A 40,740-nucleotide genomic window follows, 5' to 3' on the forward strand; every position below is an offset into this window, starting at 1 on the left:
GCGCATGCGCCTTCGGCCCTGCGCCATCTCATTGCGATCTACCAGCACGAGCGTGACTGGCACAAGGCGATCGAACATGCGCGCCGGCTGGAAACGATGACCGGCGAGGAAGAGGCCACCACCATCGCACAGTTCTATTGCGAGCTGGCCGAGCAATCGCGCCAGCACGGCGCTCGTGCCGAAGCGCGGGAATACCTGCAGCAGGCTTTCGCTTCCCAGGCCAATTGCGTGCGCGCCTTCATGCTGACCGGGCGCCTGCACGCGGAAGAAGGAAGGCACGCGGAGGCTGTGGATGCGTACGAACGCGCCGTCGATGCGGATATCGCCTTCGTGCCGGAAATCCTTCCACCCTTGCTCGACAGCTACGCACGCTCCGGCCAGATGGAACGGGCTGAGCGTTTTCTGCGCGACATGCTGGCACGCTATCACGGCATCTCGCCGGTGCTCGCGTTGACGCATCTGTACCAACAGCGCGACGGCGAAAAGCCCGCCATCGAATTCCTTACCTCGCAATTGCGCCAGCGCCCCTCCGTGCGCGGACTGATGGCCTTGATCGATGCCACCATGGACAAGATCGAAGGCGAGGCGCGGGAGAACTTCCTGATCCTGCGCGACCTCACGCGCAAGCTGCTCGAAGGCCAGGCGATGTATCGCTGCAGCCATTGCGGCTTCGGCACCAAGGCGCATCACTGGCAGTGCCCGAGCTGCAAAGGCTGGAGCACGATCCGGCCGATCCATGGCGTAGCCAATGAGTGATGCGGTTGTGGCAGGCCTTGCCCCGATCGTCCTCGCCGTCGTGTTCGCTTTCCTGATCGCGCTGGGCGTCGTGCGTGCGGCCATGGCCTACGCACATCGTCGCGGCATGTTGGATCAGCCGGGGCAGCGGCGTTCGCATAAAATTCCGACCCCGCGCGGGGGCGGCATCGGCATTGTCGTGGCGGTGTTGCTGACGATGCCGATATGCCTGCTGCAGCAGCACGCGCCGTGGTCGTTTTACGTCGTCGTCATGCTATTGCTCGCCACCGCGATAATTGCATGCATCGGCTGGTGGGACGATCACAGTTCCTTGCCGGTGCTTCCACGCTTGGGCGTGCAATTATTGGCCGTTACCCTGTTTTCACTGAGTGTTGTCAGTGGGCCGCTGAGCTGGCTCTGGTTGCCGTTATGGGTGCTCGGTGGTACGTGGAGCGTCAATTTGCATAACTTCATGGACGGCATCGATGGCCTGCTCGCGCAGCAGGGCATCTTCGTGGCCTGCGGACTTGCCGTGCTTGCCGGCTATTCCGGCCAGCCCATGCTGGCGGGGCTGGCTGGCTGCGTGGCCGCGGCCTGCCTGGGCTTCTGGTGCTACAACCGCGCCCCAGCCCGCATTTTCATGGGGGACGTGGGCAGTGGCGCCATCGGCCTGCTGCTGTTTGCGCTGACGGCGATGCTATGGGACCTCAGCTGGCCGCTGGTATGGCCGGCTTTGATCCTCAGTTCAGCTTTTGTGACGGATGCCAGCCTTACTCTGCTCACCCGTATGCTGGCAGGCAGGCGCTGGTATGCTGCGCACCGCGAGCATCTGTACCAATGGATCGTGCGCCGGGGGCACACGCATGCGGCAAGCGCGGGGTGGTACCTGGGCTGGAATCTGCTCATAGCAGCGCCGTTGGCTGCGTGGGCAGTGAAGAAACCAGGAACGGGATTACTGGCCTGCATTGTCACTTATGCGATGGCGGCGGCGGTTTGGATTCATGCCAAGCGCCGCTTGATCAGGCGAAATCGAGACAAGGTTCGTCATGTCCTTACGTAAATGGGTTGGCACAGTTCATCCGCGCGCGGCAGTGGTCCTGCACGACCTGCTGATCACCGCGCTTGCCTGGTGGGTGGCCAAGGAATTGCGCTACGCGCTCGATCCCAAGCTGATCATCACCTTCGAACCGTACGAATTTCCGATCGTGCTGATGGTGCAGGGGCTGGTCTATGCATGGACCGGCCTGTACAAGGGCGTGTGGCGCTTCGCCAGCCTGCCGGACCTGTGGAACATCCTGCGCGCGGCCATCGTCGGTACGGTGGCGATCGGCGTTGCGTTGTTCCTGTATGGACGCCTGGATGGCGTGCCGCGCTCGGTGCTGCTGCTGTATCCCTTCGTGCTGTCCTTGTTCCTAGGCACGCCGCGGCTGGCCTACCGCTTCTGGAAAGACAGCCGCGTCGATCTTTTCATGAGCGCGAAGACGCAGCGCGTGCTGATCGTCGGCGCGGACAGCGCAGGCGAAGCGCTGGCGCGCGATCTTCATCGCGATAGCCGTTACATGGTGGTCGGTTTCGTGGACGATCGCCGTTCGCTGCGCGGCGCGCGCATCAACGGCAAGCCGGTTCTAGGTTCGCTGGAACAATTGCCGGAAGTAGCCAAGGAATCGGCCGTGCAGATGTTGCTGATCGCCTTGCCGGGTGCCAGCGCGCGCCAGATGCGGCAGGTCGTGGAGCTGTGCGACCGCACCGGCTTGCCGTATCGCACGGTGCCCAAGCTGGAAGATGTCGTTGCCGGTCGCGCGCAGTTCAACCAGATCAAGGAAGTGTCGATCGAAGACCTGCTTGGACGCGATGCGGTCGAGCTGGATTGGACGAAGATTCGCGAAACGCTGACCGGCCGCCGCGTGCTGGTCACGGGCGGTGGCGGCTCGATCGGTTCGGAACTGTGCCGGCAGGTGGCCCGGCTCGGCGTACACGCGCTGACGATCGTCGAGTCCTGCGAATACAACCTGTACCAGATTTCACAGGAATTGCGCGCGGCCTACCCGGAGTTGCTGCTCAACAGCGTACTTGTCGACTGTGGCGATGCGGTCGCGATGCGGCGCCTGTTTGCCGAGTCGAAACCGCAGGTGGTGTTCCACGCGGCGGCCTATAAGCATGTGCCCATGTTGCAGGGCCAGTTGCGCACCGCGGTGCGCAACAACGTGCTGGCAACGCGTGCCGTGGCCGATTTGTCGAGCGAGACGGGCGTGGAATGCTTCGTGCTGATCTCCACCGACAAGGCCGTCAATCCGACCAGCGTGATGGGTGCGTGCAAGCGCATCGCGGAGATCTGGTGCCAGAACCTCAACGCGCATTCGAATACGCACTTCATCACCGTTCGATTCGGTAACGTGCTGGACTCGGCCGGTTCCGTGGTGCCGCTGTTTCGCCAACAGATCCAGGCCGGCGGCCCGGTCACGGTCACGCATCCTGAAATCTCGCGCTACTTCATGACCATTCCGGAAGCCACGCAGCTGATCCTGCAGGCGGCGGCGATCGGGCAGGGCGGGGAGATCTTCGCGTTGGACATGGGCGAGCCGGTCAAGATTCGCGACCTGGCCGAGCAGATGATCCGGCTGGCCGGCAAGAAGCCCGGCACCGAGATCCCTATCGTCTACACCGGCCTGCGCTCCGGCGAGAAATTGTTCGAGGAATTGTTTCACCCGCTGGAAAACTACAGCGCGACGACACACAACAAGATATTCCTTGCACAGCACCGGCCGGTATCGTGGGAGCTGCTGCAGGCGCAGATGGTCAAGGCTACCGAAGCTGTCCGCCTCTTCAACGAGGACGAGCTGCGCCAGTGCGTATCCAGTCTGCTTCCATCATTCAGTTGGAGCGACGCTGCCCAGGCGGGCAACGTGATTCCGCTACGCCGCAACGACATCGGAGAGAAGTGAGTGAGTAAGCCATTGCGCAAGGTGGTGTTTCCGGTAGCCGGTCTTGGCACGCGTTTCCTTCCGGCCACCAAGGTGGTCGCCAAGGAAATGCTGCCGGTGCTGGACCGGCCGCTGATCCAGTACGCCGTCGACGAAGCCGTCGATGCGGGGGCCGATACGCTGGTATTCGTCACCAATCGCTACAAGCACGCCATTGCCGATTACTTCGACAAGGCGTACGAGCTGGAAGCCAAGCTGCAGGAGAAGGGCAAGGATGACCTGCTCGCCCTGGTGCAAGGCACGCTGCCGCGTCATGTGCGCGCGATCTTCGTGACCCAGCCCGAGGCCTTGGGGCTGGGGCACGCGGTGCTCTGTGCCAAGCCGGTGGTGGGCGATGAGCCGTTCGGCGTGGTCCTGCCGGACGACTTGATCTGGAACCAGGGCAGGGGCGCCTTGCGCCAGATGGCGGAACTGGCCCAAACCGAACAGGCCGGCGTCATCGCGGTCGAGGAAGTGCCGCATGACCAGACCGACAAGTACGGCATCGTTGATGCCGAACCGGTGAACGAGCGCAGCGCACGCATCCGCCACATGGTCGAAAAGCCCAAGCCGGCGGAGGCGCCCTCCAACCTGGCCGTGGTCGGCCGCTATGTGCTTCCGGGCCGCATCTTTCAGCTGCTGGAACAGACCAAGCCCGGCGCGGGCGGTGAAATCCAGCTCACCGACGCCATCGAAGCCTTGCTGACCGAGCAGGGCAAGGTGCTGGCCTACCGCTTCGAAGGCACCCGCTTCGACTGCGGCAACAAGGCCGGCCTGGTGCGTGCCACCATGCATATGGCGATGCAGGATCCGAGCCTGGCGAAAGTCGTGCGCGAAGTCGCCAAGTCCTATTGAGCGACTCGCTCTGCAACAACATGTAGGCTGGGATGACAATCCCAGCATCGGGAAGTCGCGTGAAAAGCTGGGATTATCATCCCAGCCTACGCTGTCAGGTCAGCCGAAATACTCCCGCCACGATGGCTAAAACACCAATCGCCTTGGTCGCCAGCTTGCCCGCCGGCGCCAGCCGTTCGGCGAGGATGGCTACCGTAACGAAAGCCATCGCACGTAGATCCATCACGCCTATCACCAGCTGAATCGCCGTCAGGTTGGCGCAGCTCAGGCAACAATGCAGGCCCAGACACATGCCTTGCCGCCATGCTGTACCTGGCTGCGCAGGCACCGTACGGATGTGCCGCAGTGCTTCCCGGCAACGAGTGAGCTGGCGCGCTTTCCACGGTGTGAACTGGGCGACTCCAGCGAGCAAGACCATTGCGCCCGCCAGCAGCGGAACGCTGCGTGCCAGCAACGGCCAGTGCATCTCAGCGGTGGCCAACGCGACACCCAACGGAAATACCAGCATTCCGAACACGCTCCAGGCAAAGAAATATCCCGTGCCAACCAATACGGTCAGCAGTTCCAACTGCATTCCAGTGGTCGTGCCTACGGCCTGCCGATAGCGCTGCAGCGCAGGCACCAGGGATGGCAGCATCATCGCCGCCATCATTACGTCCCACATGACGAGGAACGATGCCGCGGCGCCGCCCCATGTCTGCTCGGGCATCCGCACCCACAGCATCGACATGCTCCAGCCGCCCGGCATCGGCATGGCATCCATGCCGGACATGGATGCGCACCCGACGATCGTCAGCGTTGCGCTGAGCGTGAACAGCGCCGCCGAGGCGGCGAAGAAGGCTCGTTCGGAAGTGGGTGCAGCGATCATGGTCGTCTCGATCCAGCAGTGCTCATGTCATAGACGAAGCGGATGCCGCGTTTTCGACACCCGCAGGGCGGATTTACCGCTTGCCGTACTCATCGTGGCGGCGCCACCAGACGTGCTGCTCCGCCTGGTTGCGCCCCTTGGGTGCGCGGTCCAGCCACTGAAACATGCCCCACAGGCCGTCCAGGCCACGCGCGTAGGTGGAATAGGTGTGATAGACCACGCCGTCTTCGAGCACGAACGCGCTCATACCTGGCCTTTCGCGTACGTACGTCAGAGCGTCGATTCCCGTGGCGGCTGCACTATCGACGACGACCTGCGGGAACTGCGTGGTCTTGTCCATCGCATGGCCGCCGCGCTGGTAGTTGTATTCGTAGGCTCCTTCGCGCTGTTGCTGTTCGGTGATCGAAACGGTGAAATCGAAGTTGAAGTCGCCGCCGAGCGAAGAGGCCCAGGGAAACGACCAGCCCAGGCGACGCTTGTACGCCTCCAGCTTTGCCAGCGGTGCGCGTGATACCGCCCACAACATCACGTCGTGGTTGGCCAGGTGCTCGGCGAAACCGTTGAAGCCATCGGCGATCGCCGAACAGGAAATGCAGCCGGCCTCGAACTCGGGCCCGAACATGAAGTGATAGACGAGCAGCTGCGAGCGCCCACGGAAAAGGTCCGCCAGCGAAGCGCCGCCCTCATCGGTCTCGAAGCGATAGCCCTTGTTGACCGGGACCCACGGCAGCTCTTGCCGCTGCCGCGCCAGTTCGTCGCCGCGATGGGTGTGCTCCTTCTCCGCCTTGAGCAGCTCGATGCGTGCCGCCAGCCATTGTTCGCGGGTTCCAATCGTATGCGTAGTCATGCCGTTTACTCCGTTCGTCGAAGATTCGAGCTGTTTGCCCAAGACCTGGTGTTTTCGGGCCGTGGGATATAGTTAGCGCGGGCTTGCGAACGGGTGGGAGTGACAAGTGTGGCGCGATTGAGATGGATTCACTGATCACCGCTGCGGCGCGCGCCCTCGCCACAGGTGACCCGCTGGGCGCGCTGAAGCGGGTTGCCCTGCGCGAGGATGCACCCAGTCTTGCGCTGCGCGGCATCGCCATGGCGCAGCTTGGCGATTTCGCCCGGGCCAAGCTGCTGTTGCGCAGGGCGGCGCGTGGCTTCGGCCCCAGGGAGGCGGTGGCCCGCGCCAGGTGCATTGTGGCCGAGGCCGAAATCGCGCTCGCTTCGCGCGACCTCAGCTGGCCGGTAAAGGCGCTCGAAGCCGCGCGCCTGACGCTGTTGTCACATGGTGATCGCGTCAATGCCGCGCATGCGCGGAATATCGAAATTCGGCGCTTGTTGCTGTTTGGCCGTCTGGACGATGCTGAAGCCTTGCTCGCCGAACTCGATCCTGCTCCTTTTCCGCCCGCTTCGCGCGCCGCACACGAGTTGGTCGTTGCAGGCATGGCAATCCGGCGGCTGCAGACCAAACGCGCGCGAGCAGCTCTAGCCTTGGCCGGGCATGCTGCCGGGGTGGCGCAGATCCCGGCGCTGATGGCCGAGGTCGAAAGCGCTGCTCGGGTGCTGGATAGGCCAGCCGCGCGCCTGATCGAACGAGGTGAACAGCGCCTGCTGCGGCTGGAAGAAGTCGAAGCGCTGCTGGCGTCGCCCGGCTTCGTCGTGGATGCGTGCCGTCATCTGGTGCATGGCGCGCAGACCGTGGTCTCGCTTGCAACACGCCCGATCTTGTTCGCCCTGGTGCGTCGCCTGGGGGAGGCCTGGCCCGCCGACGTATCGAGAAGTGCGCTCATCGCCGATGCTTTTCGCGCCAAGCATGCCGATGAATCGCATCGCGCGCGCTTGCGCGTGGAGCTTGGGCGGCTGCGCGCCATGTTGCGGCCGCTGGCGGACGTGAGCGCTACCAAGCGGGGCTTTGCGCTGGTGCCGCGCCAGGCCTGCGACGTTGTCGTGTTGGCCCCTCCTGTGGAGGAACGGCACGCATCGGTGCTTGCTTTGCTGGCGGACGGGGAGTCATGGTCGAGCTCGGCTTTGTCCATGGCATTGGGCGCCAGCCCCCGCACCGTGCAACGGGCGCTCGAATCGCTTGCCGAAGCCGGTAAGGTACAGTCCTTCGGCCGTGGGCCGGCGCGCCGTTGGATGACTCCACCGGTACCGGATTTTCCGTCGATTTTGTTACTCCCCGGTCCGTTGCCAGGTGACTAGGATTGATTCATTCATTGAGCAGGATGAAGCCATGAAACGATCCGCAGCCAAGGTTCTGCGCGAATACGGCCCCTTTCCCGGCATCGACAAGGTGGGTGGCGTGACTTATGACGGCCAGCGCGTCTGGTTCGCTTCGGGCGACAAGCTCAATGCCCTCGATCCGGAGAGCGGCAAGTTGGTGCGGTCGGTCGATTTGGCGGCCCACGCCGGCACGGCTTTCGATGGCCAATACCTGTTTCAGATCGCCGAGGACCGCATCCACAAGATCGATCCCGAGAGCGGTCGCGTGCTCGCCACCATCCCGGCCCCCGGTGGCGGCGGCGATTCGGGACTGGCCTGGGCCGAAGGCTCGCTCTGGGTTGGGGAGTATCGGCAGCGCAAGATCCACCGCATCGACCCACAGACCGGGGCCATCCTCAGCACCATCGAGTTCAACCGCTTCGTTACCGGCGTCAGCTGGATCGACGGAGAGCTGTGGCATGCCACTTGGGAAGGCGACGAGAGCGACGTGCGCCACGTCGATCCGCACACCGGAGAGGTGCTGGAGCGCATCGAAATGCCCGAGGGTATGGGCGTGTCGGGGCTGGAGTCCGATGGCGGCGGGCGGTTTTTCTGCGGTGGCGGAAATAGCGGAAAAGTGCGGGTCATCCTGCGTCCCAAATAGCCGCGTAGGCTGGGATGACAATCCCAGCATTGCCATGCATGCCGCCGCACAATGCTGGGATTGTCATCCCAGCCTACGGTTGGCAGCTATCGGACTGCCACGCGCTCACCAGATCGTGCCAGAATCGTGACCGCAAGCTGCCACATCGATTTGGCAGCCTAGGCATGGGGAATCTCGTGCCGACTGGTCTTATGCCTTCTGCATAAGGCTCCCCCGCGATGAAGAACGCCTGGCCGGCAAGCGGCCGGGTACCTAACGGATTGAACACAGGGCGCATTATGGATTTGCTGCGGTTTCTGCTTTGGCTTCCGGTACGGCTGCTGGGCGCTGTCTTGATGGCGCTGGGCTGGCTGCTTGGCCCGCTGGTCGGCCAGGTGAACTGGTCGGCACCGGCCTGGATGCATCTCGTGCGCAGGCGTCCGCTGCATTCGCTGGGCGTCGTTGCTGCCGTGGCGCTGGTTGCCAGCGGCGGATGGTACGGCTGGCACTGGTACAAGAATCGACCGCGTCCGCAGGAACCGGAGCGCATCAGCTGGACGGTCAATCCGCCCAACATCAGCGACTACACCAAGCAACCGGTAACGATCTCTCCGCTGGAAGTCAGTTTCTCCGCCTCGGCCGCACCGATCGAGCTGGTCGGCAAGCCGGTCACCGCCGGCATCACCATGCAGCCGCAGGTGACTGGCCAATGGACCTGGGTCGACGACAAGACCCTGCGCTTCATGCCCGCTGCCGACTGGCCGGTGGGGCAGCACTACCAGATCCGCTTCGACATCCCCAAGATGTTCGCCCACCACGTGCTGATGGCGAACGATCATTTCCAATTCGATACCGCGCCGTTCAAGGCCACGCTCGCCAAGGGCGAGTTCTACCAGGACCCGCAGGACCCGACCGCCAAGAAAACCATCATGGCGGTCGATTTCAATTACCCGGTCGATCCGGCGCAGTTCGAAAAACGCATCGCGCTGAACCTGCAAAGCTGGGGCGAGCGCAAGACCACGCCGCTGAAGTTCAGCGTTACCTACGATCCATACAAGTTGCATGCATGGATTCATTCGCAACCACTCGCTTTGCCGCGCGATGACGGCGCGGTGGAGATGGCGCTCGACAGTGGCGTGCGCAGCTCGCGCGGTGGCTCAGGTACGGATGACAAACTGAAAACCACCGTACGCGTTCCGGGCCTCTACAGCCTTTCCGTGGACGACATCAGTCCCACCCTGGTCGACAACGACAAGTACGAGCCCGAGCAGGTGATGGTGATCAACGTCAGCGGCGCCGTACGCGACAGCGACCTGGCCACGCGGGTGCACGCCTGGGTGCTGCCAGCCCGAAAGATCCACGCCCTGAAGTCGGACAACAACAGCGGCCAGGACAATCAGGATGAGGCCGATCAGGAACAAGGCAACTACTCGTGGAGTTCCTACGAAGTAGGCGAAGACGTCCTGCGTCAGTCCAAGCAACTGGCGCTGGAAGTGGTGCCGACGGAAAACGACTACCAGGCCCTGCAAAGTTTCAAGTTCCATGCCGATCCCGGCCAGCGCATTTACGTGCGCGTGGAGAAAGGGCTGAGGTCCTTCGGCGGTTATGTGCTGGGCAATCCCAGGACCGCCGTGGTCACCGTGCCGGACTATCCGAAACTGCTGCGTTTCATGGCCGACGGTTCGCTGCTTTCGCTCAGCGGCAGCAAGCGAGTCTCGGTGGTATCGCGCAACATGACCGGCATGCGCTTGCAGATCGGCCGGGTGCTGCCGGAGCAATTGCAGCACCTGGTCAGCCTCAACCAGGGCGATTACAAGCACCCGCAGCTGCCTTACGAATTCACCGAGGAGCACATCGTCGACCGCTTCGAGGTCAAGCGTGCTTTCCCGGCCAACGATCCCGCGCACGCCCACTATGAAGGCGTGGACCTGGGGCAATATCTGCAATCGGGCAAGCGCGGCGTGTTCTTGCTGCACTTGTACGACTTCGACCCGGCCCAGGAGAAGAAACAGGCCGAACAGGCTGCCAAGGCCAGGGAGCTGGCGAAGCAAGGCTTTGCGCCGCCACCGCCCGGCGCACAGCCGGATCCCGACGTGGACAACACTTCTTCCAGCAATGAATCGGGCAACTCCGAAGAGGGCGAGGACTCAGCCAATACCGCGCTGGATAGCCGCCTGATCGTGGTCACCGACTTAGGGCTGCTGGTGAAGCGTTCGCTGGATGGCAGCCAGGACGTGTTCGTGCAGTCGATCCATACGGGCCAACCGGTGGCGGGCGCCACCGTGTCCGTGCTGGCAGTCAACGGCCAGACCTTGTTCACGCAGGACACGGCGGCCGACGGCGCCGTGCATTTCCCCACTTTCAAGGGGCTGGACCGCGAAAAGCGCCCCGCGCTGTATGTGGTGAAGAAGGCGGATGACTTGTCGTTCCTGCCGATCAGCGGCAGCGACCGGCAACTGGATTATTCGCGCTTCGACATTGGCGGTGAAGCCAGCGCCGTCAATCCCGGTACGTTGTCGGCTTATCTGTTCTCCGATCGCGGCATCTACCGTCCGGGCGATGATATCCACATCGGCCTGATCGTCAGGGCCGCTAGCTGGACGCGCAATGTCGCGGGCATTCCGCTGCAGGCCGAAGTGGTCGATCCGCGTGGCGTGACGGTGAAGCAGATTCCGCTGAAGATGGACGATTCGGGCTTCGGCGAACTGACCTATACGCCGACGGAAACCGCACCGACCGGCACGTGGACGGTGAACCTGTACATCGTGCGCGATGGCAAGGCCGATACGCAGATCGGCAACACCACCGTGCAGGTCAAGGAGTTCCAACCCGACCGCATGAAGGTCAGCGCCAAGCTGTCCAGCCAGGTGGCCGAGGGCTGGGTCAAGCCCGATGGTCTCAAGGGCCTGGTCGATGCGCAGAACCTGTTTGGCACACCGGCAGCGGACCGCCAAGTGGAAGCCACGCTCACGCTGCGTCCGGCATGGCCCTCGTTCCACAGCTGGCCCGACTATCAGTTCTACGACGTTCGCCGCGCCAAGGACGGTTATGAGGAGAACTTGCAGGACGGCAAGACCGACGACAAGGGCCATGCCGAGTTCGACCTGGACCTGAAGAAGTACGCCGATGCCACTTATCAGCTGTACTTCCTGGCCAAGGCGCACGAACCCGAAGGCGGTCGCAGCGTGGCAGCCGCCACGCAATCGCTGGTTTCAAGCAACGATTGGCTGATCGGCTACCGCAGCGTGGACGATCTGAACTACATCACCCGCAATGCCGAGCGCAAAGTGCACCTGGTGGCGATCGATCCCCAGGCCAAGTCGATCAAGCTCGATGGCTTGAAGGCCCAGCTGATCGAACAGCGCTATGTGTCGGTGCTGACCAAGCAGGATTCGGGCGTCTACAAATACGAATCCAAGCTCAAGGAAATCCCGGTCAACGAGCAGGCGCTGAGCCTTCCCTCCGGCGGCCTGGACTACACGCTTGCCACCGGCAAGCCGGGCAACTATGCGCTGGTGATCCTGCGCGCCAGCGATCGCGTGGAAGTGAACCGCGTGAGCTATTCCGTAGCCGGCGACGCCAATCTTTCGCGCTCGCTGGACCGCAACGCGGAACTGCAGCTCACGCTGGAGAAAGCCGACTACAACCCGGGCGATACCGTCAACATCTCCGTGCGCGCGCCCTATGTCGGCAGTGGCTTGATCACCATCGAGCGCGACAAGGTGTACGCGCACGCGTGGTTCCATGCCGATACCACCAGCTCGGTGCAGCACATCACCATTCCGAAGGACTTCGAAGGCAACGGCTACATCAACGTGCAGTTCATTCGCGATCCGTCGTCGGATGAAATCTTCATGAGCCCGCTGAGCTACGGCGTGGTGCCGTTCTCGGTCAATCTGGATGCGCGCCGCGATGGGCTGAAGGTCGATTCGCCGGCGTTGGTGAAGCCGGGCGACACGGTGACCTTCAAGCTGCACGCCGATCACCCGACCAAGGCCGTGGTGTTCGCGGTGGACGAGGGCATTTTGCAGGTGGCGCGCTACAAGCTGGGCGATCCGCTGAAGTACTTCTTCCGCAAGAAGATGCTTGAAGTGCAAACCTCGCAGATCCTCGACCTGATCCTGCCGGACTTCGAAAAGCTGATGGCCCTGGCGGCGGCGCCGGGCGGTGATGCGGACGCGGCGATCAGCCGCCAGCTCAATCCGTTCAAGCGCAAGCGCGACAAGCCGGTGGTGTACTGGTCGGGCATCGTCGACGTCGATGGCGACAAGGATTTCACCTACACCGTGCCGGACTACTTCAACGGCAAGCTGCGGGTGATGGCGGTAGCCGTGTCGCCGGATCGCATCGGTACTTATGAAGGCGCAACGACGGTGCGTGGCGACTTTGTGCTCTCGCCGAATGTGCCGACAACGCTGGCGCCGGGCGATGAAGTAGAAGTAAGCGTAGGTGTTGCCAACAACCTCACCGGCCTTGGTGGCAAGCAGGTGCCGGTGGCGGTAAGCCTGAAGACCGGTCCGCAATTGCAGGTGATGGGCGCGGCCACGCAGAACATCAGCCTGGCGGAAATGCGCGAAGGCGTGGTGAAGTTCCGCGTCAAGGCCACCGACAAGCTTGGCTCCGGCCACCTTGCTTTCACCGCCGGCTATGCCGGCAAATCCGCGCAGCAAGCCGTGGACGTGTCGGTACGTCCGGCGGCGGCTTACCGCACGCAGGTCGATGTCGGCCAGGTGTTCACCCATAGCCAGGCGGAGCTGTCGCCGTTGCGGCAAATGTTCGACGCCTACGTGGCGCGCGACGCTGCGATCTCGCCGTTGCCGGTCGTGTTGGGGGAGGGCATCACCAGCTATCTGGTCAACTACCAGAACTACTGCAGCGAACAGGTGGTGAGCATGGCGATGCCGCGCCTGATCGTGAGCAAGTGGCCGCAGGTGCCGATCTTCGCGCATGCCTTGCAGCCGGCCTTCATGGCAGAAGGGGAGAAGCAGATCAGCAATCAGGAAGCGCTGAACAAGCTGCTCGACGTGCTGCATACACGCCAGAACAGCGCGGGCGGCTTCGGCTTGTGGTCGGCCACGCCCGACGCGCAGCCCTTCGTCTCCGTCTACGTGATGAACTTCCTGCTTGAAGCGCGCGATCGCGGCACGCCCGTGCCGCAGGACATGATCGACGCAGGCAACAAGTACCTGCAGCAGCTGGCCGCCGATGACGGCATGGATTCCCTGTACACGCTACGCCAGCGCGCCTATGCGGCCTACCTGCTGACGCGCCAGGGCAATGTCACCACCAATGCGCTGGCAGCGATCCAGAAGCGCCTGCAGCAGGCGTATCCGAACGATTGGAAGAACGACCTGTCCGCGGCATGGCTGGCCGCTTCCTACAAACTGCTCAAGCAAGATGACGAAGCCAGTCGCCTGATCGCCGGGCCGGAGCAGTTGCTGACGCGTTCGAAGCCGGACGAGAGCTACGCCTACTACTATTACTACGATCCGCTGGTGCGCGATTCGAGCGTGTTGTACCTGCTGGCCAAGCACTTCCCCGAACGCGCCAAGGCCCTGCCGCCGCGCGTGTTCGAGAACATTGCCTGGCCGTTGACGCACAACTACTACAACACGCTTTCCTCGGCGATGACGATCCTGGCGTTGGACAGCTACGCCAGCCAGGCTTCCAGCGAGCTGGACAAGTTCAGCATCCAGGAAGTGCATGCCGATGGCAGCGTCAAGACCATCTCAAGCCTGCAGGGAGGCCTGCTGCAGGCCGGCACTTGGGATGCCGCTGCCAACAAGCTGCGTTTCCTCAATCAGAGCAGCTTGCCGGCGTGGCGCGTCGCCAGCCAAAGTGGCTATGACCGCGTGCAGCCGGACAAGGCGATCGCCAAAGGTATCGAAATTGTGCGCGAATACACCGATACGCAAGGCAAGCACCTGGATTCGGTGACGCTGGGCGAAGAGATCGACGTGCACGTGAAGATCCGCGCTACCGGCAGCGACGCAGTCGGCGACGTCGCCATCGTGGACCTGTTGCCCGGCGGCTTCGAACCGGTGATCGAACCACCGGCGGCGAATTCCGCGCAGAGCGGCGATGCCTCGGCCAACGATGGCAATGAAGGCAACCAGGGCCAGGATGGCAACCAAGACAGCAATACCAGCGCGCCAGCGGCTTGGCGTTCGCCGATCGGTTTGTCGGAGTCGACCTGGAGGCCGGAATACGCCGATATTCGCGAGGATCGCGTGGTGATCTATGGCGAAGCGACGCCGGACGTGCGCGAGTTCGTGTACCGCATCCGTGCGACGAACGCAGGTACCTTCGCCATACCGCCGGCCTATGCCGAGTCGATGTATGACCGTACCTTGCAGGCGCGTTCGGCCGGTGGCGAGTCGTTGAAGGTAGTGGACAAACCTTGAACGAGTCGGCAGCCCCTAACCTCGCGGTGAGTCGTAGGCTGGGATGAAAATCCCAGCATCCGCAAGCCGGGTAGAAAGCTGGGATTGGCATCCCAGCCTACGCTGGTGATGCTAAGCATGCAGATCATGAAACACCTGCGCATTGCCAGCCGCTGGATTGCGCGCTGGCAAAACTGGCTGGTGGCGGCGGCACTGCTGCTGGCAGTGCTGGCTGGTTGTCGTTTGTGGCCGCACCCGGCCCTGCGCAGCTGGCTGCCTTCTTCCACCGCGGTCTACGACAGCAAGGGACACTTGCTGCGCCTGACGCTGGCCAGCGATCAGCAATATCGCTTGTGGGTACCGCTCAAGGACATATCCCCGCAACTGGTCGACGGTGTGCTGCTGCACGAGGACCGCTGGTATGCATGGCACCCCGGATTCAACCCCTATGGCTTGCTGCGCGGTGCCTGGGTTACCTATGTGCGGCATCGCGCCCCGCAAGGCGGCTCGACCGTCACGATGCAGCTGGCGCGCTTGCTATGGGGGCTCAATACACGCACGCCATTGGGCAAGCTGCGCCAGATCGGGCGCGCTGTGCAGCTGGAGTTGTTCTATTCCAAGCACGACATCCTGGAGGCCTATCTCAACTTCGCACCCTATGGCGCCAACGTCCAGGGCGTCGCCACCGCCAGCCTGGTGTATTTCGGCAAGCCAGCCAGCGAACTCACCTTGCCCGAAGCTTTGACGCTGGCGGTGATCCCGCAAAATCCGTCGCGGCACTTGCTGAGCGGGGATGGTGTGGACAATGCGCTGATCAGCAGCGGCTTGGCCGATGCGCGCAATCGCCTGTACCAGGACTGGTTGAGCCGGCACCCGCAGGATGCCGGGCTGAAGCCGCTGTTCGCGTTGCCGCTGGCGCTTCGTGCGCGCAGCCGCCTGCCGTTCGAAGCACCTCACGCGGTGGAGCAGGTGCTGGCCGCGCAACAACTCAATGACAGCAATCGCAGCGCTATGGTGACCACCACGCTGGATCTGGATCTGCAACATATCCTGGAGCGCCAGATCGCCTTGTATGTAAAACGCAAGGCATCAAGCGGCATCGTCAACGCCGCGGCCTTGCTGCTCGATACCCGCGACATGAGCATCAAGGCGATGGTCGGCTCGGCCGATTATCACAATGCCGCCATCCAGGGACAGGTCAACGGCACGCTGGCGAAACGCTCACCGGGCTCGACCCTGAAGCCTTTCATCTATGCGCTGGGTTTCGATCAAGGCGTGCTGCATCCGCAAACTGTGCTGCGTGACGTGCCGACAGCGTTCGGGCCGTATACGCCGGAAAACTTCGACGGCCATTTTCTGGGACCGATCACCGCGACGCAGGCTTTGATCCGCAGCCGTAATATTCCCGCCGTGTGGGTGGCCTCCCAGCTGCATGAGCCCAGTCTCTACGATTTCCTGCAACAGGCGGGCATTGGCCGCCTGGCCAGCGAACAGCACTACGGCCTGTCGCTGGTGCTTGGTGGCGGTGAGGTGAGCATGCAGGAGCTGGCCGAGCTTTACGCCATGCTCGCCAATCGAGGCGTGCTGCGTCCGTTACGCCTGCGCGCCGACGATCCTGAGCCGGAAGGAACACGGCTGTTGAGCGACGAAGCCAGCTACATGGTGATGGACATCCTGCGCCAGAACCCGCGGCCGGACGAAGTGATCGGTGCGCAGGGACTGCGCCTGCCGGTGTACTGGAAAACCGGCACCTCATGGGCGTTCCGCGACGCCTGGACAGCGGGCAGCTTCGGGCCCTACGTGCTGGTGGTGTGGATCGGCAATTTCGATGGCAGCGGCAATCCTGCGTTCGTAGGGGTGGAGGCTGCCGCGCCGCTGTACTTTCAGATCATCGACGCACTGCGCGCCGAACACGTACCGTTGAACGAACCGATACGTGCCATGCCGGCCGGTCTGCGGCGCGTGCAGGTCTGCCTGGCCAGCGGCAACCTGCCGACTCAGTGGTGTCCGCAGCAGGGCCCGGCCTGGTTCATTCCCGGCAAATCGCCGATTCGCGTCGACAACATCTATCGACCAGTGGTGATGGACGACGCCACCGGCATGCCCGCCTGCCCGCCGTTCGACGGCAAGCGCACGCATGTAGAGGTCTACGAATTCTGGCCCTCGGACTTGCAACGCGTGTTCCAGCAGGCCGGCATGCCGCGCCGCCACCCGCCGGTGAATCCCGATTGCAGCGGCAGCGAGCACGTGAACGGGCTGCCGCCTAGCATCACTTCACCCTTGCGCGGCAGTACCTATACCTTGCGCCTGAAGCAGCTAGGCGAGGAACGCATCCCCTTCACCGTGACCAACGACGCGGATGTGCACAACTTGTACTGGTTCGTTGACGATGCCTACGTAGGCCGCAGCGCCCCCGGCGAGCCGTTGTATTGGCAGCCGCATGGGGCAGGGCGCTATACGGTGCGCGTGGTGGATGACCATGGGCTGGCCGATCAGCGCATCCTGGACGTGACCTTGGTTGAATAATCCGACTACGGAATAAACTTGCGTAGGCTGGGACTGGCGTCCCAGCCTACGCTATCCTGGTTGCCTTAGCCGCCTGGTTCATCTCCATGAAGCAAGCCTCGGTGCCGTCCTATTACCGCGCCACGGCCACGCCGTACGAGCCGTATGCGCCGCTGCAGGGCCGTGCTGAAGCGCGCGTGGCAATTATCGGCGGCGGCTTTGCCGGGCTGAATACCGCATTGGGGCTGGCTGAGCGAGGCGTGCGCGACATCGTTGTGCTGGAGCGAGAGCAGGTCGGCTTTGGCGCGTCGGGTCGCAATGGCGGATTCGTTTTTGGTGGCTATTCGCTCGGCGAGGAAGCGCTGCATCGGCAGCAGGGCGATGAGCGCGCCAAGCGCATTTTCGATCTCACCACCGCGGCGGTGCAGCGAATACGCGAGCGCGTGACTCGCTACTCGATGGCTTGCGACATGGTCGATCAGGGCGTGATCTGGGCCAACTGGTTCCGTGATCCGAACGTGCTGCGCAAACGGCAGCGTTTGCTTGCCGAGCAATACGGTGTGGATTGGGATTGGTTGCCGCAAGAAGAACTGCGCGAGCGGGTACGTAGCGAGCGCTATTACGATGGGCTTTACGAACGCAATGCTTTGCACTTGCATCCGTTGAATTACGCTATCGGACTCGCCGCGGCAGCCGTGCAGCAAGGTGTGCGTATTTGCGAAAACAGCGATGTCTGGCGCCTGCGTCGTGAAGGTGGCCATTGGCTCATCAGCACGCCGCAAGGCGAATTGCAGGCCGAACACGTAGTATTGGCGTGTGGCGGCTATCTCGCCGGTTTGCGCCGGCAGATCGATCGCGCGGTGCTGCCGATCGCCACTTATGTCATGGTGACCGAGCCGCTGGGCGATCGCTTGGACGAATGCCTTCAGACGCGTGCAGCCGTCTACGACACGCGCTTCGCCTTCGACTATTACCGACCCTTGCCCGATACGCGCCTGCTGTGGGGCGGCCGGATCTCGATTCGCAATCGTTCCGCAGCGGCCGTGCAGCGCGTGCTGACCCGCGACTTGCTGCGTGTTTTCCCCACGCTGAAAGGCGTTCGTATCGACTACGCATGGTCCGGTCTGATGAGTTATGCGCGCCACCAGATGCCGCAGGTCGGCACGGCTGGCGATGGTCTATGGTGGGCACAGGCGTTTGGCGGTCACGGCCTGGCACCTACGTGCGCGGCCGGCGAACTGCTGGCCGCGGCCATCGCCGACGGCGATGAGGGCTGGCGGCAGTTTGCCGACTACGGTCTTGCGCGTGCCTACAAGCCCTTCGGCCTGCTGGCGGCGCAGGCCAGCTATTGGTGGCAGGAATTCAACGACTGGTTCAAGACGAGTCTGGAAGGATGAACGTGCAGACAGTGGCGGCAGAAGCAATCAGCTGGGCGGATTTCGAGAAGGTGCTGATGGTGGCGGGCACGATCACGCGCGTGGAAGCCTTTCCCGAGGCGCGCAAGCCGGCCTGGAAGGTATGGGCGGATTTCGGTCCCTACGGCGAGCGCAAGACCAGCGCGCAGATCGCCGCACTGTATACGCCCGAATCATTGCTTGGCCGGCAGATCGTGGGGGTGATCAATTTTCCGGAAAAGCAGATCGGGCCATTCCGTTCGCAATTCCTGTTGACCGGCTTCCCCACCGAGCAGGGCGTGGTGATCACCAGCATCGAGCGCTCGGTACCGAATGGCACGCGGCTCGCGTGATTTATGAAGCGCATAGGCTGGGATTGCCATCCCAGCCTACAAGCGATCCAGCCATACCCCCAGTCCCTGCGCGTTGAGTTCGATATCCGTCCCCAGCCAATGCACCAGCGCTTCGCGATCACCATGCCAGCCGTGTTCCGCCGTGTGCGCGGCATACAGCTGGGTCAATTCGTGCACTAGCCGTGCGTGGCGGTCCGATGAATCCTTGGCGTCGAGCGCAATCACGACCATCGCATCGATCAGTGCATGCAGCTTGCCGGCCAGCCGCTCGACCTGTTCGACGCGGCCGAAGTGGGTGAGGTACATCGCGTCAGGCTTGAGCGCCAGCAAGCGCCTGATCGAAGCATGCAAGGCTTGAGGATCGAATTGCACCGGCGTGGTGGTCGGCAGGATGAAAGGCCCTAGCCGGGTGTCGAATTCACGATAGGAGAGGCCGAAGGTATCGCCGGTGAAGCACACATTGGCCTGCTCGTCGTACAGGGCCATGTGATGCTTGGCGTGACCCGGCGTATCGAGGCAGCGCAGATGGCGGCCACGTAGATCGACGACGTGGCCGTCGGGTGCTTCGACGATGCGCTCCGCCGGCACCGGGCGAAGCCGGCCGTAGGCTTGTTGCATGACTTCTTCGCCATAGACCGCAGTGGCGCCGGCCCATAGCTGGGAAGGGTCGGCCATATGCCGGGCGCCCCGGGGATGTACCACCAGCCTGGCGTTGGGCAGCCGCGCCATCAGCTCACCCGCGCCGCCCGCGTGATCGAGATGCACGTGGGTGAGGATCAGCCAATCCACTTCCGATGCATCGAGGCCGGCCGTGGCCAGCGCCGCCAGCAGGCGGGGCACGGAATGATGAGTGCCGCAGTCGATAAATGCAGCATGCCCGCGGTGAACCAGCAGGTAGGCTGCATCGAACCGCGGCCGTACAAAACCGGTATCGATCGTATGAATGCCGTCGGATGTCATGGGCAGCAATTTAGAGTCGTAGGCTCAACTATACGGCGCTTGAGTCCGAGACATTGTCGCCTCCTTCAACCACCTGATTTTCAGTTTGTGTGAACGCCGTGGCCCGGATAATGACCAGGCTTCGGTTTTCCCGCCAAGGAGAGACCATCATGCGTGCCAGTTCGTTCAGTCTTTCAGCTTGCGTGTTGGGCATGTCGCTACTGGGCTGCATCGCATCGGCCACGGCGCAAGATCAGCCGCCACCCGGTTCGATGCCCAGCCAAGGACAGCAGGCAGGAGCGCAGATGTCGCATACCATCAAGAGCGACGACATGGTCAACATGCATGGCATGCACACCATGCCCGCCACGGTCACCAAGGCCGACCCCAAGAGCGGCATCGTGGATGTGATGTCCGAAGGCATGGCGTTGCGCGTGCACTTTCCCCCGGCCGCGATGGCGACTTTGAAGGCCGGCGACAAGATCGGGCTGTACATGGGCTACAGCCAGGCGAATGTTGTGAAGTGAGCGAAGGAGCACATCGGGGCGAGTGCGCTTGCCGCATCAAGCTGACGCCGTGCACCAGCAAGCCTGGACTTGCTCCAGAGTTGCCGCCGGGGACCCGCCGGCAATAAGCTTGCCGCATGTCCCCGTCGTTTTCCCCACGCCGCGTCGCCAGCTCACGCTTTGTGCGTGTAATGGCCTTGCTCGCATGGTTGCTGATGACGGTGTCCGTGCCGGCCGTTTCGGCCGGCGTCATGGCGGATCAGCATCAACACTCCATGGGCATGGCTTCGATGACGATGGAGCACGCCATGCATGCCGGCAGCACGGCGGCAGGTGGCCAGCACGCTGATCATTGTTGTGGTGAAACGACCCATCCGGCTTGTCATTGCGAAGCCATGTGCGGTGCGGCGCTGCTGCCTTGCGTAGAGGCTTTGCACGGGCCTGCGCAACTGGCCGTCATGCGTGCATTGATGCCTAGTCTCGATGCGCCTACCCCTGATCTGATCCCTCCCTTGCGGCCACCCGCAGCCTGAAGCGTCCGTGACATAACCGTTCGGCGGTGCGCGCATCTAGCGCGATCCGCCTTGCAGTATCGCTTCGCATTGGGAGTTGTCGCATGAACAGTTTCTACCCGCCGCCAGCGGTCGACGAGGCGCGGCGGCGATTCGTCCAGGGTCTTGCCGTGGGCGGCGCTACGGCCGCGCTGGGCCTGATGGGGCCGGCTCGCGCCGCAATCGCCAACCGCTTTGTCAGCCCCGCTGTGCTCAGTGGCACGGACTTCGCCCTGGACATCGGCCAGACGCGAGTGAACTACACCGGCACGCCCGGCATCGCCACCACCGTCAACGGCGGCCTGCCTGGGCCTATCCTGCGCTGGAAGCAAGGTACCCAAGTCCGCTTGCGTGTCACGAACCATTTGCGCGTGCCGACCTCCATCCACTGGCACGGCATCATTCTCCCGTTTGACATGGATGGCGTGCCTGGCATCAGTTTCGACGGCATCGCCCCCGGGCAAAGCTTCGTCTACCGCTTCGACGTGCGGCAGTCCGGCACCTACTGGTACCACGCGCATTCGGGCTATCAGGAACAGACCGGGCTGCTTGGCGCCTTGATCATCGACCCGCAAGGCCGTGAACGTTTTGCCGCCGATCGCGATTACGTAGTGCTGCTCAACGATTGGAGCGATGACCATCCTGCGAGCATCTACGCGCGCCTGAAGAAAGACAGCGGCTACTACAACACCGCCCAGCCCAGCGTGGCCGATTTCATGCGCGATGCGCAGCACCTGGGGCTGCGCGAAGCTTTCGCCAAGCGCCGGATGTGGAATGCGATGCGCATGAATCCCTCTGACCTCAGCGATGTGACGGCGTATACCTATACGTATCTGATGAACGGAAACACGCCGGCCGGCAATTGGACCGGCCTGTTCCATCCCGGCGAAAAACTGCGTCTGCGCATCGTCAATGGATCGGCCATGACGATCTTCGACCTGCGCATTCCGGGCCTGAAAATGAGCGTGGTCAGCGCCGACGGGCAAGACGTGGAACCGGTGCCGGTGGATGAATTGCGCATCGTCCCGGCCGAGACCTATGACGTCATTGTCGAACCGCAGGAGGATCGCGCGTACACCTTGTTTGCCCAATCCATCGATCGCAGCGGCTACGCGCGCGGCACGCTGGCACCGCGCCCAGGCATGGAGGCCGCCGTGCCGGCGATGGATCCGCGCGTATGGCTCAGCATGCAGGACATGATGGGAAATATGTCATCGCATGGTAGCGGCATGCAGGGGATGCCTGGCATGTCGAACATGCAGGACATGCCCGGCATGGCCATGGACGATCACGCACCCGCAGCCAAACTGAAAACGGAGCCAGGCGTGGACATGCGCGTGCAGACGCCGCGCACGAACCTGGACGACCCTGGCGTGGGTTTGCGCGACAACGGCCGGCGCGTGCTCACCTACGTCGATCTGCATACGATCGGCGGTCCGCTCGACCAACGTGAGCCGGAGCGGGACATCACGCTGCGCCTGACCGGCAATATGGAGCGCTACACCTGGTCGTTCGACGGCGTGAAATTCTCCGATGCGCAGCCCATGCGCTTCCATCAAGGCGAGCGTCTGCGCATCGTGCTCGTCAATGACACCATGATGCATCACCCGATCCATCTGCATGGCATGTGGAGCGAGGTGGAAAATGCCGCCGGCGACTTCCAACTGCGCAAACACACGGTCAGCGTGCAGCCAGCCCAACAAATCAGCTATGCGGTCACTGCCGACAACCCCGGGCGTTGGGCGTATCACTGCCACATGCTGTTTCACATGGAGGCGGGCATGTTCCGTGAGGTGGAAGTGGCATGAACGGACGTATCCACAGCCGGTGGCGACGTGCGTGGTTGGCATGTCTGGCGCTTACGTTGCCTGGTACCGGCCTGGCGCAAGACGCCTTGTCCATGAGTCATCACGACGAACCACCGCCGGCCATGCAGGACATGGACATGAACGATCGCGCGCGCTACGGCATGCTGCTCGTCGACCAACTGGAATTCACCCATGGCTATGGCGGCAATGGCCCGGCATGGGAGGCCGAAGCCTGGTACGGCAACGACAGCGACAAGTTGTGGTTGCGCAGCGAAGGGGAGGGTAGCAACAGGCGGATCGAGCGCGGCGATCTGGAAGCGTTGTGGGGCCATTCCGTGTCAGCCTTCTGGGCTACCCAGCTGGGCGTGCGCCACGACCTGGGGCTGGGGCCGCAACGCAACTGGGCCGCCTTCGGCGTCGAAGGGCTGGCGCCGTACTGGTTCGAACTGGAAGCAACGGGCTACCTCAGCGACCGGGGGCGCCTAGCCGCACGCTTGCGCGCGGAATACACCGTGCGGTTCACCCAGCGCCTGATCCTGCAGCCGGAGCTTGAGATCAATCTCTACGGCAAGGACGATCCCGCGCAACGCATTGGCAGCGGCGTTTCCGATACCCAGCTTGGGCTACGCCTTCGCTACGAAATCACGCGGCAGTTTGCGCCTTATGTTGGCGTAGTATGGTCCCGTCGCTTCGGTACCACCGCCACGTTCGCTCGCGTGGATCGCGAACCTGTTTTCGACCGGCAAGTCGTGGCCGGCGTCCGTTTCTGGTTTTAGGGAGCTGCCATGAAAACCATCATCAGCACGATTGTGGTCCTTGTCATTCTGGCTTTGCTCGGCTACGTCTACGCCGGGTCTGGCAACTACAACATTGGCGCGGATGTTCCGCATTGGCCCGCTACCTATCGCTTTTTGAGCATGGTCCGCAGCCGCTCGATCCAGCACCAGGCCGAATCGGTCAGCGTGCCCAAGCTCAACGATCCTGCGCTGATTCTGAAAGGGGCGGGCCAGTATGCGGCGATGTGCACCGGCTGCCACCTTGCGCCGGGCATGCACGATTCGGAGTTGCGTGCCGGTCTTTATCCGCAGCCGCCCGTGTTCGACCAACAGCCGATCGATCCGCGTGAGGCGTTCTGGGTCATCAAGCATGGCATCAAGCTGACCGCGATGCCGGCCTGGGGCGCCACGCACGACGACCAGACCATCTGGAGCATCGTCGCCTTCGTGCGCACGCTGCCCGGCATGACGCCGGCGCAATACAAGGACATCGTCGCCAAGGCGCCACCGGATGAAGACATGGATATGGGGCATGACAAAGACGACATGCACGATATGCATTCGCATTGATGCCTGTAGGCTGGGATGACAATCCCAGCTTCGAGATGCAGCACGGCAAGCTGGGATTGTCATCCCAGCCAGGGGCTAGCCTGGTTGAGGCCGATCGGTCTGGGGCCGGTGATACTCGGCCTCCTTGTGCACAAGCGCCTTCACGCTGCGCCGCACACGCGCCACCAGGCCCACCGTACGGGTAAACAGGTACTCGGGCAGGCTGATGTAGCCCTCCCGCAGCAGCCGGCGACGCATGATGCGACGGGCGCGATGGACCGCCATGAAGTCATCGCTGAGCCCATGCTGGCCGGGAGCACGTGCGTTCCAGATCGCCAGCACCTGATTGATCTTGGCGCAGCGATGACCGGAAAACCGGATCTGCGACCACAGCAGGTAGTCTTCCGAGAACCACACCTTTTCGTCGAAGCGGAACGGCAGGTCGCGACGCAGCGTCACCGAGGCGGTCGGAAGAGGATTGTGGAACAGCATTCGGAAGCGCCCGATGATCTGCGTCTGGATCGGTTCCTGCGGTGCTGGGATCGGTGTGCCGCGCTCGCGAACGACCATCTGATGCGCGATCAGCGCAATGCTAGGGTCCGCTTTCAGCGCCGCCATTTGCAATTCCAGCTTGCGCGGCGCCCAGGTGTCATCGGCATCGAGGAAGGCGATGTAGGTCTGTGTGGCCTGTTCCCAGGCGATATTGCGCGCACGCGATGGGCCACCGTTGTCCGCCAGCGCGATCACTTTGATCCAGCCCTCTTCGTAGGCTGCGGCGATTCGTTGCAAGGCGGCGAGGGATCCATCGCCGCTGCAGTCTTCCACCAGCAGGACTTCGGCAGGGAGCAAAGTCTGATTTGCGATCGAGCCGACGGCCTCATCAATGGTTGCGGCACAGCGATAACAGGGAACCACTACGCTTACGGGAGCCCGCGTGGCGACGGTTTCATGGTGATGTCGTGTATCCGGTCCGATAGTTGCTGTCTTCATTTCATCATGCATGGAATGGAATCCTGGGGTCTTGCCGTTTGCTCTCTTGAGGGCGGTTTCAATCTGCGCTTGCACGGCTGGCAGTGATACCTGGCACGTCCCCTGGTGCCCGTTCGAACAGATTAGTTTTTTATGGCAGTTTCAGTGATAGCGGAATGAAGAACACATCTACACGACGTGTTTTTCTTGCGCTGAAATCTCACTGAAATGCTGTGAAAGCTCGCGTGGGCAGGCATTCGCACGCGCGCAATTGGACAGCCTTGATGCCATAGCAGCGTGACTACAGCATGCCGCGCTCACCAGGCGATCTTTTACGAATGAAACTGTGTGTCCGGGAAGCAGCCGTAAGACGCCGTGCTATCGATTGCGGTTTAATCTGCGCATCCTGGCAGCGGGTGTAAGCCGTGTCCTTGTTTCCACTACACGACCTGTTGGCTGTTGTGTGCGGATCGCTGGTTGGTTTTTCGCTGGCCTTGATCGGTGGTGGCGGCTCGATTCTCTCCATGCCAATGCTGCTCTATGTGGTGGGCGTGCATGACCCACATCGGGCGATCGGCACCAGTGCACTGGCGGTCGCCGCCAATGCCTTTGCCAATCTGATCCCGCATGCCCGGGTCGGCCACGTGCGGTGGCGTGCGGCCTTCACCTTCGCCGCAACCGGGATGGTCGGCGCCTATATGGGTTCGAGCCTGGGCAAGCTGGTCGATGGCCGGCATTTGCTGGTGTTGTTTGCACTGTTGATGCTGGCGATTGCCGCGCTGATGCTGCGCGGCCGACGGGAGCACGATGGCAAGGGTTATCCGCACCGCAACATGTTTTCTCGCCTGGGCGCGGCGGGATTCGGTGCGGGCGGATTGGCGGGATTTTTCGGTATTGGCGGCGGTTTCCTGATCGTGCCAGGCCTGGTGTTCGCCAGCGGCATGGCGATGATCGAGGCGATCGGCACTTCCTTGTTTTGTGTCGGCGCATTTGGCCTGACGGCTGCGCTCAACTACGCCGCAGCCGGTTGGGTAGCGTGGCCAATGGCATGGAAGTTCGTTGCCGGCGGTGTAGCAGGCGGCTGGCTGGGCTCATGGGCTGCCGAAAAATTGTCCGCCGTGCGGGGTGTGCTCAGCCTGCTTTTTGCTGCTGTGATCACGGCGGTGGCCCTTTTTATGCTGGCAAAAAGCTTGCTTCCGTAGGGGTTTTAGGCTTGCAGGTCCGTCCGAACGCATCTTTTTGGGCTTTTTTTGCCTTGGCTAGTTGGCGAGCGCACAAATTTCCCCTACATTTCGCTCGCCGAAAGGCATATTTCAACAATCCAAATAACGATGGGGTAGTCCATGGCAAAGAAGGCAGCAAAAGGCAAGTCGGCGTCCAAGGCCGCCGCGGCTCCGAAGCCGATCAAAGACGCACTGAGCAAGTCCGGTCTGGTTGCGCATCTGGCGGAAACCACGGGTCTTGCGTCCAAGGACGTGCGTGGCGTTCTGTCCGCGCTGGAAGGTGTGGTGCACGCGTCGGTGCATAAGAAGGGCGCCGGCATGTTCACCCTGCCTGGTCTGCTGAAGATCACCGCTGTCAATGTGCCGGCCAAGCCGCGGCGCAAGGGCATCAACCCCTTCACGAAGGAAGAGCAGTGGTTCGCCGCCAAGCCCGCCACCGTGAAGGTGAAGATCCGTCCGCTGAAGAAGCTCAAGGACGCGGCGCTCTGATCCTCGCCTAAAGCCGTTGTGCCAAGCGGCGGCTGCAAGCAAATGACGGGATGCGTCACCGCAAGGTGGCGCATCCCGTTTTTTATGGCACTCGCACCATCCACTTCCGTCCAAACCAGCAGCGTGTTATTACGCGCATGTCCTTGAGGGCATCGGATGTGCCTGCAAGGGACCAAGGGGGGACGTAAGGCGGCCGCGCAAGCCTAGCAGCGTGGTCTCGCTCACCGTTTCATTCATGGGAGACGACAATGGTGTTCAAGCGACTTTGTGCCGAGTTTTTCGGCACTTTCTGGTTGGTGCTCGGCGGTTGCGGTAGCGCGGTATTGGCGGCCGCCTTTCCGAATCTGGGTATCGGTTTCGCCGGCGTGGCGCTGGCATTCGGACTTACCGTGGTCACCATGGCTTATGCCTGCGCGGGCATTTCCGGGGCGCACTTCAATCCCGCGGTCACGGTGGGCCTGTTCTTCGGCGGACGCTTCAGCGCCAAGGACGTTATTCCCTACATCCTTGCGCAGGTGATCGGCGCAATCGTCGCCGCCGCCGTGCTCTACGTGATTGCCAGCGGCAAGCCTGGGTTCGACGCCACGGCCAGCGGTTTCGCCTCCAATGGCTATGGCGAGCATTCGCCCGGCGGCTATTCGTTGCAGGCGTGCATCATGAGCGAGTTCGTGCTCACCGCCATGTTCCTGATCGTGATCCACGGTGCTACCGACCGCCGCGCACCGGCTGGCTTCGGCCCGCTGGCGATCGGCCTGGCGCTTACCGTGATCCACCTGATCAGCATCCCGGTCACCAATACTTCGGTGAATCCTGCGCGCAGCACCGGCGTGGCGGTGTTCCAGGGCACCTGGGCGTTGCAGCAGCTATGGATGTTCTGGGTGGTGCCGTTGCTTGGTGGCGCAGCGGGCGGCCTGATCTTCCGCTTCCTGCTGGGCGAAGACGTGGCCAGGCCCAGCCTGACCACGTCCGCGCAGCCGGGCGTGAGCAACGCCTGAGTTGGTTCGCCTGCACTCCCTCCCTTGCGTGTAGCAGGGGAGGGCTGCTTTTGGCCGCAAAACCCCCGCCAACCACCTTGCAATTGAACTCGCCAACCCCAACGATGCAGGCGTCCCGACCCGAGGTTATTGCAGTGGCGCATGCGATCGTCGAACTGATTGCCGACTATGGCTTGCTGCTGATTTTCATCAATGTTTTGGTGGAGCAGGCCGGCTTGCCATTGCCGGCGGTGCCGGCCCTGGTCGTGGCCGGGGCGTTGTCGTCCACCGGCAAGTTGCCGCTGGTCGGGGTAGTGCTGGTGGCACTGCTGGCGTGCCTGATCAGCGATTTTGCCTGGTATGTGGCGGGCCGCCGTTATGGCGCGTCGGTGATGCGCACGCTTTGCCGCATTTCGCTTTCCCCCGATTCCTGCGTCAAGCAGTCGGAACTGCGCTTCCAGCGTTGGCGCGGCCAGATTCTGCTGATCGCCAAGTTCGTGCCGGGTCTTTCCACCATCGCGCCGCCACTGATGGGCGCGATGAGGTTGCGCCCGCAAGTGTTCATGTTGCTCGATGCGCTGGGTTCGCTGATCTGGATCGGGCTGATCGTCGGTCTGGGTTACGCATTTTCGCAGCAGATCGACCGCGTGCTGTTTGCGCTGGCCAGCGCCGGCACGGTGGCGGTGGAAGTGCTGTCGGCATTGCTGATCGCCTATGTCATCGTGAAATGGTGGCAACGCAAGCGGCTGCTGCTGGCCTTGCGACTGGCGCGCATCAGCGTGGATGACCTCCATCGCCTGATTGAAGACGGCAAGGCGCCGGTGGTAGTGGATGTGCGTTCGCAGGCCTCGCGCCTGGCCGACAGCCGCATCATTCCCGGTTCGTTGATGGTTAATCTTGGCGGCATCGAGCAGGAACTCGTGCACGTGTCGATCGATCAGGAAGTGGTCATCTACTGCAGCTGCCCGAACGAGGTTTCCGCGGCTACGGCGGCGAAGGGGCTGCTGATGATGGGATACCGCAAAGTGCGTCCGCTGCAAGGCGGGCTGGATGCATGGGCCGATGCCGGCTATGCCATCGAGCACCTGGCAGTGCAGCCGGTTGCGGTGCCGCAAGCGGTCATGTCCGGACACGCCCAGTGAAGGTGGGCTGGGATGACAATCCCAGCATCTGCGGACTGCCAATAAGCTGGGATTGTCATCCCAGCCTACACACCGGCGGTTATGCAAAGAATCAGACCACCGATGGAGTCTGTCCATCGGTGGTCTAGTGTTGCCTCAGGTCAGGCCCGTTTTACCAAGCGGATAAGGAACAGCAGTACCACTGCACCAAGGGTCGCGGTGATGATGGACATGATCCATCCACCACCGAGGTGGATGCCAAGCACCCCCGTCAACCAACCACCTATGAAGGCGCCGGCAATGCCGACGATGATATCGACCAGCAAACCGAAGCCGCTGCCTTTGACGAACTGACCGGCCAGCCAGCCGGCGATGGCGCCGATGATCAGCCACGCGAGAATGCCATGCATGTAAAAACCCCCAAGATTGAACGATGTCATCGAGTCATGACGGGCGGACTGTATCAGCTCGCTGGGACGAAGGAATTCAGAAAATTCCTAGAACGAAGGGCGGCCCGTAGGCTGGGATGACAATCCCAGCTTCGCGATGCACATCCTCGGCAATGCTGGGATTGCCATCCCAGCCTATGATCTAACGCTTGCGTACCCGAATTTCACGTACCGGCAGCTACTTTTTAAACGCAGCGCACTGTGACGCATGCCCGCTGGCGTGCGAAGAACGCCAGAGCATCGGCATGCTCCGGCGGCAGGCGGCTGCCGAGCCGGACCCGGAGCGATGTTCAGGACCGACCAATCCGTTCTTTTACAGGCAGCACTCCACACTCATTCGGCTACGCACTACGCCGTATCGCTGGCAGCAGCCGAGGAATCGATGGAGCCCGCGCTACGCGCGGAGCTGTTCAGCGCCGAGCAGATGGAGCAGCACGGCATGGCGCTGGCCAGGCAGCACAAGCTCAGCCCGCGCTCGTCGTCGGACCGCTTGCTTGAGCGCCTGGATGAAAATGCGGACTTGCTGTTGCAGGCCTGCGAAGCGCTGACCGCAGCGGCCAAGAGCAACCGGCGCATCTCGCCGGCCGCCGAATGGCTGCTGGACAACTACTACCTGATCGAAGACCAGATCCGCATTGCGCGCAAGCATCTGCCACGGCGTTACAACCGCGAGCTGCCGTGCCTGGTGCAGGAAGGCGAAGGGAGCGGCTTGCCGCGCGTGTATGTGCTGGCGCTGGAAACCATCTCGCACGGCGACGGCCGCGTGGACGACGAAAGCCTGGGCCGCTTCATTTCCGCCTACCAGCGCGTGCAGCCGCTGAAACTGGGCGAGTTGTGGGCCATTCCGATCATGCTGCGTCTGGCGCTGATCGAAAACCTGCGCCGCGCCGCTGTACGGGTACTGTCGGATTGGCACTATCGCGAGCAGGCCGGTAAATGGGCCGACTTGCTCACCGAGATCGCCGAGCGCGATCCCAAGAGCGTGGTGATCGGCGTCGCCGACATGGCGCGTTCGGATCCGCCGATGACCAGCGCCTTCGTGGCGGAACTCGCACGCCGCCTGCAAGGGCAGAGCACGGTGCTGGCGATGCCGCTGACCTGGGTCGAACAGCGCCTGGCCGAAAGCGGCTCCAACACCGAGCACCAATTGCAGCTCGAAGCGCAGGAACAGGCGGCCAACCAGGTTTCCGTCGGCAACAGCATCGGCAGCCTGCGCCATCTGTCGGCGATCGACTGGCATGCATTCGTCGAGCGCCTGAGCATCGTCGAGCAGACGCTGCAGCAGGACCCGGCCGGCGTCTATCCGAACATGGATTTCGCCACCCGCGACCACTACCGCCATGTGATCGAGCGGCTGGCGCGCGCCAGCCAGCTTGGCGAAGGGGAAGTGGCGCATGAGGCTATCGAGCTTGCGCGTGCCTGGGCGGCGGAGCATGCACCTGAAGCTATCCAGGCCCACGCCGGTTATTACCTGATCGATGAGGGCTTGCCGGCGCTGGAGCAAAAGGCCGGTTATCGCTATCACGCCTGGATGAACCTGCGGCGCGGGCTGTTGCGCCGGCCGTTGGCATGGTACGCGGGGCTGATCGTGCTGCTCACCTTGGCGTTCGCCGCGCCGATCGTATACGCCGCTGGCACCAACCGCTATGGGAGCTGGGCTTTGGTACTGATCGCCATCCCGGCCTTGCTTGCCACCAGCCAGTTTGCGCTGGGGCTGGTGAACTGGCTGGTTACGCTGACGACTTCGCCTGGCATGTTGCCGCGCATGGACTATTCGCGCGGTGTGCCGCCTTCGTCGCGCACGCTGGTGGTGGTGCCTGCCATGCTGGGCGACAGCCAGGACGTGGAAGACATGGTCGAGGCCTTGGAAGTGCATTTCCTCGCCAACCGCGATCAGAACATTCATTTTGCCTTGCTCAGCGATTTCAAGGACGCGGACGAGGAGCGATTGGAACACGACCAGGCCATCCTGCGCCTGGCCCGCCAGTATCTGGAGGCGTTGAACGCCAAGTACGCGCCCGGCTCAGGCGACCGCTTCTATCTGCTGCACCGGCCGCGACGCTACAACCACGCCGACAAGTTGTGGATGAGCTACGAGCGCAAGCGGGGCAAGCTTACCGACCTCAACAATCTGTTGCGCGCAGGTGATACCAGCCCCTTCATGCTCACGGTCGGGCCGATCGAAGTGTTGCGTGGCATCCGCTACGTGGTGACACTCGATGCCGATACGCAACTGCCGCGCGACGCTGCGCAAGCGTTTGCAGGCGTGATGGCACACCCGCTCAACCGTCCCTTCTACGACGCGTCGAAAGGACGCATGCTGCGCGGCCACGGCATCCTGCAGCCGCGACTTGGCATCAGCCTGCCCAGCAGCGGACGCTCGCGCTTCGCCATGTTGTTCGGCAGCGAAGTGGGTATCGATCCCTATACCCGCATGGTTTCGGATGTTTATCAGGATCTGTTCGGCGAAGGTTCGTTCATCGGCAAAGGCGTGTATGACGTGGACGCTATCACGCAGTCGTTGGATGGCCGCTTTCCCGACAACACCATCCTGAGCCATGACCTGATTGAAGGTTGCTACGCGCGGTCGGGGTTGCTCAGCGACGTGCCGCTGTACGAGGAGTACCCGTCCAGCTATGTCGGCGACTATCAGCGCCGCCACCGCTGGGTTCGCGGTGACTGGCAATTGCTGCCATGGGTGTTGCCGCGCGTACCGAACGCGCGGGGCGAATGGGTGAAGAACACGCTGGGCGGCCTGTCGCGCTGGAAGATCTTCGACAACCTGAGGCGCAGCCTGGTGGCGCCATCGTTCCTGGCCTTGTTCCTGATCGCCTGGGGCTGCTTGAACCAGCCGATCATCTGGACAGTGGCTGTATTGGCCTTGCTGTTCACCTTGCCGCTGTTGTCGTCGCTGCTGGCGATCGCGCAGAAACAGGAAGACATTACGCTGACCTCGCACCTGAAGTCGGCGATAACGCCGGCCGGCCAACATCTCGCGCGTGCCCTGTTTAACCTGCTCAGCTTGCCGCACGAAGCGTATTACAGCCTCGATGCCATCCTGCGCACGCTGTGGCGCATGGCAGTGAGCCGGCGAAACCTGCTGCAATGGCGCACTTCGCGCGACGTGGCGCAGGAAGGAATGCGCTCGATCGCGTATACCTACCGCGTGATGTGGATCAACCCCGTGCTGGCCGTGCTGACTATCATCGCGGTGTGGTCGCGGCAGCCCCTCGCGCTGGCTCCTGCAGTGCCGGTGCTGCTGTTGTGGTTGATCGGGCCTGCCGTGGTGCAGTGGTCGAGCGGGCAACGCAAAGAAGCGGCCTTTGCCCCGTCGCGGCGGGAGATGCGTTTCCTGCGCGCGTTGTCGCGCCGCACCTGGGCCTTCTTCGAAACCTATGTAGGGGCAGAGGACAATTGGCTACCACCTGACAACGTGCAGGAAGTACCCGCCCACGTAGTGGCGCATCGCACCTCGCCCACCAACATCGGCTTGTCCTTGCTGTCCTGTCTCGCCGCCTACGATTTCGGCTTCATCAGCGCTGCGCGCTTGCTCGACCGCGTTGCCAAGACCTCGCAGACCTTGCAAGGCATGTCGCGCTATCGCGGACATCTCTACAACTGGTACGACACTGTCACGCTGCAGCCGTTGGCGCCGAACTATGTTTCCTCGGTGGACAGCGGCAATCTCGCCGCGCATCTGCTGGTGTTGCGACCCGGCTTGCTTGCGTTGTTGGACGAGCCGCTGTTCCATCCGCGCCTGCTGGAAGGCCTGCGCGATACGCTCACGCTGCTGCGCGATGCGTTGCCGGAAGGCCATTCCAATGCCGCCATCGCCAGCCTGCGCCAGTTGTTGCGCGAAAATGTTCGGCAACCGCCGGCAACGCTCGATCGCGTGATGATCCATCTGGTGGACCTGCAGATGCGCATCGGCAATCTTGATGCCCTCGTGCCCCACGATGAAAGTTCTGAAGCGCACTTTTGGTTCCAGCGCCTGTGCGAGCAGCTTGCCGATGTGCGCCATGAGGTGGATCTGGCCTCGGCATGGACGGCTCACCTGGCCGAGCAGGAGGGCATTCCCAGCTTGCGGCAGGTGCTGATCGCGGCCGGCACCAACAACGACAGCGATCCGTTCGGTCCCAAGGCCCGCCGCGATGAAATCCTGCGCCTGGCTTCGAACATCTCGGAACTGGCCGTCATGGATTTCCGTTTCCTGTTCGACCCGCGCAAGAAGCTGCTGTCGATCGGCTACAACGTCGACGAGCGCCGGCTGGATGCAAGCTGCTACGACCTGCTGGCTTCGGAAGCGCGCCTGGCGAGCTATCTCGCCATCGCGCAAGGGCAACTGCCGCAGGACAGCTGGTTTGCGCTGGGTCGCCTGTTGACCACCGCCGGCGGCAAGCCGGTGCTGCTGTCGTGGTCGGGCTCGATGTTCGAATACCTGATGCCGATGCTGGTGATGCCCAGCTATCAGGGCACGCTGCTGGACCAGACCTGCCGCGCCGCGGTACGGCGTCAGATCGAATACGGCCGCCAGACCGGCGTGCCATGGGGCGTTTCCGAATCCGGCTACAACACCGTCGACGTGCATCTGAATTACCAGTACCGCGCCTTCGGCGTACCCGGTCTAGGGCTCAAGCGCGGTCTGGGCGAGGACGTGGTGATCGCGCCCTATGCATGTGTCATGGCCTTGATGGTGGCGCCGGTCGAGGCCTATGCCAACCTCGATCGGCTTGCGGCCGAAGGCAGGCGAGGGCGCTTTGGTTTCTATGAAGCGGTCGACTATACGCCGGCACGCGTGCCGCATGGACAGAACGCGGTGACGGTGTCCTCGTTCATGGCCCACCACCAGGGCATGAGCCTGCTGTCGCTGGCCTACCTGCTGCTGAACCAGCCGATGCAAAAACGCTTCGACAACGATCCACAGTTCCGCGCCATTGCCTTGCTGTTGCAGGAGCGCGTGCCGAAGAACGCCACCGAATACCTGCAGAGCATCAGCTTCGAATCGCTGCAGGCCGGGATCGCCACGGCCGACAATCCGCTGCGCGTGTTCAGCGATCCGGACATGCCGCGGCCGGCGGTGCAATTGCTGTCCAACGGCCGCTATCACGTGATGATGAGCAGTGCCGGCGGCGGCTACAGCCGTTGCCGCGACCTGGCCGTGCACCGCTGGCACGAGGATTATACGCGCGACAACTGGGGTCAGTTCTGCTATTTGCGCGACGTGGAAACAGGTGAGTTCTGGTCCACCACCTATCAGCCCACGCTGGCCAGGCCCGATCACTACGAAGCCATCTTCTCCGACGCGCGAGCGGAGTTTCGCATACGCAAGCATCACTACGACGCGCATACCGAGATCGTCGTATCGCCGGAGGACGACATCGAGTTGCGCCGCGTGCGCCTGACCAATCGCGGCCGGCGTCCGCGCACTATCGAGATCACCACGTTTGCGGAACTGGTGATCGCGCCACCGATGGCCGATGCTTCACATCCGGCCTTCAGCAACCTGTTCGTGCAGACCGAATGGGTGGCGGCCACGCAAGCCCTGCTGGGCACGCGCCGCCCACGCGCCAACGATGAACGAGTACCGTGGATGTGTCACCTGATCGCGGTCCACGATGCGGCAGTGGATGAGATTTCCTACGAGACGGATCGCGCGAAATTCATCGGACGCGGCCGCAGCATGGCCAAGCCGTTGGCGCTGAGCAAGCTGGCGTCGCATGCCCAACTTTCCAACACGGTGGGCTCGGTGCTCGATCCAATCGTGGCCATCCGTGTACGCATCACACTACCGCCGGAAGCATCGGCCACCGTCGATGTTGTCACCGGTGTGGCTGAGCAGCGCGACAGCTGCCTGCACTTGGCCGAGAAGTACCGTGACCGCCATCTGGCCGATCGCGTGTTCGACCTAGCCTGGACGCATAGCCAGGTGCTGTTGCAGCAACTCAACGCCACCCATGTGGACGCACGGCTGTATGAGCGCATGGCGGCATCCATTCTTTACGCCAACACACTGATGCGGGCCGAAACGAGCGTGCTGCAGGCCAATCGCCGTGGGCAGTCGGGCCTGTGGGGGCAGGCGATTTCAGGCGACTTGCCGATCGTGCTATTGCGCATCGGCGACATCGCCAACATCGAGCTGGTGCGGCAGCTCGTGCAAGCGCACGCGTATTGGCGCATGAAAGGGCTGGCGGTGGACCTGGTGATCTGGAACGAGGACCAGGCCGGCTACCGGCAGGAATTGCAGGACTTGATCCTCGGCCTGATCGCTTCGAGCACGGAAGCGAACCTGATCGACCGCCCTGGCGGCATTTTCGTGCGTCCCTCGCAGCAGTTGTCGACGGAGGATCGCGTGCTAGTGCAGTCGGTGGCGCGCATCGTGCTCTATGACAGTCGCGGCACGCTGGCCGAGCAGATCGAGCGCCGCCGGGTGGAACCGCAACTGCCGGCGCTGAGCACTAGCAGGCTCGGTCCGCCCGAGACCACGGCGATCGAGGACGATACCCAAACGCTTTTGGACACACTGCAGTTGAGCAACCGCTACGGTGGTTTCTCGCCCGACCTCAGCGAGTACGTGATCGTGCTGCGTCCAGGCCGACACACGCCGGCACCGTGGTCCAACGTGCTGGCCAATCCCGATTTCGGCTGCGTGGTCTCCGAGGCCGGCAGCGCCTACACCTGGGCGGAGAATTCGCACGAATTCCGGCTTACGCCCTGGCACAACGATCCGGTCAGCGACAGCTGCGGCGAAGCAGTCTATCTGCGCGACGAGGACACCGGCCGCTACTGGTCACCCACGCCACTGCCGCATCGTGGCAAGGGCACTTATGTAACGCGACATGGTTTTGGCTATTCGGTGTTCGAGCACGTCGAGGACGGCATTCATATCGAGCTGTGGATGTATGTGGCCTTGCACGCGCCGGTGAAGTTCTGGGTGCTGCGGGTGTCTAACCGCTCCGGCCGTGCGCGGCGCCTGTCCGCGACCGGGTACGTGGAGTGGGTGTTGGGCGATATGCGCAACAAGTACGCCATGCATATCGTGTCCGAATCCGATCCGGCGACTGGCGCCCTGCTGGCGCGCAATGCGTACAACACGGAGTTTCCGGGCCGGGTGGCGTTCTTCGATACCGATGCCGGCAGCCGCAGCGTGACCTGCGACCGCATGGAATTCCTGGGCCGCAATGGCCATCCGCGGGCACCGGCTGCGCTCAGCCGCATCGGCCTGTCCGGGCGCATCGGCGCGGGCCTCGATCCCTGCGCGGCGATCCAGGTGCCGTTCGAGCTGGGCAAGGACGAATCCCGCGAGGTGATTTTCCGCCTCGGTGCGGCGCCTGATGCCAGGGCGGCGAGCGATCTGGCGCATCGCCATCGCGGCTCCGGCGCGGCCGCGGCAGCGCTGGAGGAAGTGCGCATGCATTGGCGCTGGACCTTGGGCAAGGTGCAGGTGAGCACGCCGGACATCGGCGTGAATGCCTTGGCCAACGGCTGGCTGATGTACCAGGTCATCGCCGCACGCTTCTGGGGCCGCAGCGGCTATTACCAGTCCGGTGGCGCCTTCGGTTTCCGCGACCAGTTGCAGGACTCCATGGCGATGATCCACGCCAGCGCGTACAGCGCGCGGCAGCATCTATTGCTGTGCGCGGCGCACCAGTTCGTGGAAGGCGATGTCCAGCACTGGTGGCATCCGCCTTCCGATCGCGGCGTGCGCACGCATTGTTCGGATGACTACCTGTGGCTGCCGTTGGCGCTCAGCCGCTACGTCCATACCACGCACGACACCGGCGTCATGGACGAGCGCATCGGCTACATCGAAGGGCGGCCGCTGCGGCCGGAGGAGGAATCCTATTACGACCTGCCGGCGCGTTCGCAGCAAAGCGCCACGCTGTACGAGCACTGCGTGCTGGCGATCGAGCGCGGCATCGATGCGCTTGGGGCGCACGGTCTGCCGCTGATCGGCACCGGCGACTGGAACGACGGCATGAATAAGGTCGGCGAAAAGGGCCACGGCGAAAGCGTATGGCTGGGTTTCTTCCTGTACGAAGTGCTGAATTCGTTTGCCCAGACCGCGCGGCGCCGCCAGGATGAAAGCTTCGCGCAGCGCTGCGAAGAGCAGGCAGGCAAGCTCGCCGCCGCGCTGAACGAGCACGCCTGGGACGGCGAGTGGTACCGGCGCGCGTATTTTGACGACGGCACGCCGCTGGGTTCGAAGCAGAACGAGGAATGCCGCATCGACTCGATCGCGCAAAGCTGGTCGGTATTATCGGGCGCGGCGCCACCGGAGCGCCGAAAGCAGGCGCTGGAATCGCTGGACCGGTATCTGGTGAAGCGCGCCGCCGGCATCATCCAACTGCTCGATCCGCCGTTTGACCGCACGCCAATGGACCCTGGCTACATCAAGGGCTATGTGCCCGGCGTACGGGAAAACGGCGGCCAGTACACGCATGCCGCCGTTTGGGCCACGATGGCCTTTGCTGACATGGGGGATGCGCGGCGCGCGTGGGAACTGCTACGCATGATCAGTCCGATCCATCACGGCGGCGGCGAGCGCATCGATGGGTACAAGGTGGAGCCCTATGTGGTCGCCGCCGATGTCTATTTCGGCGGCGTGCACGACGGCCGTGGCGGCTGGACCTGGTACACCGGCTCCGCCGGCTGGATGTACCGTCTGATCATGGAATCGCTGCTGGGCCTGCGCGTGGAGGGGGAAAGCCTGTACATCGCCCCTGTGCTTCCGCCAGACTGGACGGAGTACCGCCTGAGCTACCGGCACCGCGAGACTGATTACCAGATCGTGGTGCACGTGGCGCAGGACGGGGCGGAACCGCGCCGCATCCTGTTCAACGGCAAGCCGGTCGAAGGTGACCGCCTGCCGCTGATCGACGATGGCGGCGAGCACCACGTGGATGTTTATTTGTGAATCAAGCCAACGCTTCGCACGTATTCCTGCTGGACGTCGACAATACCTTGCTCGACAGCGACCGCTTCACTGCCGACCTGCACGCGCATCTCACGCGGGAGTTCGGCCAGGCCGAATGCGATCGCTACTGGGCGATCTACGAACAGCTGCGCACTTCGCTGGGTTACGTCGATTATTTAGGCGCGCTGCAGCGCTTCCGCCTGGAGAACGATACCCGTCCGGGCGTGTTCAACTTGGCGTACTGGCTGCTCGATTATCCCTTCGAGCACCGGCTGTACGCCGGCGCGCTGGAGGCTGTCGACGAGCTCAACAAGCTTGGCCGGGCGGTGATCCTTTCCGACGGAGACGTTGCGTTCCAGCCGCACAAGATCGAGCGCGCCGGCATTCGTGGCGTCGTGCGCGGGGAAGTGTTGATCTTCGTGCACAAGGAACTGGCCTTGCAGCAGATGCAGGCGCGCTATCCGGCCAGTCACTACGTGGTGGCGGATGACAAGCCGGACCTGCTGGCGAAGATGAAGCACCTGCTCGGCGATCGCCTCACCACGGTGTTCGTGCGCCAGGGGCATTACGCTTTGCGGGCGAACTTGGACGAGCTGCAGCCCAGGCCCGACTACACCATCAACGCCATCGGCGAGCTGCCGGCCCTGGCGGCCGAACTGGTGCGGGCCGCCGCATGAACGGATCGCCACCGTCAACGCGGCACAGACGAAGGGTTGATGTGCCGTCGCCGATAATGCGCCGCTGCCTGATCGGCTCCAGTCCCTGCAAGCAGGGGCTGGAGCATGTGACCCCTCAACCAGGAATCCCCAACACGTGAACCCTAACGTTGACGCCCGCGCCGGAAAGCCCGCTCCGCAAGCCATGCTGGTGGACGTGCCCAAGCTGCTGGACGCCTATGCGGAGCTGCGCCCGGACCCCACCGAACCCGCCCAGCGCGTGAGCTTCGGCACCTCCGGTCATCGCGGCTGCTCGTTCGAGGCTAGCTTCAACGAATGGCACGTGCTGGCCATCACCCAGGCCATTTGCGACTACCGTCGCCAGAAGCACATCACCGGCCCCCTGTATATCGGCATCGATACGCACGCGCTGTCCCAGCCGGCGTTCGAAAGCGCGCTCGAAGTGCTGGTCGCCAATGAGGTGGCGGTAGCCATTTCCGCTGGCGGCGAATACACGCCCACCCCGGCCGTGTCGCATGCCATCCTCACCTACAACCGCAATCGCCTCGACGGATTGGCCGACGGCATTGTCGTCACGCCTTCGCACAACCCGCCCACCGACGGCGGCTTCAAGTACAACCCGCCCAATGGCGGTCCGGCCGAAACCGACGTCACCAGCTGGATCCAGCAACGCGCCAATGCCTTGCTCGAAAGCCGGCTCGACGGGGTGAAGCGGATGAGCTATCCGCAGGCGCGCCGATCCAGCCTGGTGCAGGAATACGATTTCCTCGGGCGTTACGTCGAGGACCTGAAGAACATCATCGACTTCAATGTGATCCGCAGTTCCGGCGTGCGCATGGCGGTCGATCCGCTGGGCGGCGCCGGCGTGCATTACTGGCAACCCATCGCGCAGCGTTACGGCATTGACCTGAGCATCGTCAGCGACTCGGTCGATCCCACCTTCGGTTTCATGACCGTGGATTGGGATGGCAAGATCCGCATGGATCCTTCCTCGCAATACGCGATGCAGCGCCTGATCGGCTTGAAGGATCGCTACGACGTGGCGTTTGCCTGCGATACCGACCACGACCGCCATGGCGTCGTCGCGCGCAGTGTGGGGCTGATGCCGTCGAATCATTACTTGTCGGTCATGGTGGACTATCTGTTCCGCCACCGCCCGCAGTGGACCGACAAGGCCAGCGTGGGCAAGACCGTGGTGAGCAGCTCGCTGATCGATCGCGTGACCGAGCGCCTGGGGCGCCGGCTGTATGAAGTGCCGGTCGGTTTCAAATGGTTCGCCGACGGCCTGTTCAATGGCGTGCTGGGTTTCGGCTGCGAAGAAAGCGCGGGTGCTTCCATGCTGCGCCATGACGGCAAGGTCTGGACCACCGACAAGGACGGCATCGTGCCGGCGCTGCTGGCCGCGGAAATGACCGCACGCATGGGCAAGGATCCGGGCGAGCTGTACGCCGATCTGACTGGTGCCTTGGGCAAGCCGTATTCCAGCCGCGTTGACGCTGCCGCGAATGCGCAGCAGAAGGCCCGGCTCGCCAAGCTTTCGCCTGAGCAATTGCAGAGCAAGGAGCTGGCCGGGGAGAAGATCGTCGGGGTGCTCGATCGCGCACCCGGCAACAATGCGCCGATCGGTGGCATCAAGGTGATGGCCGAAAACGGCTGGTTCGCCGCGCGCCCGTCGGGTACCGAGGAGATCTACAAGATCTACGGCGAGAGCTTCCGCAGCGAAGAGCACCTGCAGGCGATCCTGCAGGAGGCGCAGGGCATCGTGGATGCGGCGTTGGCCGGCTGAAGGCAGCTTCACGCCCGGAGGGCCAGATCTTTCAGGTGGCGAGTATTTGCCCCCTCCCCTGCAAGCACCTGATTAGCGTCGAGTCTCAGCTGGGTTTCGCAAATCCTGCTCGGTCCTGGAGCA

At 63.0% G+C, this 40,740-nt stretch carries 27 protein-coding genes (1 of these 27 only partly in view); 22 read left to right on the forward strand and 5 right to left on the reverse strand.

Annotated elements, in window-relative coordinates:
- The 4 genes in view from lapB to galU are tightly spaced (each overlapping or abutting the next) and all read left to right on the forward strand, a layout consistent with a single transcriptional unit that may run on beyond the window.
- Positions 1–756, forward strand: the 3' portion of a protein-coding gene (gene lapB / locus QQJ96_RS23315; protein ID WP_284334433.1) for a lipopolysaccharide assembly protein LapB. 420 nt of this gene lie to the left of the window's left edge; 756 of the gene's 1,176 nt are visible here — the last part of the coding sequence; its start codon lies off the left edge, out of view; its stop codon occupies positions 754–756.
- Positions 749–1,795 (forward strand): glycosyltransferase family 4 protein, encoded by a 1,047-nt coding sequence (locus tag QQJ96_RS23320; RefSeq protein WP_284334434.1) that lies wholly within the window; start codon positions 749–751, stop codon positions 1,793–1,795. Before lapB ends, QQJ96_RS23320 begins: the two co-directional genes overlap by 8 nt.
- Positions 1,782–3,677, forward strand: coding sequence for a polysaccharide biosynthesis protein (locus QQJ96_RS23325; protein WP_284334435.1), 1,896 nt, complete (start codon positions 1,782–1,784; stop codon positions 3,675–3,677). The genes QQJ96_RS23320 and QQJ96_RS23325 overlap by 14 nt, the downstream gene beginning before the upstream one ends.
- Positions 3,678–4,550, forward strand: coding sequence for a UTP--glucose-1-phosphate uridylyltransferase GalU (gene galU / locus QQJ96_RS23330; RefSeq protein WP_284334436.1), 873 nt, complete (start codon positions 3,678–3,680; stop codon positions 4,548–4,550).
- A gap of 94 nt (positions 4,551–4,644) precedes the next feature.
- Here the strand turns inward: galU and QQJ96_RS23335 are convergent, their stop codons facing one another.
- Together QQJ96_RS23335 and QQJ96_RS23340 are read right to left on the reverse strand one after the other, a co-directional pair.
- Positions 4,645–5,418, reverse strand: a complete 774-nt coding sequence (locus QQJ96_RS23335; protein WP_284334437.1) for a DUF2182 domain-containing protein — start codon at positions 5,416–5,418, stop codon at positions 4,645–4,647.
- Between the two features lie 73 nt (positions 5,419–5,491).
- Positions 5,492–6,265: a DUF899 domain-containing protein gene (locus QQJ96_RS23340; protein WP_284334438.1), complete on the reverse strand. Its 774-nt coding sequence runs from the start codon at positions 6,263–6,265 to the stop codon at positions 5,492–5,494.
- Between the two features lie 122 nt (positions 6,266–6,387).
- Between QQJ96_RS23340 and QQJ96_RS23345 the strand changes: the two genes are divergently transcribed.
- The 6 genes from QQJ96_RS23345 (at position 6,388) to QQJ96_RS23370 (ending at position 18,886) form a co-directional block, all read left to right on the forward strand.
- The gene (locus tag QQJ96_RS23345) at positions 6,388–7,608 is read left to right on the forward strand and encodes a helix-turn-helix domain-containing protein (RefSeq protein WP_284334439.1); all 1,221 of its coding nucleotides are present in this window, start codon (positions 6,388–6,390) and stop codon (positions 7,606–7,608) included.
- A gap of 31 nt (positions 7,609–7,639) precedes the next feature.
- Complete coding sequence (locus QQJ96_RS23350) at positions 7,640–8,272, forward strand: Vgb family protein (RefSeq protein WP_284334440.1); 633 nt, start codon at positions 7,640–7,642, stop codon at positions 8,270–8,272.
- 278 nt (positions 8,273–8,550) lie between these two features.
- Positions 8,551–14,655 carry an alpha-2-macroglobulin gene (locus tag QQJ96_RS23355; protein WP_284334441.1) on the forward strand — a complete coding sequence of 2,035 codons (6,105 nt, stop codon included), beginning with the start codon at positions 8,551–8,553 and terminating at the stop codon, positions 14,653–14,655.
- A 126-nt stretch (positions 14,656–14,781) separates the two neighbouring features.
- The gene (gene pbpC, locus QQJ96_RS23360) at positions 14,782–17,160 is read left to right on the forward strand and encodes a penicillin-binding protein 1C (RefSeq protein WP_284334442.1); all 2,379 of its coding nucleotides are present in this window, start codon (positions 14,782–14,784) and stop codon (positions 17,158–17,160) included.
- Positions 17,161–17,246: 86 nt separating this feature from the next.
- Entirely contained in the window at positions 17,247–18,536 is a 1,290-nt protein-coding gene (locus tag QQJ96_RS23365) for an NAD(P)/FAD-dependent oxidoreductase (protein WP_284334443.1), read from the forward strand.
- Positions 18,533–18,886, forward strand: a complete 354-nt coding sequence (locus tag QQJ96_RS23370) for a tRNA-binding protein (RefSeq protein WP_284334444.1) — start codon at positions 18,533–18,535, stop codon at positions 18,884–18,886. Before QQJ96_RS23365 ends, QQJ96_RS23370 begins: the two co-directional genes overlap by 4 nt.
- 36 nt (positions 18,887–18,922) lie before the next feature.
- On the opposite strand, the gene QQJ96_RS23375 is transcribed toward QQJ96_RS23370, so the two are convergent.
- Entirely contained in the window at positions 18,923–19,846 is a 924-nt protein-coding gene (locus QQJ96_RS23375; protein ID WP_284334445.1) for an MBL fold metallo-hydrolase, read from the reverse strand.
- Positions 19,847–19,995: 149 nt separating this feature from the next.
- On the opposite strand from QQJ96_RS23375, the gene QQJ96_RS23380 reads away from it, so the two are divergent.
- The 5 genes from QQJ96_RS23380 to QQJ96_RS23400 all read left to right on the forward strand — a co-directional run bounded on the left by QQJ96_RS23380 (position 19,996) and on the right by QQJ96_RS23400 (position 24,036).
- Positions 19,996–20,352, forward strand: coding sequence for a hypothetical protein (locus tag QQJ96_RS23380; protein ID WP_284334446.1), 357 nt, complete (start codon positions 19,996–19,998; stop codon positions 20,350–20,352).
- 116 nt (positions 20,353–20,468) lie between these two features.
- Positions 20,469–20,864: a hypothetical protein gene (locus tag QQJ96_RS23385; protein ID WP_284334447.1), complete on the forward strand. Its 396-nt coding sequence runs from the start codon at positions 20,469–20,471 to the stop codon at positions 20,862–20,864.
- Positions 20,865–20,947: 83 nt separating this feature from the next.
- Positions 20,948–22,690, forward strand: coding sequence for a copper resistance system multicopper oxidase (locus QQJ96_RS23390; RefSeq protein WP_284334448.1), 1,743 nt, complete (start codon positions 20,948–20,950; stop codon positions 22,688–22,690).
- Positions 22,687–23,466 (forward strand): copper resistance protein B, encoded by a 780-nt coding sequence (locus QQJ96_RS23395; protein ID WP_284334449.1) that lies wholly within the window; start codon positions 22,687–22,689, stop codon positions 23,464–23,466. Before QQJ96_RS23390 ends, QQJ96_RS23395 begins: the two co-directional genes overlap by 4 nt.
- Before the next feature lie 9 nt (positions 23,467–23,475).
- Positions 23,476–24,036 (forward strand): c-type cytochrome, encoded by a 561-nt coding sequence (locus tag QQJ96_RS23400; protein ID WP_345782725.1) that lies wholly within the window; start codon positions 23,476–23,478, stop codon positions 24,034–24,036.
- A 75-nt stretch (positions 24,037–24,111) separates the two neighbouring features.
- Here QQJ96_RS23400 and QQJ96_RS23405 read toward each other — a convergent pair whose 3' ends face one another.
- Complete coding sequence (locus QQJ96_RS23405) at positions 24,112–25,005, reverse strand: glycosyltransferase family 2 protein (protein ID WP_284334450.1); 894 nt, start codon at positions 25,003–25,005, stop codon at positions 24,112–24,114.
- Between the two features lie 410 nt (positions 25,006–25,415).
- Between QQJ96_RS23405 and QQJ96_RS23410 the strand changes: the two genes are divergently transcribed.
- From QQJ96_RS23410 to QQJ96_RS23425, 4 genes are all read left to right on the forward strand, one after another.
- Positions 25,416–26,186 carry a sulfite exporter TauE/SafE family protein gene (locus QQJ96_RS23410; RefSeq protein WP_345782726.1) on the forward strand — a complete coding sequence of 257 codons (771 nt, stop codon included), beginning with the start codon at positions 25,416–25,418 and terminating at the stop codon, positions 26,184–26,186.
- 141 nt (positions 26,187–26,327) lie between these two features.
- Entirely contained in the window at positions 26,328–26,696 is a 369-nt protein-coding gene (locus QQJ96_RS23415; RefSeq protein ID WP_284334452.1) for an HU family DNA-binding protein, read from the forward strand.
- Between the two features lie 248 nt (positions 26,697–26,944).
- Positions 26,945–27,691, forward strand: a complete 747-nt coding sequence (gene aqpZ / locus QQJ96_RS23420; RefSeq protein ID WP_284334453.1) for an aquaporin Z — start codon at positions 26,945–26,947, stop codon at positions 27,689–27,691.
- 50 nt (positions 27,692–27,741) lie between these two features.
- Positions 27,742–28,812 carry a DedA family protein/thiosulfate sulfurtransferase GlpE gene (locus QQJ96_RS23425; RefSeq protein ID WP_284334454.1) on the forward strand — a complete coding sequence of 357 codons (1,071 nt, stop codon included), beginning with the start codon at positions 27,742–27,744 and terminating at the stop codon, positions 28,810–28,812.
- A 140-nt stretch (positions 28,813–28,952) separates the two neighbouring features.
- On the opposite strand, the gene QQJ96_RS23430 is transcribed toward QQJ96_RS23425, so the two are convergent.
- Positions 28,953–29,201, reverse strand: coding sequence for a GlsB/YeaQ/YmgE family stress response membrane protein (locus QQJ96_RS23430; RefSeq protein ID WP_284334455.1), 249 nt, complete (start codon positions 29,199–29,201; stop codon positions 28,953–28,955).
- Between the two features lie 325 nt (positions 29,202–29,526).
- On the opposite strand from QQJ96_RS23430, the gene QQJ96_RS23435 reads away from it, so the two are divergent.
- The 3 genes from QQJ96_RS23435 to pgm all read left to right on the forward strand — a co-directional run bounded on the left by QQJ96_RS23435 (position 29,527) and on the right by pgm (position 40,617).
- Positions 29,527–38,154, forward strand: coding sequence for a glycoside hydrolase family 94 protein (locus QQJ96_RS23435; RefSeq protein ID WP_284334456.1), 8,628 nt, complete (start codon positions 29,527–29,529; stop codon positions 38,152–38,154).
- The gene (locus QQJ96_RS23440) at positions 38,151–38,831 is read left to right on the forward strand and encodes an HAD family hydrolase (protein ID WP_284334457.1); all 681 of its coding nucleotides are present in this window, start codon (positions 38,151–38,153) and stop codon (positions 38,829–38,831) included. The genes QQJ96_RS23435 and QQJ96_RS23440 overlap by 4 nt, the downstream gene beginning before the upstream one ends.
- 136 nt (positions 38,832–38,967) lie before the next feature.
- The gene (pgm, locus tag QQJ96_RS23445) at positions 38,968–40,617 is read left to right on the forward strand and encodes a phosphoglucomutase (alpha-D-glucose-1,6-bisphosphate-dependent) (protein ID WP_284334458.1); all 1,650 of its coding nucleotides are present in this window, start codon (positions 38,968–38,970) and stop codon (positions 40,615–40,617) included.
- Positions 40,618–40,740 lie beyond the last annotated feature (123 nt).

The organism is Dyella flagellata (assembly GCF_030160275.1).
Classification (GTDB): Bacteria; Pseudomonadota; Gammaproteobacteria; order Xanthomonadales; family Rhodanobacteraceae; genus Dyella_B; species Dyella_B flagellata.

Bases quoted from the DNA above. Each gene is read 5' to 3' on its own strand.
- QQJ96_RS23345 (WP_284334439.1), top strand. From the start codon at position 6,388: ATGGATTCACTGATCACCGCTGCGGCGCGCGCCCTCGCCACAGGTGAC.
- QQJ96_RS23390 (WP_284334448.1), top strand. From the start codon at position 20,948: ATGAACAGTTTCTACCCGCCGCCAGCGGTCGACGAGGCGCGGCGGCGA.
- QQJ96_RS23325 (WP_284334435.1), top strand. From the start codon at position 1,782: ATGTCCTTACGTAAATGGGTTGGCACAGTTCATCCGCGCGCGGCAGTG.
- QQJ96_RS23370 (WP_284334444.1), top strand. From the start codon at position 18,533: ATGAACGTGCAGACAGTGGCGGCAGAAGCAATCAGCTGGGCGGATTTC.
- aqpZ (WP_284334453.1), top strand. From the start codon at position 26,945: ATGGTGTTCAAGCGACTTTGTGCCGAGTTTTTCGGCACTTTCTGGTTG.
- QQJ96_RS23340 (WP_284334438.1), bottom strand. From the start codon at position 6,265: ATGACTACGCATACGATTGGAACCCGCGAACAATGGCTGGCGGCACGC.
- pbpC (WP_284334442.1), top strand. From the start codon at position 14,782: ATGAAACACCTGCGCATTGCCAGCCGCTGGATTGCGCGCTGGCAAAAC.
- QQJ96_RS23430 (WP_284334455.1), bottom strand. From the start codon at position 29,201: ATGCATGGCATTCTCGCGTGGCTGATCATCGGCGCCATCGCCGGCTGG.
- QQJ96_RS23415 (WP_284334452.1), top strand. From the start codon at position 26,328: ATGGCAAAGAAGGCAGCAAAAGGCAAGTCGGCGTCCAAGGCCGCCGCG.
- QQJ96_RS23400 (WP_345782725.1), top strand. From the start codon at position 23,476: ATGAAAACCATCATCAGCACGATTGTGGTCCTTGTCATTCTGGCTTTG.
- QQJ96_RS23395 (WP_284334449.1), top strand. From the start codon at position 22,687: ATGAACGGACGTATCCACAGCCGGTGGCGACGTGCGTGGTTGGCATGT.
- QQJ96_RS23365 (WP_284334443.1), top strand. From the start codon at position 17,247: ATGAAGCAAGCCTCGGTGCCGTCCTATTACCGCGCCACGGCCACGCCG.
- QQJ96_RS23350 (WP_284334440.1), top strand. From the start codon at position 7,640: ATGAAACGATCCGCAGCCAAGGTTCTGCGCGAATACGGCCCCTTTCCC.
- QQJ96_RS23375 (WP_284334445.1), bottom strand. From the start codon at position 19,846: ATGACATCCGACGGCATTCATACGATCGATACCGGTTTTGTACGGCCG.
- QQJ96_RS23355 (WP_284334441.1), top strand. From the start codon at position 8,551: ATGGATTTGCTGCGGTTTCTGCTTTGGCTTCCGGTACGGCTGCTGGGC.
- QQJ96_RS23320 (WP_284334434.1), top strand. From the start codon at position 749: ATGAGTGATGCGGTTGTGGCAGGCCTTGCCCCGATCGTCCTCGCCGTC.
- QQJ96_RS23405 (WP_284334450.1), bottom strand. From the start codon at position 25,005: ATGAAGACAGCAACTATCGGACCGGATACACGACATCACCATGAAACC.
- QQJ96_RS23335 (WP_284334437.1), bottom strand. From the start codon at position 5,418: ATGATCGCTGCACCCACTTCCGAACGAGCCTTCTTCGCCGCCTCGGCG.
- QQJ96_RS23385 (WP_284334447.1), top strand. From the start codon at position 20,469: ATGTCCCCGTCGTTTTCCCCACGCCGCGTCGCCAGCTCACGCTTTGTG.
- QQJ96_RS23435 (WP_284334456.1), top strand. From the start codon at position 29,527: ATGTTCAGGACCGACCAATCCGTTCTTTTACAGGCAGCACTCCACACT.
- QQJ96_RS23380 (WP_284334446.1), top strand. From the start codon at position 19,996: ATGCGTGCCAGTTCGTTCAGTCTTTCAGCTTGCGTGTTGGGCATGTCG.